This is a genomic window from Burkholderia sp. ABCPW 11, assembly GCF_001523445.1.
In the GTDB taxonomy this organism is placed as follows: Bacteria; Pseudomonadota; Gammaproteobacteria; order Burkholderiales; family Burkholderiaceae; genus Burkholderia.
In genome coordinates this window covers 57,672-112,981 of the sequence record NZ_LOVM01000041.1, presented here as the reverse complement: position 1 = coordinate 112,981, position 55,310 = coordinate 57,672, and the positions used below count along the sequence as shown (strand labels likewise).

Genomic DNA, 55,310 nt, shown 5'->3' with positions numbered 1-55,310 from the left:
CGACGAACTCGACAAGTCGGTCAAGGGCGCCTGCGTGTGGCGCCAGTCCGCCGACACGGAAGCAGCGGACGCCGCCCAGGCCGCCTGACACGGCACCCACCCCGCCGCGCGTGCGGCCGCGCCTACGCGCGCGGCTGCAGCGCGATCACCGCCATCCCGCCGAGCGCGAGCACCGCGCCGGCCACGTCCCAGCGGGTCAGCGCGACGCCGTCGACCACCCGCAGCCAGATCAGCGCCACCGCGATATACACGCCGCCGTACGCGGCATAAGTGCGCCCCGCCGCGCTCGGGTGCAGCGTCAGCAGCCACGCGAACAGCGCGAGTGACAGGGCGGCCGGCACCAGCAGCCACGCCGGGCGCCCGGCCTTCAGCACGAGCCACGGCAGATAGCAGCCGACGATTTCGGCCAGCGCAGTAGCGGCGAACAGCGCCGCGATCCTCATCAGTTCGGTCATCCGGTTCCTCGCGAATTCAGCCCCGTCGCGACGGGCGGCGCGGCCGCGCCGCGCGCCGCCGATCATACCCGAGCGGGCCGCGCCGGATCCCCCGTCCGACGGGCGACTCCGGTCAATTTGCACGATCGTCCGTCATCGTGCTATCATGTCGCCTGTTTCAACATTCAATCTCTGTCTTTTCGATTTTGAGAGAAGTCCGTCCGCCCGCTGCGGGCCGGTGCCTCGATCGAAATTGCATCCACAGGAAAGCCCGCCCGACAGGCCCGCTTTTCTCGTTTCGCTGCCCCTCCGGGGCGTTGCCGGAACGCCGGACCCTCGTCCGCACCGGCATCTGCCGCCTGCATCACGCGGCCCTTTCTTCATGAGCGCACTGTCGCGACGGCCCATCGGGCCCGCGTCGAAGCAGCCCCTTGGCCCTTTGCTGCGCCTTGCGCAGTCAGTGCTTGATGGTCTGCCCCGACGCGCAGCACACGACCCCGCGCTCGCCGGCAAACCGTGTCGGACGGCCTGCCCGTTCCGGCGCTGTCAAAGGAGTGCATGACCTTGACCGCAACACACGTCAGCCCGACCGCTGTCTCTTCCCCCGCTTCGTCGTCCACCGAAGCCCCGCTCGCCGTGGACGACATCACCGTCGTCGACCAGAGCCTGCTCAAGCGCGCCGTCAGCGCGATGGCCATCGGCAATGCGATGGAATGGTTCGACTTCGGCGTCTACAGCTATATCGCCGTCACGCTCGGCAAGGTGTTCTTCCCGTCCAGCAGCCCGTCCGCGCAGTTGCTCGCCACCTTCGGCACGTTCGCGGCCGCGTTCCTCGTGCGCCCGCTCGGCGGCATGGTCTTCGGCCCGCTCGGCGACCGCATCGGCCGCCAGCGCGTGCTCGCCGCCACGATGATCATGATGGCCGTGGGCACCTTCGCGATCGGCCTGATCCCGAGCTACGCGTCCATCGGCATCATGGCGCCCGTGCTGCTGCTCGTCGCCCGCCTGGTGCAGGGCTTCTCGACCGGCGGCGAGTACGGCGGCGCCGCCACCTTCATCGCCGAGTTCTCCACCGACAAGCGTCGCGGCTTCATGGGCAGCTTCCTCGAATTCGGCACGCTGATCGGCTATGTGCTGGGCGCCGGCGTCGTCGCGCTGCTCACCGCGTCGCTGTCGCAGGAGGCGCTGCTGTCGTGGGGCTGGCGCGTGCCGTTCCTGATCGCCGGCCCGCTCGGCCTGATCGGTCTCTACATCCGGATGAAGCTCGAGGAAACGCCCGCGTTCAAGCGCCAGGCCGAAGAGCGCGAAGCGCAGGACAAGGCCGTGCCGAAGGCGCGCTTTCGCGAAACGCTGCTGCGCAACTGGCGTGCGCTGCTGCTGTGCGTCGGCCTCGTGCTGATCTTCAACGTGACCGACTACATGGTGCTGTCGTACTTGCCGAGCTTCATGTCGTCGACGCTGCATTTCGACGAATCGCACAGCCTCGTGCTGGTGCTGATCGTGATGGTGCTGATGATGCCGATGACGCTGTACGCCGGCCGCCTGTCGGACAAGATCGGCCGCAAGCCGGTGATGCTCGCCGGCTGCGTCGGCCTGCTGGTGCTGTCGATCCCGTCGCTGATGCTGATCCATGCGGGCACCACGGCGTCGGTGTTCGGCGGCCTGCTGATCCTCGGCGTGCTGCTGTCGTGCTTCACCGGCGTGATGCCGTCGGCGCTGCCCGCGCTGTTCCCGACCGAGATCCGCTACGGCGCGCTCGCGATCGGCTTCAACGTGTCGGTGTCGCTGTTCGGCGGCACGACGCCGCTCGTCACCGCGTGGCTCGTCGACGTGACGCACAACCTGATGATGCCCGCGTACTACCTGATGGGCGCCGCGCTGATCGGCGTCGTGTCGGTCGTCGCGCTCGCCGAAACCGCGCGCCAGCCGCTGAAGGGCTCGCCGCCGGCCGTCGCGACGCGCCACGAAGCGCACCAGCTCGCGCGCCAGTTGCGCGAGGAGAACGACGAGGCGGACATCTACGGCATCGCGACGCCCGCACGCGCATGAGCGTCACCCAATGAAAAAGCCCCGGCCGAAGCCGGGGCCCGATCGAACCCGATCCGCCCGACCGGCTTGCGCCGGCCGGGCTTTTTTCATTCGCGCGCCGCGAACGTGCTCATGCGTGCGCTTCGCAGTGACGGCAGAAGATCAGCGCGCGCGAGCGCGACACGGCCGCCTGCGCGCCGCGCGCCGCGACGATCAGCCCGACCTGGCCGAGATTGAAATCGCGCTCGACCATCAGCTGCGCCAGCGCGGCAAGCGGCAACACGACGGACGGGTGGTACAGACTCGATTCGATCAGGGCTTTCATCATCGGCTCCATCTGGCAACGCGTAATTCGATGGAGTGGATTCTAGGGATCGGTCGCCTCCGGATAAACAGCGCGAATGCGAAGTCACTTGTCAGCCGCCGAGAACAATCGGCCGCGACTGGCCGGACAAGGGCCGGCGGCGTTCAACGTCGTTATGCGACGGCCCGGCGCGCGAATCCTAGACGAGCGGCGTTTCGACGAAGGCCGGCAGCGCTTCCGCCCGCGCGGAATGCTCGGCGAGCGCCGGATAACGGGCCGGATCGATCCGCGCGAGCACCGGGTAATCGGCGGCCATGAATTGCGTGAAACGCCACGCCACCGCGACCGTCACGTCGGACTGCAGCAGCCGCGCGCCGCCGAACCAGCCGTTGGTGGCCGCGACCAGCGGCTCCAGTGCGCCGTATGCGGCTTCGAGCTGGCTCAGCACGCGCTCGACCCACGGTTCGTGCTGCTTGTCCGACGGCCGCAGCGCCTGCTCGTAGACGACCTGCACGGTTTTCTCGGCGGCGGCCAGCGCAAACCCGATCGGCACCAGCGCGCGCAGCCGGGCATCGACGGCGTCAGGCAGCAGGCGCCGCTCCGGCGGGGCCAGATGGTCGAGATAGTCGACGATCAGCGACGAATCGATCAGCGTCGCGCCGCCGTCGGTCACGAGCGTCGGCGCCTTGACAACCGGGTTGATCGTCCTGAATTGCTCGACATGACGAAACACCGAGATCGACTCGTGTTCGAACGGCAGGTCGAGCAGCTTCGCCGAAATGGCGACACGGCGCACGAACGGGGAATCCAGCATGCCGATCAGCTTCATCGCAAACGCTCCGCTTCGAGGAAATGGGACCGACGACTGTAGCAGCGTCGCGCGGCAGTGCCTAGCGTGCCGTTCGCTCGACACGCATCGGCCGGCCGCGCATCGGGCTCGCGCTGCCCGTCCACAGTGACCATAATGCAGGTTCACGCTCCTTCCGCCCCAGGGTCCGCCATGTGGTATGCCGTCGTCGAGCAGCAGCGGGAATGGATGCGCGCATGGCGCGCGGCGACGCGATACGCGTTCGATGCGTGGCCCGCGGCGTCGCTGCCGCATGCCGCGTCGTCGTGCTACGACGACCTGTTCGAACCGCTGCTCGGGCCGCAGGCCGCGCCGCCGGGCTTCGACCTCGCGTGGCCGGACGTCGGCGAGCAAGTCGTCGCGCACACGCCGTTTTGCGATTTGCGGCGCTTCGCGCACGCCGATGCGCGCCGCACGGTATTGCTGTGCGCGCCGCTCGTCGGGCACGCGGCCGTGATGATGCGGGAAACCGCCGAAACGCTGCTCGCCGATGGCGACGTCTGCGTGACCGACTGGCGCAATGCGCGCGACGTGCCGCTCGCGGCAGGCCGTTTCGGGCTCGACGAGTACGTCGCGATGCTCGACGGCTTCGTCGCCACCCTCCAGCGCGACGATCGGCCGCTGCACGTCGTCGCCGTGTGCCAGGCGACCGTCCCGGCGCTCGGCGCACTCGCGCTGCGTGCCGCGCGCGGCCTCGCGCCGCCCGCGAGTATCACGCTGATCGGCGGCCCGCTCGACGCGCGGCTGAACCCCAGCGCGCTCGGCGCCGCAGCCGCCGCCCATTCGCTCGACTGGTGCCGGCGCCACCTGATCGACATCGTGCCGCCCGGCTTCGCGGGGCACGGCCGCGCCGTGTTCCCGACCTATCTGCAACAGGGCGAGATCGCGCTCCTGTATCCGCAACGCTTTCTGACGCTGATCGAAGCCTACGCGCTGGCGGCGTCGCGTTTCGACATGAACGGGCTTGCCGACGCCCGGCGGGCGCTGCGCGAATACACGGCGCTGCTCGACATGCCGGCCGACTATTTTCTCGACACGATCGACGTCGTGTTCCAGCGCATGCTGCTCGCGACCGGCGCGTGGCGCGTGCGCGGCCGGCGCGTCGAACCCGCCGCGCTGCGCGACGTCATGCTGCTGACCGTCGAAGGCGCCCGCGACGCAGTCACGGGCGCCGGGCAGACGCATGCGGCGCTCGGCCTGTGCAGCGGCCTGTCGGCCGACGAGCGTCATCGCGTCGACATCGACGATTGCGATCACTACGGGCTGTTTACGGGGCCACGCTGGCACGGCAACGTCCATCCGGCGCTGCAGCGCGTGTTCGCGCTGGCGGAAGCCGGCCGAGCGCGCCGGAGCCGTCGGACGTGACGCCGCGTCAGGGGCGCGCCGCGTCGAGCAGCGCGCGCACCTCGTCGTCGCTCGTCTGCTCGAATCGCGCGTAGAACTGGCTGATCCCGAAGAACCGCAGCGGCTGCGACACCGTGACGAACGCGTCGGCCAGGCCGTCGAACGCGTGCGCCGCACCCGCCGGTGCGACCGGCACCGCCGCGACGATGCGCGCCGGGTGGCGCTCGCGCAGCGCCTGCAGCGCGACGCGCATCGACGCGCCGGTCGCGACGCCGTCGTCGACGACGATCGCGATGCATCCGTCCACCGCCTGCGGCGGCACCGCGCCGCGATACAGCGCTTCGCGGCGCTGCAGTTCGGCCGTCTCGCGCGCGATCACGTCGGCGAGTTGCGTATCGGATACGTCCATCGCGCGGATCACCGAACGTTGCAGATGGGTCGCGCCGCCCGTCGCGATCGCGCCCATCGCGAACTCGGGGTCGGACGGCACGCCGAGCTTGCGCACGACCAGCACGTCGAGCGGCGCGTGCAGCGCGCACGCGACCGGATACGCGACAGGCACGCCGCCGCGCGGTAACGCGAGCACGACCACATCGCTTCGCCCCGCGTATTCGCGCAACGCGTCCGCCAGTTGGCGGCCGGCATCGGCGCGATCGGCAAAACTGCTTTCGGTCACGATCGACTCCCTGCCGTTGCGCCGGGTGCGCACAACCTGCGCCGGCGCCTGTCAACGAGGATGGCTCATCGCTCGCGCCGATGCAAGCAGGGTCATACCGGCGCGCGATGCGCCGCGGAAAGGGTCAGAGGCCGCCGGCCTGCCGGTACAGCCGCCAGAACGACTGCGCGTAGGACTGTGCGAGTTCGGGCGCGCGCCGGAACACGTTCACCGTGTCGGCGTGCTCGGCCGCACCGTCGGACAGGGTCGTCAACGCGACGCTGTCGTCGACGATCGCGAAACGCGACGCGGGGCCGCCGTGCCGGGAATCGATCGCGACGTCGATGCCCGCGGATTTCAGATAGCCGGCGCCGCTGTACCGGCCTGCACGCGGCGGGCGCACCAGCACGACGCGCACTTCGATCCCGCGCGCGCGGGCCGAGCGCAGCGCGCTCGCGACAGCCGGCGGCACCTGCGTATAGCCGGCCAGCAGCACGCGGCGCTGCGCCTGTTCGATCAGATCGACGGTCGCGTCGGCCGCCGCGCTGTCATACGAAAAGTACGTGCCGACCGATGCGGCGTCGGACGGAATGTGGCTGGCGTGGACGCTCGTCGCGCAACAGAACGCGGCGAGAAAGAAGGCGGCTGGTCTCATGGCGGGCGCCATTGTAGCGACGCCAATTCGCGTGGCAAGGGGCGGCTGCGACGCTGCTGCGCCGGCGCAACACACGGTGCGAAACAGGTGCCCGGCGGCGGGTTTCAGCCGGGTTTCAACCCGCCGATCAGCCGGCCGCGACGCGCGCGAGCCAGCTCGTCACGCCTTCGACGGAACGGAAATCCGCGAGGCTGCGTGCCGGCAGCGCGGGATACGCGCCGGCGGCCATCTCGGCCAGCGCGCGTCCGGGGCCGAGTTCGAGAAACGCGGTTGCGCCGGCCTCCACGCACGCGGCGAGACAGGCCGCCCACTCGACCGGCTCGGCGATCTGCCGCGCGAGCTTGTCGAGGCCCGCGTCGACATCGAGCACCGATGCGCCGTCGATCCCCGAAAACAGCCGCGTGCCGGGCACCGGCCGGCGCACGGGCGTCGCGGCCAGCGTCGCGCGGAATGCGGGTACGGCAGCCGCGAGCCGGCGTGTGTGCGATGCGATCCGCACGCAGACGGGCGCCACGCGCAGCGCGCCGGCACGGGTCGCATCGTCGGCCACGGCATCGACGTCGGCGCGCCGCCCCGCGACCACGAACGCATCGCCGGGATTCGCGATCGCGATGGCCGCGTCGCGACCGTCGCACATCTGCGCGAGTTGCGGGCGCGTCAGACCGCGCACGAACACCATCCGCTCGTCGCCGCCGCTCGCGGCATCCATCTCGCGGGCCCGCGCGGCGGCCAGATCGAGCGCATCGCGCGGGTCGATCATCCCCGCGACGCTCCACGAGCCGACCTCGCCGACGCTGTAGCCCGCGACGCAGCGCCGGCGCGGCCACACCGCATCGAGCAGCGCCGCCGCCGCGAGCGCCTGGACCGTGCAGAGAATCTGAGCAGCGCGGTTTTCCGACAGCGCGTCGGGTCCGGCTTGCCGGACCCACGCACGTGGATCGTCGCCGAGCAGGCGCCCCGCATGCACGAACAGTGCGTCGGCCTGCGGCGCCGAACCGGTCAGGTCGAACATGTCGGCGCGTTGCGCGCCCTGCCCCGAGCCCAGGATGGCCAGCGTCATCGCGCGTCCCCTTCGGCTTCGAGCGCATCGACGAATACGCTCATCGCGAGCAGGTCGGCCGCGCCGCCCGGGCTCAGCCGGCGCGCGACGAACGCACGATGCGCGGCCGCCGCGCGCAGCCGCCAGTCGCGCGCCCGCACGCCGCCGCGCGCGACGAACGCGCGGGCGGTCGCGCGGGCGAAATCGAGGCCGCCCTGCCCGCCCCGATGCAGAAGATTCGTGTCGTCGAGCACGGCGATCAGCGCGAAGCACGCGGCGACCCGCGCGGCTTCCGGATCGTCCGGCAGGTCGCGCCGTGCGCGGCGCAGCGCGGGCAGCCCGACCGCGTACACGGACGGGAAGCCCTCGGCCGCCTCGCGACGCGCTCCGCCGACACCGTAGCGGCGGCTGGCGCGCTCGCCATGGCTGTCCGGCAAGCGCGGGCCGCCGAGGATCTCGGCGCCCCAGCGGCCGGCCACGAACGCACCCAGCGTGGTGCCGTCCGGCATCGCGTCCGGCCGCGCGCGCCGGCCGGCGGCCGCGCACAGCAGCCCGAGCCCGAAGATCGCGCCGCGATGCGTGTTGACGCCGCCGGTCGCGGCGAGCATCGCGTGTTCGGCACGCAGGCCGATCTTGCGCAGCACGGCGATGTCCGCGTCGCGCGCGCCCGCGTCGGCGAGTTCCGCGAAATACGGCCGCAGCACGGCCGCGCTGCGCGCGAACGTCGCCGCGTCCATGTCCGCGTGACTGCCGGTGTCGACGTGACTGACGAGGCCCGGCTTCGGATAGGTCTCGATCTCGAGCACGAGGCTGCGCTCGGCCAGCGCGGCGATGCGCTCGGCATCGGACGGCGCCGCCAGGCGGCAGGCACCCCGTGCGCTCATCGCGTGCCTCCGGCGAATACATCGGCGCGCATCAGCTCGACGGCCAGCGCGGTCTTCACCGCGACTTCGGGCAACCGCGCGTGCAGTTCGCGCCAGTTGACGCCCGCGCCGTCGTCGCGCAGCAGTTCGCCGTCGATGCGCATCGGCGCGCGCGCGTCGATCGCCGCGAGACCGTCGAGCAACGGCGCGAGCGATGCGGGATCGGGCAGCGGGAATACGATGTCGAGATCGGATGAGGCGCTCAGGTAAGGCTCCCCCGTCAGCGCCTGCCATGCGAGGCTGCCGAACACGCGGCCCTGCACGCCGCAGCGCGCGCCGAGCGCATCGAGATCGCGCAACGGCGCCTGCCATGCGGCGGGCGCGGCGGCGCGCACGTCCGTCAACGTCGGCAGCGGACCGACCGTCGCGAGCGCATCGGCGGCCACGTTCAGCGCGATGCGCCGCTTGCCCGCCGACGGCGGCAGCGGCAGACCGAGCGGCACGCGGCCGGCATCGGCTTCATCCGGCGACGCGCGACGCACGATCAGCGGCCAGCCGCGTGCGGCCCATGCGCGAACGAGCGGGTCGCCCGCGAGCGCGGGGTCGCGGGCGAATGCCGCGCCCCACCCGGCCGCCGTCAGCGTGACCAACGTGTGGCGGCGCAGCGGCAGCTCAGCGGGCGGCACGCGCGAGTGCCTCGACGCGGGCGGCGACGTCGGTCGCGACCGGCCGGCCGCGCGCCGCGCGCCGGTCGATGCGCTCGGCCGGCTTGCCGAGCCATTCGCCGACCTGCGCGTCGAGCGCGCGGGACGGATCGAGCACGGCGTCGACGGCGCCCATCTTCACGAGATTGTCGAGCCCCGGCGCGAACACCGGTGTCGAACGCGCCATCTCCTTCAGCACGTCGATCGGCAGCTTGGTCACGCGCGACATCGACGGCAAATCCATCACCTCCGGCTCGGCGCCCGGCACGGCGAGCAGCGTGCGCGTCGCGAGCGCGGTCGCGATGAACGCGCCGGCGGCCGTGTGGCCGTACAGCACGCCGATCGTCCGGTGCCCGGCGAGATCCGCGTGCATCAGGCACTTCGCGAGATGCGACAGCCCTTCGTTCAGGCCGAGCAATTCGTCGCGCTTGCTCATCCGCTGGCTGTCGCTGTCGACCAGCACGAGAATCGGCGTGTCGCCGCCGCGCGCGACCGTATCGAGCACGTGCGACGCGAGCGTCAGCGCCTCGTCGATGCCGAACGGCAAGCGCTCGGCAACGCCGATCACGTCGACGCGCACGCCGGCCAGTTCCGCGTGGCCCGTCAGCAAGCCGCCGTTGCGCGCAATCGCATGGCCCGCGGGAAACAGCGCGTTCAGTACTTCATCGAGCGTCATGCTACCTCCCGCCGAGCCGCGCCAACGGAGGCAGGCGCCCCCTCGGGGGGCAGCGAACGAAGTGAGCGTGGGGGTCGTTTCATTTCTGCTCCTGTAACTGGTCGGCGAGCGTGGCGAATTCGTCGTCGGGCATGCCGGGAATCGCTTCCGGCCGATCCGCGCCGAGCATGCGCCACACGTCGAGCGCATCCTGGCAGGCGCCGAACCGCTCGACCCGCGCTTCGAGGCGCGCCTGCTCCGCGCGCAGCATCGCCGCATCGAACGCCGGCGCCCGGTCGATCAGCTCGAGCGCGGCCGCGCGGAACGCGTCCGGCGTATCGGCCACGTAACGATCGGCGCCGCCGATCAGCCGCCGGTGCTTGCCGCCCATCGTGCGCCAGATCAGCGCGCGATCCTTCGAATCGAATTCCTCGACGCCGCGATTGGTCTCGATCACTTCGGGGCCCGACACGCTGATGCGCCCCTGCTCGGACACCGCGAGCGCCGAACAGCACGCGGCGAGCAACCCGCCGCCGCCGTAGCAGCCCGCCCGCCCGCCGATCAGCCCGATCACGGGCACGCCGGCCGCACGCGCTTCGACGAGCGCGCGCATGATCTCGGCGATCGCGAGCTCGCCCGCGTTCGCTTCCTGCAGCCGCACGCCGCCCGTATCGAACAGGATCAGCACCGGCTTGCCGACTTCGCGCGCGGCGCGCAGCAACCCGACGAGCTTCGCGCCGTGCACTTCGCCGAACGCACCGCCCATGAAGCGGCCCTCCTGCGCGGCGACCAACACCGGCCGGCCGTCGAGCCGGCCGTGGCCGACCACCATCCCGTCGTCGAACTGCTGCGGCAGATCGAACAGCGGCAGGTGCGGGCTCGTCACGCGCTCGGCCGGCCCCAGGAATTCGCCGAAGCTGCCTGCGTCGAGCAGCCCGTCGATACGCTGCCGCGCCGACGCTTCGTACCAGCTCGCCGCGTTCGCGACGAACGCCGGCGCGTCGTGAATCACGTCGCTCATCATGCGTCTCCCTCGATCGCGCGCACGGCCTGCGCGAGCCGCAGCGACACCATGTCGGGGCGCGCGCCGCCGTCGTTGATCGACAGCCTCAGGCCGCCCGGCGTGCGCCGTTCGACGAAATCCGACACGACCGCCTGCCAGACCGCGCCGAAACCGACGGCCGCGGTGCGGATGTCGATCTCGCATTCGTTGCCGGGCAGCACGCGCTCGACCAGCACTTCGAGGTTGCCGGACGCGACCACGCCGACGAGCGCCGCGGCCTGCTCGCCCTTCGCGCGTTCGCGCGCGGTGAAGCGATAGTTCAACTGTTCCATGCCCTCTTCCTCACCAGTTGCGGAACCGGGCCGGCGGCGCATAGAGCCCGCCCGACCAGTGCACGAGATCCTTGATCGAACGCGCGGCAAGCCAGCGGCGGTCGGCGTCGAGCGGATCGATGCCGAGATCTTCCGGGCGACGGATCACGCCGCGCTCGCGCAGCCGTTCGACCAGCTTCCGGTCGCGGCCGCGGCCGACGTCCGTATAGCCGGCTACGCCGCGGATCGCGTGCTCGCGTTCGTCCTTGTCGCGGCACATCAGCAGGTTCGCGATCCCTTCCTCGGTGACGATGTGCGTGACGTCGTCGCCATACACCATGATCGGCGCGAGGTCGAGCTGCAGCTTGTCGGCGAGCTTCAGCGCGTCGAGCTTCTCGACGAACATCGGCACGTTCTTGTCGCCGAACGTCTCGCCGATCTGCACGACCAGCTTGCGGCCACGCCGCAGCGCGGCCGGCGTGTCGGGGTCGGCTTGCGCGCCGGCCTTCAGCCACGGCTCGCTCGGATGGCGGCGGCCGCGCGCGTCGCTGCCCATGTTCGGCGCGCCGCCGAAGCCGGCGATCCGCTCGGCCGTGACCGTCGACGAATGGCCTGCCAGGTCGATCTGCAACGTCGAGCCGATGAACATGTCGCATGCATAGAGGCCGGCCGTCTGGCAGAACGCGCGGTTCGAGCGCAGCGATCCGTCGGGGCCCGTGAACCACACGTCGGAGCGCGCACGGATGTAGTCGTCCATCCCGACTTCGGAGCCGAAGCAGTGGATCTGCTCGACCCAACCCGATTCGATCGCGGGAATCAGCGTCGGGTGCGGATTGAGCGCCCAGTGCGTGCAGACCTTGCCCTTCAGCCCGAGCTTCTCGCCGTAGGTCGGCAGCAGCAGCTCGATCGCGGCCGTGTTGAAGCCGATCCCGTGATTCAGGCGGCGAATGCCGTACGGCTCGTAGATGCCCTTGATCGCGAGCATCGCGGTCAGGATCTGCGTTTCGGTGATCGCGGCCGGATCGCGCGTAAACAGCGGCTCGACGTAGAACGGCCGGCCGGCCTCGACGACGAAATGCACGCGATCGCCCGGGATGTCGACGCGCGGCACCTTGTCGACGATGCGGTCGACCTGCGCGATCACGATGCCGTCCTTGAACGCGGTGGCCTCGACGACGGTCGGCGTGTCCTCCGTGTTCGGGCCGGTGTACAGGTTGCCGTCGGCGTCGGCGCTCACGGCCGCGATCAGCGCGACCTGCGGCGTGAGGTCGATGAAGTAGCGGGCGAACAGTTCGAGGTAGGTATGCACCGCGCCGAGCGCGATCTTGCCGCCGAACAGCAGCTTCGCAATGCGCTGCGACTGCGGGCCCGAATACGCGAAGTCGAGACGCTTCGCGATCCCGCGCTCGAACACGTCGAGATGCTCGGGCAGCACGACGCCCGACTGCACCATGTGCAGGTCGTGGATCTTCGCGCTGTCGACGTTGGCGAGCGCGGTGGCGAGCAGGTCGGCCTGCTTCTGGTTGTCGCCTTCGAGGCAGACGCGGTCGCCGGGCCGCAGCACCGCTTCGAGCAACGCGACGGTGTCGCGCGCATCGACCCGCTTGCCGTGCGCGTAGGCCGCGCCGGCCGCGAGGCGTGCATCGCGCGCCTGCCGCGCGTGATTCCATCCCGTCATGAACAGTTCTCCGCTTCGATGGTTCAGCGGCATTCTAAGCCTGGCGCCGCCGCCGATTGATGATGTTGCAGAATGCGACTCAGAGGACGCCGCGATGGATGCGGCCCGCGCGCGGGTCGCATCCATCGCCCTAGGGCCTGTTCACGCTAATAACGGGCTTGCGAACGTGCCTTTCCGCCCGCAGGGCAAGGAGAAAGGAGGCGCAATAGCCGTAGTTATTGCAACGACGAACGACGCCGCCATGCGGGCGGAAAGGCACGTTCCCCTGTTTGGAAAAAATTCGTTCGTGGGGCTGGCCCCCAGAAGGGCCGAGCGCCGCGTCATGCTCCTCGCGAATACGTCGAGTATTCGCTTCGTCGCAATCCTTGCGCTCGGCCCTTCTGGGAGCCAGCGCAAGCCCGTTATTAGCGTGAACAGGCCCTAGGCACCGACCAGCGCGCGCGTCGTGAAGAACAGCAGCGAAGGCCCGAGCAGGCAGCCGACGCCGGTATGGAACGTCGCGACCAGCGCGCCGTACGGAACGAGCCGGCGGTCGGTCGCGGCGAGCCCCGCACTCACGCCGCTGACGGTGCCGGCCAGCCCGCCGAAGATCATCGCGGAGCGCGGCGTCTTCAGGCCCATGAAGTTGGCCGCAACCGGCGTGCCGACCATCACGATGATCGCCTTGACGAGCCCCGTCGCGATGCTGAGCGCGATCACGTCGGAGCTCGCGCCGATCGCCGCACCCGTGACGGGCCCGACGATGTAGGTGACGGCGCCCGCGCCGATGGTCGTCATGCTGACCGCATCGGTATAGCCGAACGCGCGCGCGACGCACGCGCCGACGATGAACGGCAGCACGGTGCCGAGCAGCAGCGACACGACGCCGACGAGCCCGGCCTTGCGCGCCTCGGCCGGCTGCACTTCGAACGCGGTCGCGACGATCGCGAAATCGCGCAGCATCGCGCCGCCCATCAGGCCGATGCCGGCGAACAGCTTGACGTCGGCCAATCCCTTCTCGCCGCCGGTGAATGCGCCGCCGACGTACGCGAGCACGAGACCGATGACGATCGCGATCGCCGAGCCGTGCACGCGGCCGAACGTGAGCTTGCGCGATGCGATCGACGACAGCCACATGATCAGGCCGACCAGCGCGAACGACGCGACGAGCCCGTTGTGGGCGACGGTTTTTTCGAGCATCTGCAGCATGGCGGCCTCCGTTACTGTTCTTCGAATTGCGGCACGCCCGCGAAGGCCGTGTCGTCGCGCCCCATGCGCGCCAGTACCGCGATGCAGCATGCGCAGATCGCGACCGCGCCGACGGCGGCCAGCAGCGCGACCGGGCCGCCCTTGAGCGCGGCGACGACGTTCTGGTTCGCGGCCATCGCGACGACGACCGGGATGTACATCGCGCCCCAGAAACCGACGCCGGCCTCGGTCTCCTTCGGCAGCCAGCCGCGCCGGTGCAGCCACAGGCGCAGGCAGATCAGCAGCAGCATCGCGATGCCGACGCCGCCGACGTTGGTCTTCACGCCGATGGCTGCGCCGAGCAGGTCGCCGAGAAACAGTCCGGCCAGGTGGCAGAACGCCAGCAGCGCGGTTCCGTAGATGATCATGAGTCGTCTCCAGTCTCTTCGTGACGGGCGCCTGACGCGTGCGGGAGCCAGGCCCGCACGCCGATCCCGGGCGGACTGTTTGTCTCCTGCGGCGGGGCGCCGCGGCCCGGCGGCTCGTCGTGCGAGCGCGTTCTCGGGGTCGATGGGATGATGCGGGTTCGGGCCGGACGCCGGATGGCTTAGACTGACCGATGCAGCCGGCGGCGCGACACGGGCTACGCGTCCGGTGCCCCCTGCGCAGAGGCCGCACTGGCGCGTGATCCGATACTAGCGCCGCAAAATCCGGCCATTTATGAAGTTGTCGAAACCGATTCAGTGGATTTAGCAATGCGTCCGTTACCGCCCGAGTTGCTGCGCAGCTTCGTCGCCGTCGCCCAGTCCGGCAGCTTCACCGCCGCGTCCGAGCGCGTGAACCTGTCGCAGTCGACCGTCAGCCAGCATATCCGCCGCCTCGAGGAGCTGCTCGACCGGCCGCTGTTCGAGCGCGACACGCGCAACGTGCACCTGTCGCAGCACGGCGACGCGCTGTTCCGCTACGCGGTGCGCATCCTCGAACTGATGGACGAGGCCGTCACGTCGGTATGCGGGCCGCCGCTGTCGGGCAAGGTGCGGCTCGCGATGTCGGAGGATTTCGCGTCGGCGCACCTGACGGCCGCGCTCGCGAGCTTCGTGCAGCGCAACCCGGACGTCGAACTCGCGATTTCGACCGGGCTGTCGGGCGACCTGTTCGACGCGCTCGACGAAGGCCGGCACGATCTCGTGTTCGCGAAACGCATCGCCGGCAGCCGGCGCGGCCGCGTGATCCGCAGCGAACCGCTGTACTGGTGCACCGGCCCCGATTCGCGGATCACCGGCCACGAAGCCGTGCTGCCGCTCGCGATGCATCCGGAGCCGAGCGTGTCGCGCCGCCGCGTGCTGGAATCGCTCGAAGCCGTCGGGCGCCCGTACCGGATCGCCGTCGTGAGCAGCAGCATCGCGGTGTTGCGGGCGGCCGCGAGCGCGGGGCTCGGCGTCAGTGCGTTCGCCGGCTACGTGATCCCGGCCGGGCTCGCACGGCTCGAGGCGGGACTGCCGGAACTCGGCGAACTCGAATACGTGATCGATCGCCCGGCGGCCGCGTCGCGCTCGACGCTCGCGCTGGAAGCCACGCTGATCGCGGCGGCGGCCGAGCTGTAACGGCGCCGTGCGCGGTCGCGCCCGCACCTGACAGCTTTGCCCGGCACGCGTCATCGTCCGCGCAGCACCCGCTCGCGACAATGGGACCCATCGGAGGCGCACCGCACATCGCCGCGCGCCTCCGGTACCCCGTCCCCTTGATCGGAGCCCGCCATGAAGACCGTCCTGCGATTCGCCGTCGCGACCGCCGCAGCCGCGCTGCTGTCCCCAGCCTTTGCCCAGACCGACGCGTCGGCTCCCGCTCCGGGCCTGACGCGCGCGGAAGTCGTCGACCAGCTCAAGCAGGCCTATCTCGACGGCGAACTGCCGACGAACGACGGCAACTACCCGCCGGACGCCGCGACCCGCGCGCGCAACCGCGAACTCGTGCAGGCCGCGAGCCCCGCGTGGCTGGCCCATGTGCCGCCCGCGCCTCAGGCGGCGTCGCAGCAGTGACCGGCGCCGCCGCCGCGCGCAATTCAATCGGGATCAGGGCAGGAAGCTGCGGCGCCGCGCGTCGATCAGCTCGACGAGCAACCGGTCGCGCTCCGCCGCCAGCTCCTGCATCGAGCGCTCGCCCTGGATCGCGCGCAGCGCGTCATTCAGTTTGCGATCGACTTCCGGATCGAACGAAGGCGTGCCGAGGTCGTCCCACCAGCTCGCGATCGGCCCCGACAGGTGTTCGAGAAAGTGCGCGATCCCGCCCGCGCCGCCGCCGAGGTGATAGGTCAGGCACTGCCCCATCAGCCCCCAGCGCAGGCCGGGGCCCCACGCGACAGCCTTGTCCGCGTCGGCGACGCTCACGACGCCTTCGCCGACGAGGTGATACACCTCGCGAAACAGCGCGGCCGCGAGCCGATTCGCGACGTGGCCGGTCATCTCCTTGTTCAGGACGATCGTCTGCTTGCCGAGCCCGTCGTAGAAATGCTTCACGCGCGCGATCACGTCCTGGCCGGTCGCATCGCCGCCGACCAGCTCGACGAGCGGGATCAGGTGCGGCGGATTGAACGGATGCGCGATCAGGCAGCGTTCCGGGTGCTTCGCGCACGCGGTCTGGATATCGGACATCTTCAGGCCCGACGAGCTCGACGCGATCGGCACGTGCGCGGGCAGCACGTCGTCCATCTGACGATAGAGCGCGCGCTTCAGGTCGAGTCGCTCGGGGCCGCTCTCCTGCACGAAGTCGACGCCGTCCAGCGCACGCACGAGATCCGCGTCGAACGACAGCCGCGCGGCAAGTTCGGCGGCCCGCTCGCCGAGAAACGCGGCCAGCGCGTCGCGCAGCCGCGCATCGGCCTGCGGGGCCGGGTCGGTCGCGACGACGTCGAAACCCTGCGTCAGGTAGAAAGCGGCCCAGCTCGCGCCGATCACGCCGGCGCCGACGATCGCGATACGTCGAATGTCCATGGTTGTCCCGTGTGGTTGGTCTGCGGATATGCCGCGCCGATTGTCGCATCGAATCCCGCGCGCACGCGTCGGCGCAGATCGCGCAATCCCTCTTGAAATGCGCGACGGCGGCCACTAATTAAGCGTCGTCGGGCAGTGCCTCATGCAACGCACCGCCCCCGTATCGATCCAGTGGAGCCACCCGTCGCGCCCGCCGCAGGCGTCGCGCCGTCACGTCTCCCGCGTTCCCTGTTCAGGAGGACCAACATGAGCGGTATCCATTTCGGCAACGACCTGTTCGACGAATTCGCCCGTGTGCAACGGCAGATGGCGAGCCTGCTCGGCGAGCGCCCGTCCGGCATCCGCGCGGTGCGCCCCGGCGCCTTTCCCGCACTCAACGTCGGCGCCACCGACGATGCGATCGAGATCGTCGCATTCGCGCCCGGCATGGCCGCGGCCGACTTCGACGTATCGATCGACAAGGATCTGCTGACGATCAGCGGCGAGCGCAAACCGGCGCCGCGCACCGAAGGCGACGACGTGCGCACGTATGCGCAGGAGCGCTTTCACGGCGCGTTCCGCCGCGTGGTCGAACTGCCGCGCGATGCGGACCCCGACCAGGTCAGCGCCCGCTACGAAAACGGCTGCCTGCTGATTCGCGTCGGCCGGCGCGAAGCATCGAAGCCGCGTGCGATCACCATTCAGTAACCTTCAGGATACCGACATGAACATGAATCCGACTCTGGCCGAACGCCACCCGGGCACCGTTCACGCTGCCGCCGCCGAAGCCGCCCGCCGGCCCGCGATCGCCCCATCCGTCGACATCGCCGAGGATCCGCGCGGCGTCACGCTGCGGGCCGACCTGCCCGGCGTGCCGCGCGAGAACCTCGACGTGAAGGTGCACGACAACACGCTGACGATCGAAGCCGCGACGCACATCGATGCGCCGGCCGAGCTGCGCGTACGGCACGCGGAAATGCGCGCGACGCGCTATGCGCGATCCTTCGTGCTGAGCGCCGATCTCGACACGTCGCGGATCGACGCGAACCTGCGCGACGGCGTGCTGACGCTGACGATTCCGCGCCGCGAGGAAACGCGTCCGCGCCGCATCGACGTGACGGCCGGCAATGCGTAAAGGTCGATGCGTGTCCTGACGCGACGCGCGTGAAAAAGCCCCGCACCGGCGCGATGCCGGGCGGGGCTTCATTGCATCGGGCCGCGCGCATTCAGGCGCGCGGACGGCAGATTCAATCGAAATCGAACAGGTCGAACACCGACTTCTTGCGACGCCGGCCGTCGTGCCGGTATCGCTCGTCGTGCGAGCGGCCGTCGCGCCCCCAGCCGTCGTCGCGGCCGTGCTGCGCGTGCGCATCGCGTTGCGCCGGCGCGGCGTCGCGGCGAGCCGGCGCGTCACCGGTTTCGCGGGCGATCAGCTTGTCGAGTTCGCCGCGATCGAGCCACACGCCGCGACAGGTCGGACAGTAGTCGATCTCGATCGACTGGCGCTCGGCCATCAGCAGGTCGGGCGTCTTGCAGACAGGACATTTCATCGCATTTCTCCTTTCCGTTCGAATCTCATTCGGATTCCGTATGAGGTGCGCGAGCCGGCCGCCGCGGCGGCCGGCGTCACGCATGCCGCGTCAGTCGCGCGCCACGTGCGCCGCCCGCTTCGCCTTCGCGCGCCGCGCCAGCATGTTCATGCCCTCGACGAACGCCGAGAACGCCATCGCCGCATAGATGTACCCCTTCGGCACGTGCGAACCGAATCCTTCGGCGATCAGCGTCATGCCGATCACGACCAGGAACGACAGCGCGAGCATCACGATCGTCGGGTTGCGGTCGATGAAGCGGGCGAGCGGCTGCGCGGCGAACAGCATCACGGCGACGGCGACGATCACAGCGACGAACATGATCGGGACGTGCTCGGTCATGCCGATCGCGGTCACGATGCTGTCGATCGAGAACACGATGTCGAGCATCACGATCTGGCCGATCGCGGCCCACACCGTCAGGCCGGCCGCACCGACGGCCCCGCCCGCGCCGTTACCATCGTGCGACACGTGGTGATGGATCTCGGTGGTCGCCTTCCACACGAGGAACAGGCCGCCCGACAGCAGGATCATGTCGCGCCACGAGAACGCATGGTCGAACAGCGTGAACACGGGTTCGGTCAGGCTCGCGATCCACGCGACGCTGCCGAGCAACGCGAGGCGCATCACCAGCGCGAGCGCGATGCCGAGGCGCTGGGTACGCGCGCGCTGCGCCTCGGGCAGCTTGTTGCTGAGGATCGAGATGAAGATCAGGTTGTCGATGCCGAGCACGACTTCCATCACGACGAGCGTCAGGAGCGCGGCCCAGACGGCGGGGTCGGTGGCAAGCGTCAGCAGGTAGTCCATGGGATGGGCCGATACGAAAGTGGAAAACCCGATGATATGCCGCCCCACACTTCGGAAAAATCAGAGAGAATCTGACTTCAGGTTCGGTTTTTACGATATATCCTGCTCCGATGCTGAATTTTCGACATCTGTACTATTTCTGGGTCGTCGTGAAGGAAGGCGGCTTCGCGCGTGCGGCCGCCCGACTGGACATGGCCGTGCAGACGATCAGCGCGCAGGTGCGCGAACTGGAGAAATCGCTCGGGCACCAGTTGCTGCGGCCGGCCGGGCGCGGCGTCGCGATGACCGACGCGGGGCAAGCCGCCTTCGCGCGCGCGGAGGTCATCTTCGAGATGGGCCGGCTGATTCCCGACGACGTGCGCGCGGCGGCCAGCCAGCCGACCGTGCGGCTCGCGGTCGGCCTCGCGGACGGCATCTCCAAGCTCGCCGCGCACGCGATCCTGGCCCCGGTGCTCGACACGCCCACACTGCGGCTGCTGTGCCACGAGGGCGAGCACGACGCGCTGCTCGCGGAACTCGCGCTGCATCATCTGGATCTCGTGCTGGCCGGTCAAGGCGCGCCGTCCGGATCGAACCTGCGCGTGACGAGCGAGCGCCTCGTCGCGTCGCCGGTCGACTGGTACGGGCCTGCGGCGCTCGTCACGCCGGCCGCCCGGCAGCGCTTTCCGCAGTGCCTGGCCGGCCTGCCGGTGCTGCTGCCGACCGCGCATTCGGCATTGCGCACGCGTCTCGACCTGTGGCTGGAAAGCGAGCGGATCGTGCCGCGGGTGGCCGGGGAATTCGAGGACAGCGCGCTGATGGCCGTGTTCGCGGCGCGCGGCCTCGGCGTGTTTCCGCTGAGCGAACTCGGCGCGAACGATGCGTCGCTGTTGCGCGGGCTCAGGCGGCTCGGCCGGGCGGGCGACGTGACCGAGGAAATCCACGCGATCCGCTCGCGGCGCGGTGAACATCACCCGCTGACGTCGCGATTGCTGGCCGCGGCGCACGGCGCGCCGGCCGTCTGAAGCGAGCGCGACATCAAACGAAACTATAATGTCGCCCCGGCCACACGAGACGTGTGTGCACGCCCATCCGGGCACCACCCTTGCGCCGCCTCTCGCCGAGCCTTCTGAAAGACGCCATGCACAACCGATTTCGCCTGTTTTCCGTTTCGTGCGCGCTCGCGGCCGCGACCGTGCTGGCGGCATGCTCGTCGCCGCCCAAGCCGATCTACCAGCAGGAACAGTTCGACGCGACCAGCAGCCCGTATGCGCATACGTTCCACTCGAAATCCGACGCGGCCTGCGAGGCCGCGCGGCGCGCACTGCTGAGCCAGGGCTACGTGGTGTCGTCGTCGCGCAACGACGCCGTCGACGGCAGCAAGAATTTCCAGCCGAGCAACGACATGCACGTCGTGATCGAGTTTCACGTCGTGTGCGCGGATGCGAATGCGGACGGCTCGTCGAGCATCGCGTACGTGAACGCGGTGCAGGACCGCTATACGCTGAAGAAATCGAATACGTCGGCCAGCGTCGGCCTCAGCGTGTTCGGTTCGCTGTCGCTGCCGATCGGGTCGAGCGACGATGCGCTCGTCAAGACCGCGAGCGAGACGATTCCCGCCGGCGTGTTCTACGAGCGCTTCTTCAATCTCGTCGACCATTTCCTGAAGATCGACCCGGCGCGCCGCGACCGCGCGACCGTGAAAGCCGCCGAGAAGGAGCCCGTCGCGCCGCTGCCCGAGCCCGCGCCGACACCGCAAGGCGAGCCGATGAAGATGACGACGCCAGTCGTGCCGACGCCGCCCGCGGCGCCGGTGCCGCTTTCGGCGCCGGGCGTCGCGCCGGGGTCGGGCGCGAATGCCGTGCCGTCGGCGGCATCGGCCGTCGCGGCGCCTGCAACGCGCGCTGCCGCGCCGGCGGCGGCGTCCGGGTCCGTGCCGGCTTCGGGAGCGGCGCCCGCAGCGGCGTCCGCACCTGCGCCCGCTTCGGCGGCCGGTCCGGCGCCTGCGTCGGTGCCTGCTCCCGCGTCGGCGCCTGTGCCGGCTTCCGGTCCGGCAACCGCGCCGGCCCCTTCGTCGACTTCCGGTTCGACGGCCGCACCGGCTTCCGCGCCCGCGTCTGCTCCACGTCCGGCAGCGCCGACCAACGCCGCTCCGTCGTCGGCCGCGCCCGCGCCTTCGTCGGCAGCATCGGCACCCGCGTCGGCATCGGCGCCGTCGAGCGCATCGCCTGCGCCGGCTGCCGCCGATCCGGTCGCGTCGTCCGCGTCGTCCGGCGCGAGCGCGCCAACCGCGCACTGATCGCGCTCCCGTATCGTCGCGCCCGGGCGGATGCGCCGTAGCGCGACGGTACGCCCCCCTTCCGCGTCATCCCCGAAACCGTTCATGCCCATGCGGCCGTACGCCGGCCGCGCATGGCCGCGCGAGATTGAGGGGATGACAAGGACAACGCCGACGCATCGCCGCTGGCTGCACGCGGTCCAAGCCCGCAGTACACCCCACACGACGATCGCAGGCGGCCCGTCGTCTCGCGACTGCGCTGTCTGCCGGCGCCCTCGCCTACCGCAACGTCGCGCGCAGCGTCTGCAAATGCTCGACGGTCGTGGTCACGCCGCCGCAGACGATCACCGCGATCTCCGCTGCCGACGCGAGCACCGCCACCGGCCGCTCCAGCGCGGCCAGCGCAGCGCCGCACGCAGGCTCGACGACGATCCTGTGTTCGTCGAGAAACCGCAGCGACGCGGCCACCGCGTCGGCATCGGACACGACGACCGGATGGATCGCGTGGCGGGTCGCCCATTCGACTGCCGCGTCGCACGGCCGCTTCGCACCGAGCGTCGTCGCGATGCTCGCGATGGCCGCCAGTTCGACCGGATGCCCCTGCGCGAGCGAGCGCGCATAGCAGTCGGCGCCTTCCGTCTCGGCCGCGACGACCGGCACGTCGTGCCAGCCGTTGCGCGCCAGCCCTTCGAGCACGCCGCACAGCAGACCGCCGCCGCCGACCGCGAGCACGATCGCGTCGGGCTTCGGGCCTGCCGCCGCCATCTCGTCGATCATCGTCGCGTGCCCCTGCCACAGGATGCGATCGTCGAACGGATGCACGAACGCGTCGTGCTCGCCGAGCGCCGACTGCGCGAACGCATTCGCCTCCGCCCAGCTCGCGCCGTGCACCACGAGTTCCGCGCCTTCGACGCGGATCAGCTCGCGCGCTCGGGCCGACGTGCTTTCCGGCACGACGACGCGCACCGGCACGCCAAGCTCGCGGCCGCAATACGCGACCGCGATGCCCGCGTTGCCGCCCGACGACGACACGAACCGCCGGGCCCCGTCTGCATGGCGCGCTTCGCAGACGGCGCCGATGCCGCGCAGCTTGAACGAGCCTGACGGCTGCAGCGCATCGAGCTTCAGCCGGATGGCCCTGCCGAGCCGACGGGACGCGATGGGCGAGCGGATATAGGGAGTCGGGATATGAAGCGGCATGGGACGGAACGCAATGAGGACGGAGGAAAACGCACGCGACGCGCGACGAGCGAAGGCGGCAACGACGGCCATCGTACGGCACGCTCGTCATGCTTTCCAATACCATCGAATGGCGTTTGCTATGCTTTGCAGGCATATCCACTCACCGACCGGACACCGCATGCGCCAGATCGAGCTGCGTCACCTGCGCTACTTCGTCGCCGTCGCCGAGGCCGGCAGCGTGATGGCCGGCGCCCGCGCGGCCGGTATCGTGCAGCCCGCGCTGTCGCGGCAGATCCGCGAGCTCGAGGACGCGATCGGCACGCCGCTGCTGATCCGTCGCGCGACGGGCGTCACGCTCACCGCGGCCGGCACGAGCTTCCTGCACGATGCGACCGGCCTGCTCGCCATGCTGCAGGACAGCCGCGAGCGAGCGTTGCGCAGCGCGGCCGGCCAGCTCGGCGAACTGCGGCTCGGCGCGCTGCCGAACTGCCTGCCGTTGCCGGTCGTCGCGAATGTCCTGAAGGCGTTTCGCGATGCGTGCCCGGACGTGAAACTGTCGATCGCGCCGATGCTGTCGGCCGAGCAGGCGAACGCGCTGATGCGCGGCCAGCTCGATGCCGGGATCATGGCGTGGCGTCGCGACGAAGCGCCGCATCTGACGGGCGTACGGCTGTTGAGCGATCGCTTCGTGCTGGCGATGCCCGCGCCGCCGGGCGGCCGCTTCGTCGCGCCGCGCACGCTGGCCGACGTCGCGGACGAGCCGTTCGTCTGGTTCGATGCGCAGCGCTCCGCCGCGCACCACCGGTTCCTGATGACCCAGTGCCAGCAGGCCGGCTTCACGCCGCGCATCGCGCAGGTCGGCAGCGACATCCCGACGCTGATCGGCCTCGTCGCGGCGGGGATGGGCTGCGCGTTCGTGCCGGAAAGCGCGTCGCCGACCTGCCCGCGCACGGTCCGGCTCGTCGCGCTCGACGAACTCGCGAGCCGCTTCGACATCGAGTTCGTGTTCGACGGCGCGGCGGCGGCGCCGTCGCCCGTCGTCGCGCGTTTCCTGGCGGCGGTCCGCGCGGCGGCCGGCGAATCGGGCTGAATGAATGCGGATGCTGATGCATCGGCGCGCGTTCGGACGATGCACGTTGCCGCCCCGACGGACGGAATGCCCATTTCCGCGATCCCGGCGTTTCTGCGGTTTTTGTGGACTAAACGACACCATCGCGTCATCGAAAAATCTTTCGGAACGCCGACGGACGACGCCACGACACCGCAATTTTCAAATTGACACCAAAAACAGTCGTTTAACGCCGATTCGAATCGTCATGGCCCGAAATATACTGCGCGCGCATCCCACCCCTCGTGCCAAAGAGAGGATGCGTTTCCGCCCCGGCCACGGTCCCCCTGTGGTCGGGGCTTTTTTGCTGTCGAGCCCGGCGGTGAAAGGCTTTCCGGCCATTGCGCGACGCCGGCCGTCGGCGATCGCCTCTCCCGCCGAAGCACGGCTGCCGGGCCACGCCATGCACGTTGCCCGCACGCTGCATTGTTGACATGAAATCAAGATAATTTCGCCCGAATGCGGCTTTTTCCGCAAAAGTAATGCAGGCACACTTCACGCTGTCCTCAACGGCCTCATGCCGTCGTTCCCCGCTTACAGGAGCTCACCGCGTGAACCCCACGACTTCCTCCCCGTCCCGCGACGGCGCCGCACTGCCGCTGCTCGCACTCGCCGCCGGCGCGTTCGGCATCGGCACGACCGAGTTCTCGCCGATGGGTCTGCTGCCCGTGATCGCCGACGGCGTGCACGTGTCGATACCGCAAGCCGGCATGCTGATCAGCGCGTATGCGATCGGCGTGATGGTCGGCGCGCCGCTGATGACGCTGCTGCTCGCGCGCTGGTCGCGCCGCGCCGCGCTGATCGCGCTGATGTCGATCTTCACGATCGGCAACCTGCTGTCGGCGGTCGCACCCGACTACACGACGCTGCTGCTCGCGCGCCTCGTGACGAGTCTCAACCACGGCGCGTTCTTCGGGCTCGGCTCGGTGGTCGCGGCAAGCCTCGTGCCGCGCGACAAGCAGGCCAGCGCGGTCGCGACGATGTTCATGGGCCTGACGATCGCGAACGTCGGCGGCGTGCCGGCCGCGACCTGGCTCGGCCACATCATCGGCTGGCGCATGTCGTTCGCGGCGACGGCCGGCCTCGGCGTGATCGCGATCGCCGGCCTGTTCGCCGCGCTGCCGAAGGGCGAAGCCGGCACGATGCCCGACCTGCGCGCCGAACTGTCCGTGCTGACGCGGCCCGTCGTGCTCGGCGCGCTCGGGACGACCGTGCTCGGCGCCGGCGCGATGTTCACGCTCTATACGTACGTCGCACCGACGCTCGAACACCTGACGGGCGCAACGCCCGGCTTCGTGACCGCGATGCTCGTGCTGATCGGCGTCGGCTTCTCGATCGGCAACGTTGCGGGCGGCCGGCTGGCCGATCGCTCGCTCGACGGCACGCTGATCGGCTTCCTGGTACTGCTGATCGCGACGATGGCGGCGTTCCCGCTGCTCGCCGCCACGCATGCGGGCGCCGGCGTCACGCTGCTGGTCTGGGGGATCGCGACGTTCGCGGTCGTGCCGCCGCTGCAGATGCGCGTGATGCGCGCGGCCCACGAAGCGCCGGGCCTCGCGTCGGCCGTCAACATCGGCGCGTTCAACCTCGGCAACGCGCTGGGCGCCGCCGCTGGCGGTGCGGCGATCTCGGCCGGGTTCGGCTACGCGGCAGTGCCGCTCGTCGGCGCGCTGATCGCCGCCGCCGGACTCGCGCTCGTCATGCTGCAGGTCACGCAGCGCCGCCGCACGCCGGCCGCCGCGAATTCGTGAGCGCGGGCGCGCCCCGCCTGCCCCCTTTCCGCACGCATTTTCACGGCCGCGCCATTGAACCGGCCCATGAAGCTGGACGGTTGACGTCCAGGCTGTTCGGAAAGACCGAACACTAACGCTCGGCACTGTCCAGGAAATTCAAGCGGTTCATCATGAAAAACATCCAAAGGCGGGTTGTCCAACCTTTGGGGTGCAGTTCACATGCGGCCGTTTTCACTGTCGGCGTACGGTCCGATTCCGCCGGCCCGGTCAGCGCCTCGTGGCAAACCCGCCGAAGAACGCGCGCGCGTTCGCATCGAGACTCTCGAGGTGATAGCCGCCTTCCTGCACGATCACCGTCGGCAATCCGAGCGCGCCGAGCGCGCCGCCGAGCCGCCCGAACCCGTCGGTCGTGACCGCGACCTGCGATTGCGGGTCGTCCTTGTAGATGTCGAAGCCGAGCGCGAGCACGAGCGCGTCGGGCTCGAACCGCGCGAGCGCGCGCAGCGCGTCGTCGAGCCGCTCGAAGAACGCCGACTCCGGCGCGCCGTGCGGCATCGGCAGGTTGAGGTTGAAGCCGGCGCCGGCGCCCGCCCCCGTCTCTTCCTCGTAGCCCGCGACGACCGGGTAGAAGTTGGTCGGGTCGCCGTGGATCGACACGTACAGCACATCGTCGCGGCCGTAGAAAATCTCCTGCACGCCCTGCCCGTGATGCATGTCGGTATCGAGAATCGCGACGCGGCGATGCCGGCCGAGCAGCGCCTGCGCAGCGATCGCCGCGTTGTTCAGGTAGCAGAAGCCGCCGGCCGCGTCGCGGCGCGCATGATGACCGGGCGGTCGGCACAGCGCGTAGGCCTCGCGTGCGCCGTCGTTGACGTCGGCGGCCGCGGCCAGCGCGTCCTGCGCCGACCAGTACGCCGAGCGCCACGTATTCGCGCCCACCGGGCAACTGCCGTCGGCGAGATAGCGCGCGGCTTTCGCGAGCACGCCGCGCAGCGGGTTCGGATCGCGCACGAACACGTTCGACATCACTTCGTCGCCCCAGTCGTCGGGCATCCGCTTCCAGTCGCGGTGCGCATCCTCGAGAAAGCGCAGGTAGTTCATGTCGTGCACGGCCGCGATCGGCGCGGCGCCGCGGTCGGCCGGCTCGCGCACGTCGAAGTCGAGCGACCGGACGGCCGCAACGAGGCGCGCCGCGCGTTCGGGCACTTCCTGCGGCTCGCGCATCTGGCCGCGCGACAGGTAGCTGCGCGGATGGTGCAGCAGTTGTTCGGGATGGAAATAGGTTTTCATGGTGGTCCTCGTCGATTCGCCGTATCAGGCGCCGTGCGTCGCGGCCGGCGCTTCGACGCGCGTCGCGATGCCCGCGCGCGCCAGCACCGCATGGAGCAGCACGTTCGTGCCGCGCGTCACGTCGTCGGGCAACGCATCCTCGGCTTCGTTGTGCGACAGGCCGTCGACGCACGGAATGAACACCATCGCGGTCGGGAAGCGGCGTGCGAGCAGGATCGCGTCGTGGCCGGCGCCGCTCACGATGCGCTCGTGCGTGTAGCCGAATGCGGCAGCCGCCTGCGCGACCAGCCCGACGCAATCGCGGTCGAACGGCGTCGCCGGGCTGCGCCAGCAGGTATCGATCGCCACCTGCACGCCGCGCGCGGCGGCGACGCGGGCGCATGCGTCGCGCAGGTCGCGCTCCATCGCATCGACTTCGGCATCGTCGTGATGACGCAGGTCGACCGTGAACGTCAGGTCGCCGGCAATCGTGTTGCGCGATGCGTGGCGAATCCCGACCTGCCCGATCGTCGCGAGCCCGCGCGGCGCGTAGGCGGCGACGATCCGTTCGAGTTCGAGCGCGATCTGCGCGCTCGCGAAATACGCATCCTTGCGATATGGCATCGGCGTCGTGCCCGCATGCGCGGCCACGCCCGTCACCGTCACGTCGAGCCAGCGGATCGCCTGGCCGCCCGTGACGACGCCGATCGTCGTGCCGTTCGCCTCGAGCACCGGCCCCTGTTCGATGTGCGCCTCGAAATACGCGTCGACCGCGCCGCCCGTTGCGCGCGTGCCGCGATAACCGCACGCGTCGAGCGCCGCGCCGAGCGTGACGCCGTCGGCATCCTGCTTCGCGAGCGCGTCGTCGAGCGGCAACGCGCCCGTGAACACGGCCGAGCCGAGCATCGCCGGCGCGAAACGCGCGCCTTCCTCGTTGGTCCACGACACGATCTCGAGCGGCTTGTCGGTCGCGATGCCCGCGTCGTTCAGCGTGCGCACGAGTTCGAGCGCGGCGAGCACGCCGTAGACGCCGTCGAAGCGGCCGCCTTCGGGCTGCGTGTCGAGATGGCTGCCGATCAGCACCGGCGCGGCGTGCGCATCGGCGCCGTCGCGCCGGGCGAACAGGTTGCCGACGGCATCGACGCTCACCGTCAGCCCCGCGTCGCGGCACCATTGCGCGAACAGGTCGCGCCCGCGCCGGTCGTCATCGGTGAGCACGAGGCGCCGCACGCCGCCGCGCGGTGTCGCGCCGACGCGCGCCATGTCGGCCAGGCTGCGCCACAGGCGGGCGCCGTCGATTTCCAGCAGGTCGTTCATATGCATTCCGGATCGATTCGTTCGTTGAGGTTCAATGCGAGCCGAGCGCTTCGGCGGCGGCCGGCCGCGCGGCGCGGCGCGCATCGAGTGCAACGATGCAGAGCAGCGAAATACCGGCGAGACACGTGTAGAACACCGCGAGCGGCCACCACTGGCCCGTGAAACGATGCGCGAGCCACGTGCCGACGAGCGGCGTCAGGCCGCCCGCGATCGCGCCGCAAATCTGGTAAGCGAGCGAGATCGCCGAATAACGCACGTGTGCGGGAAACACGTCGCTGACGAAGCCCGCGATCACCGAGTAGAAGCCGGCCATGCAGACGACGGCGAGCGCGATGCCCGCGATCAGCGACGCGGACGTGCCGCCCTGCACGAGCATGAACATCGGATACGGCGACAGCATCGCGAGCAGCGCCGCGAGTTTCAGGAAGCGCGCCCCGCCGATGCGCTCGGCGATCCAAGCGGCGAGCGGCTGCGCGAAGAACTGGATGATCGCGACCGCGAACAGGCTGTCGAGGATCAGCGAGCGCGATACGCCGACGTACTGGGTCGTGTACGCGATCATGAACGTGTTCGTGAAATAGACGCCCGCGATGCCGATCGTGTTCGCGCCGATACAGAGCAGCACGAGCCCCGACGCGGAGCGGAACACTTCCGCGACCGGCAGCTTCACCGTGCGGTTGGCTTCCTTGACCCGCGCGAATTCCGGCGACTCGTTCACGCCGAGCCGGATCAGGATGCCGACCACGAGCAGCACCGAACTCGCGAGAAACGGCAGGCGCCAGCCCCATGCGAGGAAATCGGCCTTGTCCATCGACGTGACCGCGCGGAACGCGATCAGCGACAGGATCAGCCCGGCCGGGCTGCCGAGCTGCGCGAACGACGCGAAGAATGTGCGGCGCCCCTGCGGCGCATGCTCGCCCGCCATCAGCACCGCGCCGCCCCATTCGCCGCCGACCGCGATCCCCTGCACGATGCGCAGCGCGACGAGCAGCACCGGCGCGAGGATGCCGACCTTCGAATAATCGGGCAGCAGCCCGACGCAGACGGTCGCGACGCCCATCATCATCAGCGTCGTCATCAACGCCTTCTTGCGGCCGATGCGGTCGCCGAGATGGCCGAAGATCACGCCGCCGAGCGGACGCGCGAAGAAGCCGACCGCGAACGTCGCGAACGACGCCATCGTGCTGACGAACGGGTCGTGCGACGGGAAATAGAGTTCGCCGAACACGAGCGCGGCAGCGGTCGCGTAGATGTAGAAGTCGTACCACTCGATCATCGTGCCGATGAACGCGGCCGTCGCGGCGCGCCCCGGCTGGCGGGCGGAAGGAAGGGACTGGGTCATGCGGGCTCCTGATGCACGCCGCGGCGGGGCGACGCGCAATATCGTGACGACGGCCGTCTGTCGCGGCCTCGCGCCGCACGCTGCGGCGCCCCTCCTTTATCGGCGACCGCAAATCATTAGTCAAATTTCAAGTTATTATTCGCGATATAAATCGAACTAATGCCCGCCTCCGGAGACCCGATGCGCCCCGATCTCGCCCCGTTCCTGAACGACCGCCTCGACTGGAACCTGTTGCGCACCTATCTGGTGATCATGCAGGAGCGCAGCGTGAGCCGCGCGGCCGCCCGCCTGCACGTCACGCAGCCGGCCGTCAGCCAGGCGCTGCGGCGGCTCGAGGAGACGCTCGAGCGCCGGCTGATCGAGCGGCGCGGCGCGCACTTCGCGCCGACACCGGCCGGCGAAGCCGTGTACCGGATCGCGAGCGACATCTACGGCGGCATCTCGCGCCTCGAGACCGAAATCGACGACAGCACGGCGGACCTGACCGGCTCGATCCGGCTGCTGACGGTGAGCCGCATCGAATCGCCCGTCTACGACGAGTTCCTCGCGGATTTCCATCGCGCGTATCCGCGTATCGATCTGCAGATCGAAGTGATGCGCTCGTCGGACATCCTGTCGTCGCTGCTGCAGAAAACGGCCACGGCCGGGCTCGGCCTGTGCCGCACGCCGCACGACAAGCTGGAGATGCGCTGCTTCCTGCGCCAGCGCTATGCGATCTACTGCGGCCGCCATCACCGGCTGTTCGGGCAGACGCAGTTGCGGATGGACGACCTGCTCGCGGAGAATTTCGTGTCGTTCACGAGCGACCAGATCGGCGACAGCCTGTCGCCGCTCACCGTGTTCCGCGACCAGAGAGGCTTCACGGGACGCATCGTCGCGTCGTCGCCGAGCCTCGAGGAAGTGCGGCGGCTGATCTTCGCGGGCTACGGGATCGGCTGCCTGCCCGAGCACATCGTGCGCGACGACATCGCGCAGCAACGGCTGTGGCGACTACCGCCCGACGACGGGCTCGTCGATGTCGACGTGTTCCTGCTATGGCATCGCGACCGCAAGATGAATGCGGCCGAGCACGCGTTTCTCGACGCGATGGAGCGCTGCATGCAGCGCTACTCGCTCGCGGAGCGGCTCGGGAAATGACGGCGCGCATGCGCCCGGAGCACGCGCCGGGCGCCCATGCCCCGGCGCGTCACGTCATGCGTCAGAAGCGATGCACGATACCGAGTTGCACGCCGCGCGCATTCGCGCCCGGGTACGCGAGCGGCAGGCCGGGGTTCGCCGCACCGGCGAGCGTGTAGCCGGCCTGATTGCGGTTGCGCAGGTACGACAGCGCACCGTAGAAGCTCGTGCGCTTCGACAGATCGTACTCGTACATCAGCCCGAGCTGATCCGCATTGTTGCCTTGCGACGACTGATCGTGCAGGTACGCGTAACCGAGCGCGACGTAGTTGGCAGGATTGAACTGGTATTTGACCGACAACCCGTATACGCGCGAATCGATGCCGAGGTCGGCCCACTTCACTGCGGAAAAACCGCCGTACACGGTCGCCTTGCCGATCGCGTAAGACGCACCGGCCATGAGCGTGCGATCGGTCGTGGTCGCCGCGGCGCTCTTCAACCACTGGCCCGCGACGAATGCGCCGAACGGGCCGTGTTCGTAGGTCAGGTCGAACTGCTGGCTGGAACCGGCCGAGCGCACGCCGCCCGCGTCACCGAACCCGAAGTACAGCCCGCCCTGGAAACCGGCGATCTGCGGGCTCTGGTACGACAGCGTGTTGCTCGTGCGGAACGCGAACACGGTCAGGTTGTCCATGCCGGATGCCTGCGTGACGCCGCCGAACGCATCCTGCCCGCCCTGGTCGTTGAATAGCGGCGAATTCTGCCGGCCCGCGCGCACCTTGCCCCACTGTCCCGCGATGCCGACCCATGCCTGCCGGTTGAACATGCTGCCGGTGCTCGCGAGCGAGCCGTCGTTCGGATTGAAGCCGTTTTCCAGCGCGAACTCGATCTTCTGGCCGCCGCCGATATCCTCACCGCCCTTCAATCCGAATCGACTGCCCCACTGGCCGCCCGAATTGATCGCGGCCGTATAGCCGTTGCCCGTATTCACGTACTGCGCGAATTCGTCGATCACGCCGTACAGCGTGACGCCGTCCTGCGCGAGCGCAGCGCCCGAACCGGCGACGCAGGCGATCGCCACCGTGACGCGAACACCGGCGTGCACCGGCCGCGCGCGGCAATCGATGCCGCGCGCTTCAATATACTTAGTCATACTATTCAATGGATCGAGATTGAAACGATGCATGGCGCGGCGTGAATGCCGCACCGCCATCGCGAGATACGGGATTGCGTCGACAGCGCCCGGCTCCGCGCCCGGGCCGGCGGCTTGCCGGCCCGATGCATGGGACGTGTCGTCAGTGGGGAACTTCGCCGCGTTCGAGCGGCAGGATCAGGCGTTCGGGAATGCTGCGTCGCGACGCGCGGGCGCCGACGTAATACAGCACGGCCGGCACGACGAGGCCGAGGATCCACGAGATGTCGGTGCCGCCGAGCGCATCGACGAGCGGCCCCGTGTAGATGTGCGTCGACATGAACGGCAACTGCACCAGGATGCCGACCACATAGATCGTGATGGCCATCGCGTTCCAGCGGCCGTAGCGGCCATCCGGATCGGACAGCGCCGGCACGTCGTAGCGCGACCGCGTGAAGCAGTAGTAGTCGACGAGGTTGATCGCGCTCCACGGCGTGAAGAACGCGAGCAGGAACAGGATGAACGCGGTGAACTCCTTCAGGAACGAATGACGGCCCGCGAGCGCGATCAGCGTCGACACGCAGATCATCCCGAAGATGTAGACGAGACGGCTCTTCGACGATACCGCATGCTTGCCGCGAAAGCCGCTGACGATCGTGGCCATCGACATGAAGCTGCCGTACGCGTTGAGCGCCGTGACCGTCACCTTGCCGAACGCGATGCTGAGATACAGCAGCGCGGCCACGGCGCCCGTCGAGCCCAGGCCGACGATGTACGACACTTCGTGGTGCGCGAACTGGCTGCCGGCGAGCGCGGCTGCGAACACGCCGAACACCATCGCCGCCTGTGCGCCGATCACCGAGCCCAGGCCGACCGCGAGAAACGTCGCGACCGACGACGTCGAGCGCGGCAGATAGCGCGAATAGTCGGCGACGTACGGGCCGAACGCGATCTGCCACGACGCGGACAGCGACATCGCGAGCAGGAAGCTCGGCAGCGAGAAATGCCGGTTCGCGAGCAGCGCGCCGATGTCGTGGTTCGCGAACAGTTGGGCGAACATGTAGACGAACGCGACGATGCCGACCACGCTCGCGATCCGGCCGACGAAGTGGATCGCACGATAGCCGAACACGGTCAGCACCACGATCACGGCCGCGAACAGCAGGATGCCGGCCGCGTCGTCGACGTGCAGCAGCTGCGCGACGGCCTGCCCGGCCAGCACCGAGCCGCTCGCGGAAAAGCCGATGTACATCAGGCACACGAGCACGATCGGGATCATCGCGCCGTACACGCCGAACTGCACGCGGCTCGAGATCATCTGCGGCAGGCCGAGCTGCGGCCCCTGCGCGCCGTGCAGCGCCATCACCGCGCCGCCGACGAGTTGGCCGAGCAGCAGCGCGACCAGCGACCAGAACACGTCGCCGCCGAGCACGACCGCGAGCGCGCCCGTGACGATGGCCGTGATCTGCATGTTGGCCGACAGCCACAGCGTGAACTGGCTCAGCAGGCCGCCGTGGCGCTCGGCATCGGGAATGAAGTCGATCGAGCGAACCTCGATCAGGCCGCCGGCTTTTCCACTGGAATTCGTTGACACGGGTCAATCTCCAAAATACTCAGGACCACACATGGTTTGAACGAGACAGGAAGCTGCGAGCCGCCCTTTCGGCTCGGCGAATGCGGGGCGCCGTGGATCGCCGGCATGCGCCACGCGCGCAGGGTCTGCACGCTGGCGCGCAAGCGGCACGACGTGTGCCGACATTGCCAGCGGATGATCTTGTATATACAACTTGCGAGATATCGGTGATTACCCGAAGTTCATCGACTTTCGAAATTGTCCGATCAATGAGACAAAAACGAATCGATCTTGGTACAAGCCCAAAAACTACCTTCCTGTCCAATATCTTCCCGGCCGATGAATCTTCTCGCCAATCAAATTTCTAGCTTTCCTCACCTCCTCCCATTACATTGAATCGACCGCCGCCCTCTAATAAAAATAGGTATCCAATCCTAAATTCGGAGATCACCGTCATGAACGGCCCTTGGCAGCACTCACCCGGTCAATATTTTCCTTTTTTCAAATCCCTGGACTTACCAACCTGTCCCGAGGGCAGCGGCCCGCCGGAAGAGGTCAGATGTGTTTATTGCAAAATATTGATGGACGAATTTTGCAACGTCGATCTCTGGAATAAATCATTTCAAGACTTCAAGGAAGCCTATGTTCCAACAATGAAAGCATTTATTCGAGATAGAATTGCCCCGAGTAAATTACATGTCAGATTGAGCGGAGACGTGCTCGCGCAACGTTCAACTCTTTATATATGTCCTACGTGCGGATGGTGGGTCGCCATGGAACAAGCGGTTTTACCAGCACTACAATGGCAACATTGGTGCCTCACCCTCTACAGCATGGCAGTTATCAAGGATCTTGAATTATCGTGCATTGATACTCCAATAACTCAAGTCCGAAATTATCTTATGCGACGCTTTGAATCCAGAGGCACCTTGCATCCAAGACTATTTGAAGAAACGGTTGCCAGTGTATTCCGAGATCACGGATATGACACAACACTAACAACATATTCGCGAGATGGCGGAATTGATATTATTTTGTTAGAGAATGATGGCAAAAAAATTGGTGTTCAAGTAAAGAGATTGAGCCGCTCAATAGAAGTCGAACAGATTCGCTCCTTTCTCGGAGCGCTAATGCTGGGAGGATACGCTCGCGGCATCTTCGTTTCCTCTACAAAATTTCAGCAAGGAGCAGTTGACGCGGCCAGAGCATCCACCGAACAATACATACCTATTGAACTGGTAGATTCAGCCTCTTTCTTTGACATGCTCGGCATCGCCCAACTGAACAAGCGTCCCGATCCAAGCCTGTGTGGAATAGAAAAATCGTCTCCACTTTCATTCGATATCTATTCACTCTACCACCTGAATACCCTTTAGAAAATATTCCGCTTTCAAGGAAAATCACTTGTCGGACTACTGAGGCCCGACCTGAAGTGTCGAGATCTCGTCCCCCACCTCATCTAGCTTTCCAATCGGTATCCAGCCGAGATGGCGATAAAACCCGTACGAGCGCGACGCGGGATCGGTCGAGCAGCCGAGAAACAGCGAAGTGAAGCCGTTCGCCGCGAAATCGTCGATCACGCGCCGCAGCAACCGCTTACCGATCCCAGCGCCTTCATACTCGGGCAGCATCGCGAGCACGACGATCTCGCCCGAGCCGGTGTCGCCTAAGCAGTAGTCGACCATGCGTCCGGACGCGCAGCAGACATGGCCCGAGAACAGGCCGCCGCGGATACCGTCGCCCCAGCTTTCGAGGTGATGCCGAGCGCGCGCAACCGCGCTTCGGGGAACGCGTTCTCGCGCGTGCGTGCCCGCAGCGCGATACACTCGGCCGCGTCGCCGGGAATGGCCTCGCGCCAGGTGAAATCGTCCATCGATTGAGGCTTCCTTTTTCTGCCGCCGGCGCGACGCATGCAGGCAGATCAGTCCCAGCGCGATCGTCGCACCGGCAAGCGACGTGATTTCCGCATGATCGTACGGCGGCGACACTTCGATCACGTCCACGCCGACTGGGTTGATGCCGTCGAGGTGACGCGGGATCTCGAGCACCTGATGGCTCGATAGACCGTCCGAAACCGGCGTACTGGGGCCCGGCGAGAACGCCGGATCGAGACAGTCGATGTCGGACGCACCCGCCCGCACCGCATCAGACCAGTTGGTCGGATGCGACGACCTGCACGCCCGGCCTTGCGTCGATCGCCGCGTCGAGCATCGCGCGCGCAATCCGCGACGCGGGATTCACGCGCCACTTCGCCGGCAGCACCGGCCCGACGGCGCCCAACGCGAACACGAACAGCCGCTCGACGAACCTGAACTCGTCGCGGCTGCCGCCGATCAGGCCCGGTCGCACGTACGTGAGCGAATCGAACCCGACGCCGGCGAGCGCCTGTTCGACCTCGCCCTTCACGCGGTTGTAGAAGATGCGCGATGCAGCGTCCGCGCCGAGTGCGGAATTCAGCACGTAGGTCGGCGTGCCGTGCCGGTGCGCAAGACGCGCGACCGCGAGCGGATAGTCGTGATCGACGCGGCGGAATGCGGCCTGCGTGCCCGCGACGCGCATCGTGGTGCCGAGCGTGCAGATCACCGCGTCGGCCCGCCACCAGTCGGCCGCGTCCGGCAGTCGATCGAAGTCGACTTCCAGCGCGCGCATCTTCGGATGCGGCGACAACGGCCGGCGCGCGAGCACGACGACCTGGTCCACCCGCGCGTCGGCGAGCGCGACTTCGAGGACGTGGCGCCCGACGAGCCCGGTCGCGCCGATGAGCAACAGTTTCATGTCCGGTCGTTCCGTGAGGCGCACGTGTGCGCCAATCGGCAGAAAAAGCCGCGTGCACGCGGCGTTTCGCCATGCCGCACCGCGGCGAACCCGCCGATGCGAGGCCAATCAATCAGGCGGGACAGCGACACGATGAACGGTTCGCGCGGGACGGTCAACCGCGACCGCCGCCTCGCCCGCGCCCCGCTATGAACCGGGCGCCGCCTGCCGCGACACGCTCGGCGCCACGCCCGTCCAGCGCTTGTACGCCTGCGAGAACGACGAGATGTCGCTGAACCCCAGTTCGTCCGCGATTTCCTTGATCGACAGCCGCCCTTCGGCGATCAGCGCCTGCGCGCGCGCCTTGCGCACCGCATTCGAGATGTCGCGGAAACTCGCGCCCTCCTCCCGCAGCCGGCGCTTGAGCGTGCGCTCGCTCGTGTTCAGCAGCGTCGCGATGTCCTTCAGTTGCGGCGGTCGGTCGAACGGCCGCGTGGACAGGTATTCGTTCAGGAACGACACGAGGTCGACCCGCGTGCGCCGGCGCGCGATCAGCTCCGCGCACATGCGCTCGCACATCGCGGCCGTCGCGGCATTGGCCTGCGGCAACGGCCGTTCGAGGTGCGCATGCTCGAACGTGATCGCATTGGCCGGCCGCCGGTAGCGGACCGGCGTGCCGAGCACGTGCCGGCCACCGGGTTCGGCGTCGTACGCGAGATCGAACGTCGCGAGGGTGAACGCGCTGCCGATCACGTCGCGCAGCACGCGGCACGCGGCGCCCATCGCGCGCTCGACGAAGAAGCGCTGCAGCGGCGCGGACAATTCCGGCGCCGCGTCGAACACGATCGTGCCGTGCCGCCCGGTGCGACGGTACGTCATCCCGACGAACGTATACGTCAAGGCGAGATAGCGGCCCGCGAGCGCGACCGCATCCATCCCGGTCGCGCTGCTCAGCAGCCCGTATCCGAGCAATCCGTAGGCGGAAAGCTGGTACGACAGGCCGACCGTCAAGCCCACCCCCGGCTCGTCGGCGGCCAGTGCAAGCAGGTTCGACGCGACGGCCCGCTCCTGCGCGGCCAGCACCGTGAAATCCGGATCGGCGAGCTGCTTCAGCGTGAGTTGCGAGCCCTTCAGCAGGGCCGCCGGCGCGATCCCGCGGTCTCGCCCGAACGCGACCATCAGCAGGACGGAAGCCGGGCTGCGGACAAAGTTCCAGACGTTCATCGGGCGCCTCGTGACGTGGGTTGGCCTAGATTCTAAAGCGGTTGGCCCGCGCCAGCATGGGCGCGAGCCGCGTGCCGCGCGATGATGGGTGCCATCGCAACCGCCCTTTCACTCGACCGACCGGAGTCCGATGCCATGTCCAGAACCTATGCAGATCAGCCCGTCTGGCGCGCCATGCAGGCGTTCCTGCCGCCCGACTTCCAGTGGGCGGCCGATCGCCAGCCCGACGAGCAATGGTGGCACTGGCGGGGCCATCGCCTCCATCTCGATACGTATCGCAATCCCCGCGCGCAGATGAAGGTGATCCTGTTCCATGGCGTCGGCACGAACGGACGGCAAATGTCGATGATCGTCGGCGAGCAACTGGCACGCCGCGGCTACGAGACGATCGCGGTCGACATGCCCGAATACGGGATGACCGAAGTGGCGCGCGGCGCGCTGGTGCGCTACGACGACTGGGTGCGCGCCGGCAGCGACCTGATCGACGCGGAGCGCGCGAAGGACGATCGGCCGATCGTGCTGTACGGATTGAGCGCGGGCGGCATGCTGACGTACCACGTCGCCGCGCTGAACGGGAAAGTCGACGGCATCGTCGGCATGACCTTTCTCGACCAGCGCCTGCAGCAGGTGCGCGACGAAACCGCACGCAATCTGTTCATGAGCCGCGTCGGCGGCCCGATGACGCACTTCGCCGCGAAGACGCCGCTGCGCGCCATGCGCATCCCGATGTCGCTCGCGAGCAAGATGCACGCGCTCGTGAACCGCGACGATGCGCTGAAGGTATGGATGTCCGACCGGACCTCGGCCGGCAACGCGATGACGATGGCGTTCCTCGATTCCTACATGTCGTACCGGCCGGTGGTCGAGCCGGAGGATTTCTCCGTGTGCCCGATCCTGCTCACGCAGCCGGCCGCGGACCGCTGGACGCCGCTGCATCTGAGCGAGCCGTTCCTCGCTCGGGTCCGCCACGTGCCGGTCAAGGTCGAGATGCTGGAAAACGCCGGTCACTATCCGCTCGAACAGCCGGGGCTGTCGCAGATGATCGAAGCGATCGACGCGTTCTATCGTGACGTGACGGCGCGGCACGCCGGTCCGAGCGCGCTTGCCTGACACCCGGCGCATACGCGGCCAGCCGTTTCGGAGCGGTTCCGACACGGCGGCCGGCCGCGCATGCCCGATGCATGCCCGATGCAGGCCCGATGCACGCCGAGGCGCGCGCGGCGCTCCGGCGCCTGCGTTCGGCGAACAGGTCACACGTGCAGCGCGTGCCCGAGCGCGCGCAGCGCCGCTTCCTGAAGCGCCTCGCCGAGCGTCGGATGCGCGTGAATCGTGCCGCCGATGTCTTCGAGCCGCGCGCCCATCTCCAGCGACTGCGAGAACGCCGCGGCCAGCTCCGACACCCCGCGCCCGACCGCCTGCCAGCCGACGATCACGTGATCGTCGCGGCGCGCGACGACGCGCACGAACCCGTCGGTCGCCTGCAACGTCATCGCCCGCCCGTTCGCGGCGAACGGGAACGATGCGCTCAGACAATCGACGCCGGCCGCATGTGCGTCGTCCGGCGACCAGCCGGCCGTCACGATCTCGGGGTCGGTGAAGCACACGGCCGGAATCGACGCGGGCGTGAACCGGCGACGCCGACCGGCGATCAGCTCGGCCACCATCTCGCCTTGCGCCATCGCGCGATGCGCGAGCATCGGTTCGCCCGCGACGTCGCCGATCGCCCACACGTTGCGCATCGAGGTCCGGCATGCGTCGTCGATCCGCAGCGCGCGCCCGTTGCGATCGAGCAGCAGCGACTCGAGCCCGAAGCCGTCGACGCGCGGCCGGCGACCGACGGCGACCAGCACGCGATCGGCCGGCAGCGTGTGCTCGGCGCCGTCGGCCGCCCGCACGCGCACCGCGCCGCGCGCGTCCAGCCCGAGCACCGTGTGGCCGAGCCGCAACCGCACGCCGAGGCGCGCGAGCGAATCGGCGACCGGCCGCACGAGTTCGGCATCGTACGCAGGCAGCACGCGCTCGGCCGCTTCGACGACGCTGACGTCGACGCCGAGCTTGCGATAGACGATCCCGAGTTCGAGCCCGATATAGCCGGCCCCGACGACGACCAGCCGCTTCGGCAGCGTCGCGGGCGACAGCGCTTCGGTGGACGACACGACATGCCCGCCGAACGGCATCGACGGCAGTTCGACCGGCTCCGAACCGGTCGCGAGCAGCAGGTGTTCGCAACCGATCCGCACTGCATGACCGCCGCCGACGACTTCGACGGTCTTGCCGTCGATCACGCGCGCTTCGCCGTGCAGCACGCGCACGCCGTTCTTCTTGAGCAGCGCGCCGACGCCGCGCGTCAGCCGGTCGACGATGCCGTCCTTCCACGCGACGCTTTCCGCGATGTCGATCTCGGGCGTGCGCACGCGGATCCCCAGCGCGCCCTCGCCGGCATGACCGCACGCCTGTTCGAACGCGTCGGCCACGTGGATCAATGCCTTCGACGGAATGCAGCCGATGTTCAGGCAGGTGCCGCCGAGCCGCTCGCGTTCGACGAGCATGGTCGGAATGCCGAGCTGGCCGGCGCGGATCGCGGCGACGTAACCGCCCGGGCCGCCGCCGATGACGAGCAGTGTGGTGTGTTCGTTCTTCATCGGCTCACTCCACGAACAGCAGTGCCGGGCGTTCGAGCACCGCGCGCACCGCCTGGATGAATGCGGCCGCGTCCGCGCCGTCGACGACGCGATGATCGAACGACGACGACAGGTTCATCATCTTGCGCGCGACGACCGCGCCGTCGCGGATCATCGGCCGCTCGACGATCCGGTTCACGCCGACGATGCCGACTTCCGGATGATTGATCACCGGCGTCGACACGATGCCGCCGAGCGCGCCGAGGCTCGAGATCGTGATCGTCGAGCCGCTCAGCTCGTCGCGCTGCGCGCGGTTCGCGCGCACCGCATCGGCGAGCCGCGCGATTTCCGCCGCGATCGACCACACGTCGCGCGCTTCCGCATGCCGCAGCACCGGCACCGTGAGGCCACCGTCCGTCTGCGTCGCGACGCCCATGTGCACCGCGCCGTAGCGCGTGACGACGCCCGCTTCGTCGTCGAAACGCGCGTTGATCTGCGGGAAATCGCGCAGCGCGATCACCATCGCGCGGATCAGCAGCGGCAGCGGCGTGAGCTTGCCGCGCGTGTCGCCGTGGCGGCGGTTCAGTTCCGTGCGCAACGATTCGAGCTCGGTGACGTCGATCTCCTCGACGTAGCTGAAATGCGGGATGCGGCGCTTCGCTTCCTGCATCTTGCGCGCGATCGCCCGCCGCAAACCGATCACCGGCACTTCGGTTTCGTCGTGGCGTTCGTCGTAGCCGCGCGGTTGCGATCCGTGCGCCGAGCTGCCGCCGGTGCGCGCATACGCGTCGAGATCCGCATGCAGGATCCGCCCGGCTTCGCCGGTGCCGCGCACATAGCGCAACTCGATGCCCATGTCCCACGCGCGCTGACGCACGGCCGGCGACGCGAGCGGCCGCTCTCCGGGCGCAAGCGCCGCGCGCGGCTGCGCGGCTGGTTCGTCGCGGCGCGGTTTCGCCGGTGCGCGCGGCGCTGCGGGCTGCGCAGGCGGCTCGGCCGGCGCGTCGGCCGCCGGCTTCGACGGCGCCGCCGCCGCGACCGGTGCGGTTGCTACCTTTGTTTCCCGCACCGGTGGCGCGGCCTTCAGATTGCCGTCGCCTTCGACTTCCAGCCGAATCAGCTCGCTGCCGACCGCCATCATCTCACCGATCCGGCCGCCCAGCTCGATCACCTTGCCCGCCACCGGCGACGGAATCTCGACCGCCGCCTTGTCGGTCATCACGTCGGCGAGCGGCTGGTCTTCCTTGATCGTCTGCCCGACTTCCACATGCCAGGCCACCAACTCGACCTCGGCGATCCCTTCGCCGATATCCGGCATCTTGATGACATGAATCCCCATCTCACGCCTCCATCACGCGTCGCAACGCTTCACCGACCCGGGCCGGGCCCGGAAAGTACGCCCACTCCTGCGCATGCGGATACGGCGTGTCCCAGCCCGTCGTGCGCTCGACCGGCGCTTCGAGGTGGTAGAAGCAGTGCTCCTGGACCAACGCCACGAGCTCCGCGCCATAACCGCAGGTGCGCGTCGCTTCGTGCACCACGACGCAGCGCCCGGTCTTGCGCACCGACGCGACGACCGTGTCGAGATCGAGCGGCCACAGCGTGCGCAGGTCGATCACTTCCGCGTCGATGCCCGTCTCCTCGGCCGCGGCGAGCGACACGTGCACCGTCGTGCCGTACGTCAGCACCGTCACGTCGTTGCCGGGGCGCACGACGGCGGCCGTATCGAGCGGCACCGTGTAGTAGCCTTCGGGCACCGCGCTCGCCGGATGCTTGAGCCACGACGTGACGGGCCGTTCGTGATGGCCGTCGAACGGGCCGTTGTACAGCCGTTTCGGTTCGAGGAAGATCACCGGATCGTCGTTCTCGATCGACGCGATCAGCAACCCTTTCGCGTCGTACGGATTCGACGGCATCACCGTGCGCAGCCCGCACACCTGCGTGAACATCGCCTCCGGGCTCTGACTGTGCGTCTGCCCGCCGTAGATGCCGCCGCCGCACGGCATCCGGATCGTCATCGGCGCGGTGAACTGGCCGGCCGAGCGGTAGCGCAGCCGCGCGCCTTCCGACACGATCTGGTCGGACGCCGGATAGAAATAGTCGGCGAACTGGATCTCGCAGACGGGGCGCAACCCGTACGCGCCCATCCCCACCGCCGCGCCGACGATCCCGCCTTCCGAGATCGGCGCATCGAACACGCGCGACTTTCCGTATTTGTTCTGCAGTCCTTCGGTACAGCGGAACACGCCGCCGAAGTAGCCGACGTCCTGCCCGAACACGACCACGTCGCTGTCGCGCCCGAGCATCACGTCCATCGCGGAGCGCAGCGCCTGGATCATCGTCATCGGCTGCGTCGCCGTTTCTGTCTCGTGTTGCGCCATGATCACGCTCCCAGTTCCTGGCGCTGACGGCGCAGGTGCGCGGGCAGCTCCTTGTATACGTCGTCGAACATCGACGCCGGCGACGGAATCCGGTCGTCGGCCAGCGTCCCGAATTTCTCCGCCTCCTTCTGCGCGGCGAGCACCTCGGCCTCGAGTTCGGCCGTCAGCGCATCGTGCGCGCCGTCCGACCAGATGCCCTTCGCGATCAGGTGGCGCTTGAAGCGCTCGATCGGATCGCCGAGCGGGAAATGCGACCAGTCGTCGCTCGGCCGGTACTTGGTCGGATCGTCCGACGTCGAATGCGCGCCCGCGCGGTAGGTCACCCACTCGATCAGCGTCGGGCCGAGATTGCGGCGCGCGCGTTCGGCCGCCCAGCTCGACGCCGCGTAGATCGCGAGGAAGTCGTTGCCGTCGACGCGCAGCGACGCGATCCCGCAGCCGACGCCGCGCCCGGCGAAGGTCGTGCCCTCGCCGCCCGCGATCGCCTGGAACGTCGAGATCGCCCACTGGTTGTTGACCACGTTCAATACGACCGGCGCACGGTACACGTGCGCGAACGTGAGCGCGGTGTGGAAATCGGCTTCGGCCGTCGCGCCGTCGCCGATCCACGCGGACGCGATCTTCGTGTCGCCCTTGATCGCCGACGCCATCGCCCAGCCGACCGCCTGGATGAACTGCGTCGCGAGATTGCCGGAAATGGAGAAGAAACCGGCTTCGCGGTCCGAGTACATCACCGGGAGTTGGCGGCCCTTCAGCGGATCGCCCTCGTTCGACATCAGTTGGCAAATCATCCGTTCGAGCGGCACGTCGCGCGCGATCAGGATGCTCTGCTGCCGGTACGTCGGAAAGCACATGTCGCCGTCTCGCAGCGCCATCGCGTGCGCTGTGCCGATCGCCTCCTCGCCGAGGCTCAACATGTAGAAGGAGATTTTCTTCTGGCGCTGCGCGATCATCATGCGCGCGTCGAAAATGCGGGTCTTGAGCATCGCGCGCAGCCCGGCGATCAGGCGCGCATCGTCGAGATCGGGCGCCCACGGGCCGACGGCCTTGCCGTTGTCGTCGAGCACGCGCACGAGGCTGCGGGCGAGATCGGCGGTGTCCGCCGCGGCTACGTCGATCGGCGGGCGGCGGACGGCGCCGGCCGGCGATAGATGCAGATAGGAAAAGTCCGTCTTGCAGCCCGGGCGCCCGGTGGGCTCCGGCACATGCAGACGCAATGGCTCTGACAGGCTCATCGTGTCGTCTCCACGCTCGATTGTGTCTCACGCTGTTTGGGAACGCGCAGGCCGGTTGCCGGCCTGCGCGCGAGCTGACGCACGGATAAGCACGTCAACCTTGGAAATCTATGCCTTGCAGCGGCGGACGTCGATGCCCAAGCCGCTCGTTCGCGGTGAGCAGATTTGCCATGGCGGATCGCCGCAGCGCGTGAGGTGCGGCCGGCGGAGTCGGCGCAGCACGGGTTTTGCGGTGCAGGGTCGTCGGGCGGGCGACGATCGGGCGTCGCCGACGGATCGGCGCGTCCCGATCATGTGAGGGTACGAAGCAAAAGACCCCGCGAAATCCTCGATCTCTGCGGGGTCTTTCAGGTTTGGGCGCGCGTGCGCCCGCTTGCCAGCTTACTGCGACGCGCGATCGATCACGCGTCGGGACGGAACAGGTCGAAGCGGCTGTCGGGCGTCACGTGCACGTAGGCCGACGGGCCGCCCGCACGAAGAATGATGCCCGCGCCGAACGTGTCGAAAATGCCGTCCTTCAGCAGGTCATGGCGGATATGAACGGCGACGACCTCGCCCAGCACCAGCGTGGCCGGCGTCTCGACACCGCGATGATCGCGCAGCCGGATCACGTCGGTCACCTTGCATTCGAAGTTCACGCCGCTTTCCGCGACGCGCGGCACGTCGACGAGACGCGACGGCACCGCGGTCAAGCCGCCCAGTTCGAATTCGTTCACGTCGTACGGCACGGCGGCGCAGGTCTGGTTCATCTGCTCGGCGAGATCGCGTGTCGCGAGATTCCACACGAACTCGCCGGTCTCCTGCACGTTGCGCACGCTGTCCTTCGCGGCGGTGCTCGAAAAACCGATGATCGGCGGGCGATAGTTGAACGCGTTGAAGAAGCTGTACGGCGCGAGATTGAGCGTGCCGTCGCTGCCGCGGGAGGAGATCCAGCCGATCGGGCGCGGGCCCACGATCGCGTTCAACGGATCGTGCGGCAGGCCGTGGCCTTGCGAGGGTTCGTAATAATGATGGGTCGAGTCGGTCATGACGGATGGGATTGCGAGAGGCGAACTGCGTTGGAATGCGTCGGTAAGAAGCGCGTGCCAAGTATCACATGGCGTCGCTTTCGTCGCATCGACGCGCAGCGCGTGGCGCTGCATGCATCCGCACCAAACAAAAAAACCCGCGAGCGCTGCATTTCTCGCGGGTTTTTCACACCTTCATCGATCGAATCGGCGCAATCGATGGTGCCGGGGACCGGACTTGAACCGGCAAGCCAATTAAGGCGGCGGATTTTCGTCACACTGCTTCTTTCGAAGCCGGCGTCGCATGCGCGAACCGTTCGTGCGCTGGACTATGCCTTCACCGTCGCGCGCGGGCGTGACCGCTGCCCGTGTGCCTTAGGTGCCCCCCGTCTAGTCTCTACACCTTCCTCGCGAGTGCCGCGAGGCTTGGCTCGGCGTTGCCTCGATGCGTACATCAGGGGTTTCGCCGAATTTGAAGGGTTCTGCACCGACCGTTTCCGGCCGGGCACTCAATCGTTTAAGTCCGCTATGTTTACCAATTTCATCACCCCGGCAAGAGGGCGGACGCGATTCTACCATTGCTTGGCGCATGCGTTCCCTCATTCCGCCGCGCCGCATCGCGACACCGGCCATCGTCGCACCGTTTCCTCCCGCGCATTCGACACCGATACGACACCGATACCACACGGCCGACGATTTCGTCCCGCGCCGCACCTTCGTGCCGATACAATCGACCGCGCGTGTCCGACGGCCTCAACCGTCTGACGTTTGTATCGTGCTCATGGCGAAACAAGCGTCGCATGCGTCATCGCGAAGTCACAAACGTTTTCGATAATTCCCCGGCCGAAAACGTTTACATCGCATGACTTCATGACCTCGACCATCAAGGACGTCGCCGCCCTCGCGGGCTTCTCGATCGCCACCGTTTCGCGTGCGATCAACGCGCCGCATACCGTCAGCCCCGCCACGCTGCAGACGATCCGCACCGCCATCGACACGCTGCAGTTCCGCCCGAGCCCGCTCGGCCGGCAACTGCGCGGCGAGCGCACGCGGCTCGTCGGCGTCGTCGTGCCGACGCTGTCGAACCCGGTGTTCGCCGACTGCCTGCAAGGCATCGATGCGCTCGCGACCGCGGCCGGTTTCAAGCTGATCCTGATGACGACCGAATACGACGCGGCGCGCGAACGTCATGCGATCGAGACGCTGCGCGAGCAGCGCGTCGAAGGGCTGATCCTCACCGTCGCGGACGCGGACACGCATCCGCTGCTCGACATGCTCGACCGCGACGGTCCGCACTACGTGCTGATGCACAACGACACGCAGCGCCGCCCGTCGGTGTCGGTCGACAACCGCCGCGCCGCCTATGACGGCGTGCGGCTGCTGACCGCGCGCGGCCACCGCCGCGTGCTGATGCTGGCCGGTTCGCTCGCGGCGTCGGATCGCGCACGCCAGCGTCATCTCGGTTATGCGCAAGCGCTCGACGAAGCCGGCGTCGCACCGCTGCCGCCCGTCGAAGTCGACTTCACCGCGCCCGAGCTACCCGATGCGGTGCTCGCGCATCTCACCGCGCACGCCACGCGTCCGACCGCCCTCTTCTGCAGCAACGACCTGCTCGCGATGGTCGTGATGCGCGGCCTGCGCCGCGCGGGTTTCTCGATCCCCGACGACCTGTCGGTGCTCGGCTTCGACGGGATCGCGATCGGCGAGCTGCTCGCGCCGCCGCTCGCGAGCGTCGCGACGCCGAACCGCGACATCGGCCGCCAAGCGTGGCAGCGTCTCGTCGAATGCATCGGCGGCGCCGCGATCGAGCGCACGTCGATGATCCTGCCGCATGCGGTGCGCGACGGCGCGACGGTTGCGCCGCCGGCTGCCGAGCTGCACTTGCGCGAGGCGTGATCGCAGGCCGCCGCCACGCATGCCGATATCCCCCCAGCGCTACACCCACTCGCCCGGAGACTCACCGTGTCCTTTCGCCTGACCTCGCTGCTGCGCGCGCTTGCCGCGCCGCTCGCCCTTGCCGCGCTCGTCGCCGGCGCCCCTGCGGCCCACGCCGACGAAACGGCGATCTGTTACAACTGCCCGCCCGAATGGGCCGACTGGGCCGCGCAGATCGCCGCGATCAAGCAGAAGACCGGCATCCGCGTGCCGTTCGACAACAAGAACTCGGGCCAGTCGATCGCGCAGTTGATCGCCGAACAGAAGAGCCCGGTGGCCGACGTCGTCTACCTCGGCGTGTCGTCTGCGTTCCAGGCGAAGGACAAGGGCGTGATCGCGCCGTACAAGCCCGCACACTGGAACGACATTCCCGCGAACCTGAAGGACCCGCAAGGCTACTGGTTCGCGATCCACTCGGGCACGCTCGGCTTCTTCGTGAACAAGGACGCGCTCGACGGCAAGCCGGTGCCGCGTTCGTGGGCCGATCTGCTGAAGCCCGAATACAAGGGCATGGTCGGCTATCTCGATCCGTCGAGCGCGTTCGTCGGCTATGCGGGCGCGGTCGCCGTCAACCAGGCGCTCGGCGGCAGCCTCGACGACTTCAAGCCGGGCCTCGACTGGTTCCGCAAGCTGAAGGCGAACGCGCCGATCGTGCCGAAGCAGACCGCGTATGCACGCGTGCTGTCCGGCGAGATTCCGATCCTGCTCGACTACGACTTCGATGCGTATCGCGCGAAATACAAGGACAACGCGAACGTCGAGTTCGTGATCCCGAAGGAAGGCACGATCGCGGTGCCGTACGTGATGAGCCTCGTGAAGGGTGCGCCGCACGACGCGAACGGCAAGAAGGTGCTCGACTTCGTGCTGTCCGACGAAGGCCAGAAGCTGTGGGCCAACGCATATCTGCGCCCGGTGCGTGCGCAGGCGCTCGGCGCCGACGTCGCCGCGAAGTTCCTGCCGGCGAGCGAATACGCGCGGGCGAAGTCGGTCGACTTCGGCAAGATGGCGGCCGGCCAGCAGGCGTTCGGCCAGCAGTACCTGCAGGTGATGCAGTAAGCGGCCGGTCCCACGTCATGCTCGACCTGACTTTCCCGCTGCGCTGGCGCGTCGCGCTCGTCGCGCCGGCGCTGGCGGTATTCGCCGCGTTCTGGCTCCTGCCGATGGCTGCGCTCGTGCAGGTGTCCGCCGACGGCGCCTTCTTCTCGCACTACGCGGCGCTGCTCGGCAACGCGCGTTACATGAAGAGCCTCGGCGAGACGGTTGCGCTGTCCGCGGGCGTCACGCTCGCGACGCTCGCGCTGTCGACCGTTTCCGGCCTGCTGCTCGCGCGCCGCGAATTCGCCGGCAAGCGCGTGCTGCTCGCGTTGCTCACGTTTCCGCTCGCGTTCCCGGGCGTCGTCGTCGGCTTCATGGTGATCATGCTCGCGGGGCGCCAGGGGTTGATCGGCATGCTGTCGGCGAAGCTCGTCGGCGACAAATGGGTGTTCGCCTATTCGGTGGCGGGCCTGTTCGTCGGCTACCTGTACTTCTCGATTCCGCGCGTGATCGTCACCGTGATCGCGGCCGCGTCGAAGCTCGACGCGTCGCTCGAGGAAGCCGCGCGTTCGCTCGGCGCGTCGCCGTGGCGCATCTTCGTCGACATCGTGCTGCCCGCGCTCGCGCCGGGGCTGATCGCGGCCGGCGCGATCTGCTTCGCGACCGCGATGGGCGCGTTCGGCACCGCGTTCACGCTCGCCACCGATCTGAACGTGCTGCCGATGACGATCTACACCGAATTCACGCTGAACGCGAACATCGCGACGGCGGCCGGCCTGTCGATCGTGCTCGGCATCGTCACCTGGGCCGTGCTCGCGCTCGCGCGCCGCTTCACCGGCCACACCGCCGCTGCCGCGGCCTGAGGATTCCCGCATGCAATCGCTTTCCGGCTCTTCCACGCCGTCGCCGGCCCCCGCCCCGGCTCCGTTGCAAACGACGCGCGCCGCGCGGCATGCGCCGCGCGTCGCCGGCGCGCGTGCGATCGCCGCGCTGCAATGGGGCGTCACGCTGCTGCTGTGCGCGTTCCTGATCGTGCCCGTCGTGATGTCGGTGCTCGCGGGCCTCACCGTCAACTATTTCCGCGGCCTGTCGAGCGGCCTCACGCTGCGCTGGCTCGAACAAGTGTGGCAGCAGTATCACGGCTCGGTCGCGCTGTCGCTCTACGTCGCGTTCGCGACGCTCGCGATCGTGCTCGTCGTCGGCGTGCCGGCCGGCTATGCGCTCGCGCGCAGCAAGAGCCGCATCGCGCGTGCGATCGAGGAAGCGCTCGTGCTGCCGGTCGCGCTGCCGGGGCTGGCTTCGGCGCTCGCGCTGCTGGTCGTGTACGGCGGCTTCACCGCGTTCCGGATGAGCCTGTGGTTCATCGTCGTGGGCCACGTCGTGTTCACGCTGCCGTTCATGGTGCGCGCGGTGGCGGCCGTCGCGGCCGGCGCCGACCTGCGCACGCTCGAGGAAGGCGCGGCGAGCCTCGGTGCGTCGTTCGTCACGCGTTTCGTCACGATCGTGCTGCCGAACCTGCGGCCCGGGATCGTCGCCGGCGCGCTCGCGGTGCTCACGCTGTCGATCGGCGAATTCAATCTCACGTGGATGCTGCACACGCCCGACACCAAGACGCTGCCGGTCGGGCTCGCCGATACGTATGCGTCGCTGCGCCTCGAAGTCGGCAGCGCGTACACGATCCTGTTCCTGCTGATGACGCTGCCGCTGCTCGTCGCGATGCAGTGGCTCGGCGTCGATCCGTCCGGTACGCGCGCGCCGAAGAAGCGCCCGCGCTGATTTCTTGCAGACATGAAACTCGATTCCACTCCCATTACCCTGACCGGCTGCGCGAAGACGTTCCGCGGCACCCGCGTGCTCGAACCGCTCGACCTGTCGATCGGCGCCGGCGAAACGCTCGTGCTGCTCGGGCCATCGGGCTGCGGCAAGACGACCACGCTGCGCCTGATCGCGGGCCTCGACACGCCGGACGCCGGCGGCAAGATCGCATTCGGCGACGACGACGTCACCCTGCTGCCGATCGAGCGCCGGCAGGTCGGCATGGTGTTCCAGAACTACGCGCTGTTTCCGAACCTGAAGGTGCGCGGCAACGTCGGCTACGGGCTGAAGATCCGCAAGACCGAACCGCGCGCGTTGCGCGAACGCGTCGACGAGCTGCTCGCGATGATGCGGCTCGATGCGCATGCGGACAAACCGGTCGATCAACTGTCGGGCGGCCAGCGTCAGCGCGTCGCGCTGGCGCGCGCGCTCGCGGTGCGCCCGCGCGTGCTGCTGCTCGACGAACCGCTGACCGCGCTCGACGCGAAGCTGCGCGATGTGCTGCGCCGCGACATGAACACGCTGCTGCGCGCGCTCGGCGTGACGACCGTCTACGTGACGCACGATCAGGCCGAAGCGATGGAGCTCGGCGACCGGATCGTCGTGATGGGCGCGGGCCGCATCGAGCAGATCGGTACGCCGCGCGAGATCTACTACCACCCCGCGAACCGGACGGTCGCGCAGTTCATCGGCACGCTGAACCGGCTGGCGGGCCAGTGGCGCGACGGCGCGCTCGCAACGACGGGCGGCGCGATCGTCACGCCGCATGCGGCCGACGAATGGTTCTTCCGCCCCGAGGATGCGCAGCTCGCCGATCCCGCCCATGCGCCGCTGCGCGGCGCCGTCGGCGCGTGCGCGTTCCTCGGCGAGCGCACGCGGCTCACGATCGAGCACGCGGCGCCCGACGCGCTCGTGATCGACGTGCCGGGCCGCATCGCGCTCGCACGCGGTACGGCGGTCGGCCTCACGATCGCGCCGGAAGGCCTGATCGCGCTCGGCGCGTAAGCCTTCGATCGGGCATCATTCACGCAACACCCCACGGCGGCGCACGCCGCCGGGACAACAACCAGACGATTCCGAGGAACGACGATGCTGCTTGCTCAAATCAGCGATCTCCACATCAAGCGCCCGGGCCAGCTCGCGTACCGGCGCGTCGATACGGCGGCCGCGCTCGCCCGCTGCATCGCGAAGCTGAACGCGCTCGTGCCGCGCCCCGACGCCGTGCTCGTCACCGGCGACCTGACCGACTTCGGCCACGATGAAGAGTACGGCAACCTGCGCGGACTGCTCGCGGCGCTCGAGATTCCGTACTACCTGATGATCGGCAATCACGACGACCGCGCCGGATTGCGCCGCGCGTTCGCCGATCGCGCCGAGCTGCAGGACGGCGAATTCGTGCAGTACGCGCTCGACGTCGGTGCGGTGCGCGTGCTCGCGCTCGATTCGCAAGTGCCGGGCGCGAGCCACGGCGACCTGTGCGACGCGCGGCTCGCGTGGCTCGCCGCGCAGCTCGACGCCGCGCGCGACCGGCCCGCGATCGTCGCGCTGCATCACCCGCCGTTCGCGTCGGGCATCGGCCACATGGACAAGCTGCGTCTCGCGCCCGCCGCCGCCGCGAAACTCGATGCGCTGCTGCGCGGTCATCCGAACGTCGAGCGCGTGCTGTGCGGCCACGTGCACCGCACGATGTTCACGCGCTTCGGCGGCACGCTCGCGTGCGCGGTGCCGTCGCCCGCGCACCAGGTCGCCTTCGACCTGCGAGCCGATGCGCCGTCCGCATTCCGGCTCGAACCGCCGGCGTTCGCGGTCCATCGCCATGCACCCGAGACGGGGATGACGTCGCATCACGTCTACGTGGACGAAGGGGCGGGACCGTATCCGTTCTATGAGCCGACCGGCGAGTTGGTCGACTGAACGACGTGAAGCGCGTGCCGTGACAGGCGGCGGCCGGTCAGTTGGGGTTGGGCCGTTGGGCCGTTGGGCCGTTGGGCCGTTGGGCCGGTTCGCCGCCGGCAGGATTCACGTCGCTCCGGTATGATCGGCAACCTCGACCGGCGCCCGGCCCGCCTGCGCACCCGACGCGTGCGCCGCCTGCCGCGCCGCCCCACTCCGTGCCTGCCGCCATGTCCACCGCCTCCACCGACCGCCCGACCGACGCCGCCTCGCCCCACTACTCGCGCAGCCTGCTGTTGCTGCTCGCGACGATCGCGGGCGTGTCGGTCGCGAACATCTACTACAACCAGCCGCTGCTCGACAGCTTCCGCTCGGCCTTTCCGGACGGCGCATCGTGGATCGGCGCGGTACCGACCGCGACGCAGCTCGGCTATGCGGCCGGCATGTTCCTGCTCGCGCCGCTCGGCGACCGCTTCGATCGCCGCGGGCTGATCCTGCTGCAGATCGCGGGGCTGTCGATCGCGCTGATCGTGGCGGCCACCGCGCCGTCGCTGGCCGTGCTCGCGGCCGCAAGCCTCGCGATCGGCATCCTCGCGACCATCGCGCAGCAGGCCGTGCCGTTCGCCGCCGAGATCGCGCCGCCGGCCGAGCGCGGCCACGCGGTCGGCACCGTGATGAGCGGCCTGCTGCTCGGCATCCTGCTCGCGCGCACCGCCGCCGGCTTCGTCGCCGAGTATTTCGGCTGGCGCGCGGTGTTCGCCGCATCGGTCGCGGCGCTGGTCGCGCTCGCCGTCGTGATCGTGCTGCGGCTGCCGCGCAGCTCGCCGACGTCGACGCTGTCGTACGGCAAGCTGCTCGGCTCGATGTGGCACCTGGCCGTCGAACTGCGCGGGCTGCGCGAGGCGTCGCTCACAGGCGCCGCGCTGTTCGCGGCGTTCAGCGCGTTCTGGCCGGTGCTCACGCTGCTGCTCGCCGGCGCGCCGTTCCATCTCGGCCCGCAGGCGGCCGGCCTGTTCGGGATCGTCGGCGCCGCGGGCGCACTCGCCGCGCCGTATGCGGGCCGCTTCGCGGACACGCGCGGCCCGCGGGCGATCATCTCGCTCGCGATCGCACTGCTCGCGCTGTCGTTCGTGATCTTCGCGCTGTCGGGGTCGAGCCTCGTCGGGCTCGTAATCGGCGTGGTCGTGCTCGACGTGGGCGTACAGGCCGCGCAGATCTCGAACCAGTCGCGCATCTATGCGCTGAAGCCCGACGCGCGCAGCCGCGTCAACACGGTGTACATGGTGTGCTATTTCATCGGCGGCGCGCTCGGCTCGTCGGCCGGCGTCGCCGCATGGCGCGCGTTCGGCTGGACCGGCATGTGCGCGGCCGGCCTGCTGTTTACCGCGCTCGCCGGCTGGTTCCACCATCGCGGCGGCCGGCGCGGCTGAGCGCGGCCGGCCACCGCGGCGTCACGCGTCGGTGCGCGAGGCGGCCGGCTCGGCCGCGGGCGGCGGCGCGAACGCCGGAGCCGGGTCGATCACCGCGCCGGGATCCATCACCGCCGCGGGTGCCGGCACCGCGAGCGGGACAGCGGAAGGCGCGAGGATCGGCGCCGCATCCGGCGTGGCGATCTGCTCGGCGACGGCGGAAGCGTCCGCCGCACCCGCCTGCTCGGCCGCGACGGCCGGCGAGCCTGTGGCCGTGGCCGCCGCCGCAGGCCGGCGCGCCGGATCGAACACGAACGACAACCCGACGCTGCCGAGGATCGCGACGGTCGCGACCACGGTCGCCATCGTCACCGGTTCGCCCAGCAGCAACGCACCGAGCGCGACCGCGACGATCGGATTCACGTACATGCAACTGCTCGCGATGATCGGGCTCGTGTGGCGGATCAGATAGCCGTACGCGACGTACGCGGCCATCGTGCAGAACACCATCAGGTACACGAACGCAAACACGGACCCGACGGCCAGCTGTTCGACGCGTTCGCCGAGCAGCCACGCGACGATCGTCGACATCAGCCCACCGAGGCCGATCTGCAGCGACGTCGACAGAAACAGGTCGGACGGCAGCTTGAGCCGCGTCGCGAGATGCGCACCGCCTGCCCAGAACAGTGCGCCGGCCAGCACGCAGATCGTGCCGAGTGCCGAGTTCGCGGCGGCCGCGCCGCCCGAATTCAGCACGACGATGCCGACCATCCCCAGCGCGACGGCCGCCCATTCGCCCTTCGTCACCGGCCGCCCGGCGACCGCCGCGATCACGGTCGCGAACAACGGCACCGTGGCCACCATCACCGCGGCCGAACCGCTGCTGACCGTGCGCATGCCGAGCGCGATCGTGCCGGACGACAACGCGACGAGCATCGTGCCGACGATCGCCGCGTTGCGGATTTCCAGCAGCGTCGGCCATTCGGGCTTGCGCCGCAGCGCGAAGATGAAGAGGCCAACCCCGCCGAGCAGGTTGCGCAGCCCCGACAGCAACAGCGGCGGGAACGACTGCAGCGCGAAATGCAGCCCGCTGTAGGTCGAGCCCCAGACGAAATAGATGAAGACGAGCGCGAGCGCCACGCGGCCGCCGCGGCTTTGCGGCAGGCGGATCCGGAACGAAAAGCGGGCGAGGAAATCGAGGAGGCGGTCGAGCGGCGTCATCGTGCGGCCCGCCCGCACGTCACGCCGCGCGCTCCGCTGAAAAACGCCGGCGATGCCGGCAAACGGCCCACGCGGGACCGGGAAGGCAGAGCGAACGTGCGGAACGACATGGCAGTGCGAACGGCGACGAAAGAGAACCGGCGAGCGGCGGCAAAAGGCAAAAAAAACGTGCGCAGCCGTATCGGCTGCACACGCTCGGCATTATGGCATCAAGGATTCGAAAGCATCGTCGGACCTGTCTGAAAGCATATCGACTGATGTTTCGGCGCGACATTTTTCGCACGACGCCGGATGAAAGCGGCGGCTGAAAAATGGGGCTCGACATTGCCGCCCGTGCCGCGTTCGGCCCATCGCACGCGAGCCGTCGGCCGAACGGCCAGTTGTACATGGCCGTCGCCGTTTCGCCCTTATCGTGACGGGGCGACGCGTGCTGCGCGCCGCGCGCTCCGTTCGAACTGCATCTTCACGCCATACAAAATTTTGTATAATCTTCCCATTCTCCCGCCGAAGCCGGTCGTTTTCATCGGCAGCGCCCTCGACGCGCTTCGCGATTTCCCGCCTGCCGTACGACGCGAAGCCGGTCATCAGATCGATCAGGTGCAGCGCGGCCTGGCGCCCGACGACTGGAAACCGATGCGCACCATCGGCGTCGGCGTTCGGGAGATTCGCCTGCGCGACGCGAGCGGCGCATTCCGGATCGTCTATGTCGCGACGTTTGCCGATGCGGTCTATGTGCTGCATTGCTTCCGGAAGCAATCGGCGCGCACGAGCAAGGCCGATATCGAACTGGCCGCCCGGCGCTATCGCGCCCTGTTGACGGAGTGGAAACGATGACCAACGAACGCTACAAGAGCATCTGGGACGCGATCGAAGAGCAGCCCGCCGAGGCCGAGAACATGAAGCTGCGGTCCGAACTGATGATCGCGCTCAAGCAACGCCTCGCGCAGCTCGAACTCAGCCAGGCACAGGCCGCGAAACTGCTGGGCGTCACGCAGCCCCGCGTGTCCGACCTGATGCGCGGCAAGATCAACCTGTTCGCACTCGACGCGCTCGTCAACATGGCGGCGGCGGCCGGCCTGCACGTCGAGCTTCAGGTGCGGGAATCCGCATGACGCCGATGCGCGATGCATCTCGGCGCGCATGCGCCGGTCACGAGCCGCCGAACCAGTTGTACCCTTGATCGACCCAGTAGCCGCCCGGAAACGTATCGGTCACGAAGATTTCCATGATGTGCTTCGGGTTCTTGTAGCCGAGCTTGGTCGGCATCCGCAGCTTCATCGGGAAACCGTATTCCGGCGGCAGCCGGCGGCCGTCGTAGTCGAACGCGAGCAGCGTCTGCGGATGCAGCGCGGTCGGCATGTCGATGCTTTCGTAGTAATCGTCCGCACATTTGAAGCCGACGTATTTCGCACCGGTATCGGCACCCGCGCGTGCGAGAAACGCGCCGAACGGCGTGCCGCCCCAGCGGCCGATCGCACTCCACCCTTCCACGCAGATATGCCGCGTGATCTGTTCCGCGTGCGGCAGCGCCCGAAGCTCGTCGAGCGTCCACACGCGCTTGCCCGTCACGCGGCCGGACAGCACGAGCCGATACGTCGATTCGTCGACGTGCGGCACGTCGTCGATCCCGTAGTACGCATTGAACGGGAACGGCCGCGTGATGTCGGCTTCGGTGTAGGTCGGCGCGAGCCGGTCGGGG

The 55,310-nt window shown here is 68.7% G+C and carries 55 protein-coding genes and 2 pseudogenes (2 of these 57 cut by a window edge); 23 read left to right on the top strand and 34 right to left on the bottom strand.

Translation table 11 applies throughout. The features are described from left to right. Nucleotides 1-88, top strand: the 3' portion of a protein-coding gene (gene dnaQ / locus WS61_RS17805) for a DNA polymerase III subunit epsilon (protein ID WP_059501961.1). It extends 656 nt beyond the left edge of the window; the window shows 88 of its 744 coding nt (coding positions 657-744); its start codon lies beyond the left edge, outside the window; the stop codon is at nt 86-88. Between the two features lie 34 nt (nt 89-122). On the opposite strand, the gene WS61_RS17800 is transcribed toward dnaQ, so the two are convergent. Continuing rightward, on the bottom strand, nt 123-455 hold the full coding sequence (locus tag WS61_RS17800) for a YnfA family protein (protein ID WP_011545077.1): 333 nt from the start codon (nt 453-455) through the stop codon (nt 123-125). Between the two features lie 537 nt (nt 456-992). Between WS61_RS17800 and proP the strand changes: the two genes are divergently transcribed. Beyond that, nucleotides 993-2,483 carry a glycine betaine/L-proline transporter ProP gene (gene proP / locus WS61_RS17795; protein WP_059501960.1) on the top strand — a complete coding sequence of 497 codons (1,491 nt, stop codon included), beginning with the start codon at nt 993-995 and terminating at the stop codon, nt 2,481-2,483. Between the two features lie 109 nt (nt 2,484-2,592). Here proP and WS61_RS17790 read toward each other — a convergent pair whose 3' ends face one another. Then, nucleotides 2,593-2,790 carry a hypothetical protein gene (locus WS61_RS17790; RefSeq protein ID WP_034207872.1) on the bottom strand — a complete coding sequence of 66 codons (198 nt, stop codon included), beginning with the start codon at nt 2,788-2,790 and terminating at the stop codon, nt 2,593-2,595. A gap of 175 nt (nt 2,791-2,965) precedes the next feature. Continuing rightward, on the bottom strand, nt 2,966-3,595 hold the full coding sequence (locus WS61_RS17785) for a glutathione S-transferase family protein (protein ID WP_059501958.1): 630 nt from the start codon (nt 3,593-3,595) through the stop codon (nt 2,966-2,968). Nucleotides 3,596-3,766: 171 nt separating this feature from the next. Between WS61_RS17785 and WS61_RS17780 the strand changes: the two genes are divergently transcribed. After that, nucleotides 3,767-4,978, top strand: coding sequence for a polyhydroxyalkanoate depolymerase (locus WS61_RS17780; protein ID WP_059501955.1), 1,212 nt, complete (start codon nt 3,767-3,769; stop codon nt 4,976-4,978). A 7-nt stretch (nt 4,979-4,985) separates the two neighbouring features. On the opposite strand, the gene WS61_RS17775 is transcribed toward WS61_RS17780, so the two are convergent. The 11 genes from WS61_RS17775 to madL form a co-directional block, all read right to left on the bottom strand. Further along, entirely contained in the window at nt 4,986-5,633 is a 648-nt protein-coding gene (locus WS61_RS17775; RefSeq protein ID WP_059502121.1) for a phosphoribosyltransferase, read from the bottom strand. Between the two features lie 124 nt (nt 5,634-5,757). Then, the gene (locus tag WS61_RS17770) at nt 5,758-6,279 is read right to left on the bottom strand and encodes a phospholipase D-like domain-containing protein (RefSeq protein ID WP_059501953.1); all 522 of its coding nucleotides are present in this window, start codon (nt 6,277-6,279) and stop codon (nt 5,758-5,760) included. Between the two features lie 115 nt (nt 6,280-6,394). Then, complete coding sequence (locus WS61_RS17765; protein WP_059501950.1) at nt 6,395-7,327, bottom strand: acyltransferase domain-containing protein; 933 nt, start codon at nt 7,325-7,327, stop codon at nt 6,395-6,397. Next, entirely contained in the window at nt 7,324-8,190 is an 867-nt protein-coding gene (gene mdcB / locus WS61_RS17760; RefSeq protein WP_059501948.1) for a triphosphoribosyl-dephospho-CoA synthase MdcB, read from the bottom strand. The genes WS61_RS17765 and mdcB overlap by 4 nt, the downstream gene beginning before the upstream one ends. Further along, entirely contained in the window at nt 8,187-8,855 is a 669-nt protein-coding gene (gene mdcG / locus WS61_RS17755) for a malonate decarboxylase holo-[acyl-carrier-protein] synthase (RefSeq protein ID WP_059501945.1), read from the bottom strand. Before mdcG ends, mdcB begins: the two co-directional genes overlap by 4 nt. Next, a complete protein-coding gene (gene mdcE / locus WS61_RS17750) occupies nt 8,842-9,549 on the bottom strand; it encodes a biotin-independent malonate decarboxylase subunit gamma (RefSeq protein WP_059501942.1) in 708 nt (235 codons plus the stop codon). The genes mdcG and mdcE overlap by 14 nt, the downstream gene beginning before the upstream one ends. Nucleotides 9,550-9,628: 79 nt before the next feature. Next, a complete protein-coding gene (locus WS61_RS17745) occupies nt 9,629-10,552 on the bottom strand; it encodes a biotin-independent malonate decarboxylase subunit beta (protein ID WP_059501940.1) in 924 nt (307 codons plus the stop codon). Continuing rightward, nucleotides 10,549-10,863, bottom strand: a complete 315-nt coding sequence (mdcC, locus tag WS61_RS17740; RefSeq protein ID WP_059501938.1) for a malonate decarboxylase acyl carrier protein — start codon at nt 10,861-10,863, stop codon at nt 10,549-10,551. Before mdcC ends, WS61_RS17745 begins: the two co-directional genes overlap by 4 nt. Before the next feature lie 10 nt (nt 10,864-10,873). Continuing rightward, nucleotides 10,874-12,520, bottom strand: a complete 1,647-nt coding sequence (gene mdcA, locus WS61_RS17735) for a malonate decarboxylase subunit alpha (protein WP_059502119.1) — start codon at nt 12,518-12,520, stop codon at nt 10,874-10,876. A gap of 420 nt (nt 12,521-12,940) precedes the next feature. Next, nucleotides 12,941-13,708 carry a malonate transporter subunit MadM gene (gene madM / locus WS61_RS17730; RefSeq protein ID WP_059501937.1) on the bottom strand — a complete coding sequence of 256 codons (768 nt, stop codon included), beginning with the start codon at nt 13,706-13,708 and terminating at the stop codon, nt 12,941-12,943. A gap of 11 nt (nt 13,709-13,719) precedes the next feature. After that, nucleotides 13,720-14,115, bottom strand: coding sequence for a malonate transporter subunit MadL (gene madL / locus WS61_RS17725; protein ID WP_059501935.1), 396 nt, complete (start codon nt 14,113-14,115; stop codon nt 13,720-13,722). 327 nt (nt 14,116-14,442) lie between these two features. On the opposite strand from madL, the gene WS61_RS17720 reads away from it, so the two are divergent. Together WS61_RS17720 and WS61_RS17715 are read left to right on the top strand one after the other, a co-directional pair. Continuing rightward, the gene (locus WS61_RS17720; protein WP_059501933.1) at nt 14,443-15,291 is read left to right on the top strand and encodes a LysR substrate-binding domain-containing protein; all 849 of its coding nucleotides are present in this window, start codon (nt 14,443-14,445) and stop codon (nt 15,289-15,291) included. Nucleotides 15,292-15,444: 153 nt separating this feature from the next. After that, a complete protein-coding gene (locus WS61_RS17715) occupies nt 15,445-15,726 on the top strand; it encodes a DUF4148 domain-containing protein (protein ID WP_059501931.1) in 282 nt (93 codons plus the stop codon). Between the two features lie 33 nt (nt 15,727-15,759). On the opposite strand, the gene WS61_RS17710 is transcribed toward WS61_RS17715, so the two are convergent. Beyond that, entirely contained in the window at nt 15,760-16,677 is a 918-nt protein-coding gene (locus tag WS61_RS17710; protein ID WP_059501929.1) for a 3-hydroxyacyl-CoA dehydrogenase NAD-binding domain-containing protein, read from the bottom strand. Nucleotides 16,678-16,923: 246 nt separating this feature from the next. Here WS61_RS17710 and WS61_RS17705 point away from each other — a divergent pair, with 246 nt between their 5' ends. Together WS61_RS17705 and WS61_RS17700 are read left to right on the top strand one after the other, a co-directional pair. Next, complete coding sequence (locus tag WS61_RS17705) at nt 16,924-17,364, top strand: Hsp20/alpha crystallin family protein (RefSeq protein ID WP_034206926.1); 441 nt, start codon at nt 16,924-16,926, stop codon at nt 17,362-17,364. Between the two features lie 16 nt (nt 17,365-17,380). After that, nucleotides 17,381-17,791, top strand: coding sequence for an Hsp20/alpha crystallin family protein (locus WS61_RS17700; RefSeq protein WP_059501927.1), 411 nt, complete (start codon nt 17,381-17,383; stop codon nt 17,789-17,791). A 112-nt stretch (nt 17,792-17,903) separates the two neighbouring features. On the opposite strand, the gene WS61_RS17695 is transcribed toward WS61_RS17700, so the two are convergent. Next, complete coding sequence (locus WS61_RS17695) at nt 17,904-18,206, bottom strand: zf-TFIIB domain-containing protein (protein ID WP_059501925.1); 303 nt, start codon at nt 18,204-18,206, stop codon at nt 17,904-17,906. 90 nt (nt 18,207-18,296) lie between these two features. Next, complete coding sequence (locus tag WS61_RS17690; RefSeq protein WP_059501923.1) at nt 18,297-19,052, bottom strand: TerC family protein; 756 nt, start codon at nt 19,050-19,052, stop codon at nt 18,297-18,299. 110 nt (nt 19,053-19,162) lie between these two features. On the opposite strand from WS61_RS17690, the gene WS61_RS17685 reads away from it, so the two are divergent. Then, nucleotides 19,163-20,056 carry a LysR family transcriptional regulator gene (locus WS61_RS17685; protein WP_059501921.1) on the top strand — a complete coding sequence of 298 codons (894 nt, stop codon included), beginning with the start codon at nt 19,163-19,165 and terminating at the stop codon, nt 20,054-20,056. 116 nt (nt 20,057-20,172) lie between these two features. Then, complete coding sequence (locus WS61_RS17680) at nt 20,173-21,330, top strand: DUF2242 domain-containing protein (RefSeq protein ID WP_059501919.1); 1,158 nt, start codon at nt 20,173-20,175, stop codon at nt 21,328-21,330. A 258-nt stretch (nt 21,331-21,588) separates the two neighbouring features. On the opposite strand, the gene WS61_RS17675 is transcribed toward WS61_RS17680, so the two are convergent. Then, entirely contained in the window at nt 21,589-22,509 is a 921-nt protein-coding gene (locus WS61_RS17675) for a pyridoxal-phosphate dependent enzyme (RefSeq protein WP_059501917.1), read from the bottom strand. 160 nt (nt 22,510-22,669) lie between these two features. Here WS61_RS17675 and WS61_RS17670 point away from each other — a divergent pair, with 160 nt between their 5' ends. Together WS61_RS17670 and WS61_RS17665 are read left to right on the top strand one after the other, a co-directional pair. After that, nucleotides 22,670-23,581, top strand: a complete 912-nt coding sequence (locus tag WS61_RS17670) for a LysR family transcriptional regulator (protein WP_059501915.1) — start codon at nt 22,670-22,672, stop codon at nt 23,579-23,581. 569 nt (nt 23,582-24,150) lie between these two features. Further along, on the top strand, nt 24,151-25,350 hold the full coding sequence (locus tag WS61_RS17665) for an MFS transporter (protein ID WP_059501914.1): 1,200 nt from the start codon (nt 24,151-24,153) through the stop codon (nt 25,348-25,350). Nucleotides 25,351-25,599: 249 nt separating this feature from the next. On the opposite strand, the gene WS61_RS17660 is transcribed toward WS61_RS17665, so the two are convergent. From WS61_RS17660 to WS61_RS17650, 3 genes are read right to left on the bottom strand one after another with little or no spacing between them, the layout of a single operon-like run. Continuing rightward, nucleotides 25,600-26,622, bottom strand: a complete 1,023-nt coding sequence (locus WS61_RS17660) for a histone deacetylase family protein (protein ID WP_059501912.1) — start codon at nt 26,620-26,622, stop codon at nt 25,600-25,602. A 24-nt stretch (nt 26,623-26,646) separates the two neighbouring features. Continuing rightward, nucleotides 26,647-27,918, bottom strand: coding sequence for a Zn-dependent hydrolase (locus WS61_RS17655; RefSeq protein ID WP_059501910.1), 1,272 nt, complete (start codon nt 27,916-27,918; stop codon nt 26,647-26,649). 31 nt (nt 27,919-27,949) lie between these two features. Continuing rightward, nucleotides 27,950-29,260, bottom strand: coding sequence for an MFS transporter (locus WS61_RS17650; RefSeq protein WP_059501908.1), 1,311 nt, complete (start codon nt 29,258-29,260; stop codon nt 27,950-27,952). Nucleotides 29,261-29,440: 180 nt separating this feature from the next. On the opposite strand from WS61_RS17650, the gene WS61_RS17645 reads away from it, so the two are divergent. Beyond that, on the top strand, nt 29,441-30,397 hold the full coding sequence (locus WS61_RS17645) for a LysR family transcriptional regulator (protein ID WP_034206911.1): 957 nt from the start codon (nt 29,441-29,443) through the stop codon (nt 30,395-30,397). A gap of 61 nt (nt 30,398-30,458) precedes the next feature. On the opposite strand, the gene WS61_RS17640 is transcribed toward WS61_RS17645, so the two are convergent. Beyond that, nucleotides 30,459-31,529, bottom strand: a complete 1,071-nt coding sequence (locus tag WS61_RS17640; RefSeq protein WP_059501905.1) for a porin — start codon at nt 31,527-31,529, stop codon at nt 30,459-30,461. A 142-nt stretch (nt 31,530-31,671) separates the two neighbouring features. Then, on the bottom strand, nt 31,672-33,102 hold the full coding sequence (locus WS61_RS17635; protein WP_059501903.1) for a cytosine permease: 1,431 nt from the start codon (nt 33,100-33,102) through the stop codon (nt 31,672-31,674). A 434-nt stretch (nt 33,103-33,536) separates the two neighbouring features. Here WS61_RS17635 and WS61_RS33650 point away from each other — a divergent pair, with 434 nt between their 5' ends. Continuing rightward, nucleotides 33,537-34,457: a restriction endonuclease gene (locus WS61_RS33650; RefSeq protein ID WP_082742298.1), complete on the top strand. Its 921-nt coding sequence runs from the start codon at nt 33,537-33,539 to the stop codon at nt 34,455-34,457. A 36-nt stretch (nt 34,458-34,493) separates the two neighbouring features. Here WS61_RS33650 and WS61_RS17630 read toward each other — a convergent pair. From WS61_RS17630 to WS61_RS17620, 4 genes and pseudogenes are all read right to left on the bottom strand, one after another. Then, a pseudogene (locus WS61_RS17630) lies at nt 34,494-34,954 on the bottom strand (GNAT family N-acetyltransferase). 7 nt (nt 34,955-34,961) lie between these two features. After that, nucleotides 34,962-35,204: pseudogene (locus WS61_RS33645) on the bottom strand (arginase family protein); the annotation flags it as partial. 22 nt (nt 35,205-35,226) lie between these two features. Continuing rightward, complete coding sequence (locus tag WS61_RS17625; RefSeq protein ID WP_059501901.1) at nt 35,227-35,856, bottom strand: NAD(P)H-binding protein; 630 nt, start codon at nt 35,854-35,856, stop codon at nt 35,227-35,229. 186 nt (nt 35,857-36,042) lie between these two features. Further along, nucleotides 36,043-37,059, bottom strand: coding sequence for an AraC family transcriptional regulator (locus WS61_RS17620; protein WP_059501899.1), 1,017 nt, complete (start codon nt 37,057-37,059; stop codon nt 36,043-36,045). A gap of 135 nt (nt 37,060-37,194) precedes the next feature. Here WS61_RS17620 and WS61_RS17615 point away from each other — a divergent pair, with 135 nt between their 5' ends. Continuing rightward, entirely contained in the window at nt 37,195-38,169 is a 975-nt protein-coding gene (locus tag WS61_RS17615; protein ID WP_059501897.1) for an alpha/beta hydrolase, read from the top strand. Nucleotides 38,170-38,309: 140 nt separating this feature from the next. Here WS61_RS17615 and lpdA read toward each other — a convergent pair whose 3' ends face one another. From lpdA to WS61_RS17590, 5 genes are all read right to left on the bottom strand, one after another. Beyond that, nucleotides 38,310-39,701 carry a dihydrolipoyl dehydrogenase gene (gene lpdA, locus WS61_RS17610; RefSeq protein ID WP_059501896.1) on the bottom strand — a complete coding sequence of 464 codons (1,392 nt, stop codon included), beginning with the start codon at nt 39,699-39,701 and terminating at the stop codon, nt 38,310-38,312. 4 nt (nt 39,702-39,705) lie between these two features. Beyond that, a complete protein-coding gene (locus tag WS61_RS17605; RefSeq protein ID WP_059501894.1) occupies nt 39,706-41,019 on the bottom strand; it encodes a dihydrolipoamide acetyltransferase family protein in 1,314 nt (437 codons plus the stop codon). 1 nt (nt 41,020) lies between these two features. Next, nucleotides 41,021-42,061 carry an alpha-ketoacid dehydrogenase subunit beta gene (locus tag WS61_RS17600; protein WP_059501892.1) on the bottom strand — a complete coding sequence of 347 codons (1,041 nt, stop codon included), beginning with the start codon at nt 42,059-42,061 and terminating at the stop codon, nt 41,021-41,023. A 2-nt stretch (nt 42,062-42,063) separates the two neighbouring features. Further along, nucleotides 42,064-43,296, bottom strand: coding sequence for a 3-methyl-2-oxobutanoate dehydrogenase (2-methylpropanoyl-transferring) subunit alpha (locus WS61_RS17595; protein ID WP_059501890.1), 1,233 nt, complete (start codon nt 43,294-43,296; stop codon nt 42,064-42,066). 401 nt (nt 43,297-43,697) lie between these two features. Next, on the bottom strand, nt 43,698-44,324 hold the full coding sequence (locus WS61_RS17590; RefSeq protein ID WP_059501889.1) for a flavin reductase family protein: 627 nt from the start codon (nt 44,322-44,324) through the stop codon (nt 43,698-43,700). 849 nt (nt 44,325-45,173) lie between these two features. Here WS61_RS17590 and WS61_RS17585 point away from each other — a divergent pair. The 7 genes from WS61_RS17585 to WS61_RS17555 all read left to right on the top strand — a co-directional run bounded on the left by WS61_RS17585 (nt 45,174) and on the right by WS61_RS17555 (nt 52,411). Beyond that, on the top strand, nt 45,174-46,199 hold the full coding sequence (locus WS61_RS17585) for a substrate-binding domain-containing protein (RefSeq protein WP_059501887.1): 1,026 nt from the start codon (nt 45,174-45,176) through the stop codon (nt 46,197-46,199). A 66-nt stretch (nt 46,200-46,265) separates the two neighbouring features. Next, nucleotides 46,266-47,294, top strand: a complete 1,029-nt coding sequence (locus WS61_RS17580) for an ABC transporter substrate-binding protein (RefSeq protein WP_059501885.1) — start codon at nt 46,266-46,268, stop codon at nt 47,292-47,294. 17 nt (nt 47,295-47,311) lie between these two features. Next, nucleotides 47,312-48,136, top strand: coding sequence for an ABC transporter permease (locus WS61_RS17575; RefSeq protein WP_059501884.1), 825 nt, complete (start codon nt 47,312-47,314; stop codon nt 48,134-48,136). A gap of 10 nt (nt 48,137-48,146) precedes the next feature. Next, on the top strand, nt 48,147-49,049 hold the full coding sequence (locus tag WS61_RS17570; protein WP_059501883.1) for an ABC transporter permease: 903 nt from the start codon (nt 48,147-48,149) through the stop codon (nt 49,047-49,049). A 12-nt stretch (nt 49,050-49,061) separates the two neighbouring features. Then, the gene (locus WS61_RS17565; protein ID WP_059501881.1) at nt 49,062-50,093 is read left to right on the top strand and encodes an ABC transporter ATP-binding protein; all 1,032 of its coding nucleotides are present in this window, start codon (nt 49,062-49,064) and stop codon (nt 50,091-50,093) included. 84 nt (nt 50,094-50,177) lie between these two features. Further along, entirely contained in the window at nt 50,178-51,002 is an 825-nt protein-coding gene (locus WS61_RS17560) for a phosphodiesterase (protein WP_059501879.1), read from the top strand. A 209-nt stretch (nt 51,003-51,211) separates the two neighbouring features. Continuing rightward, nucleotides 51,212-52,411 (top strand): MFS transporter, encoded by a 1,200-nt coding sequence (locus WS61_RS17555; protein WP_059501877.1) that lies wholly within the window; start codon nt 51,212-51,214, stop codon nt 52,409-52,411. A 21-nt stretch (nt 52,412-52,432) separates the two neighbouring features. Here the strand turns inward: WS61_RS17555 and WS61_RS17550 are convergent, their stop codons facing one another. Continuing rightward, complete coding sequence (locus WS61_RS17550) at nt 52,433-53,611, bottom strand: EamA family transporter (protein ID WP_059502113.1); 1,179 nt, start codon at nt 53,609-53,611, stop codon at nt 52,433-52,435. Nucleotides 53,612-54,091: 480 nt separating this feature from the next. Here WS61_RS17550 and WS61_RS17545 point away from each other — a divergent pair, with 480 nt between their 5' ends. Continuing rightward, complete coding sequence (locus tag WS61_RS17545; RefSeq protein WP_059501875.1) at nt 54,092-54,445, top strand: type II toxin-antitoxin system RelE/ParE family toxin; 354 nt, start codon at nt 54,092-54,094, stop codon at nt 54,443-54,445. Continuing rightward, nucleotides 54,442-54,723 carry a helix-turn-helix domain-containing protein gene (locus tag WS61_RS17540; RefSeq protein WP_034206864.1) on the top strand — a complete coding sequence of 94 codons (282 nt, stop codon included), beginning with the start codon at nt 54,442-54,444 and terminating at the stop codon, nt 54,721-54,723. Before WS61_RS17545 ends, WS61_RS17540 begins: the two co-directional genes overlap by 4 nt. A 37-nt stretch (nt 54,724-54,760) precedes the next feature. On the opposite strand, the gene WS61_RS17535 is transcribed toward WS61_RS17540, so the two are convergent. Further along, on the bottom strand, nt 54,761-55,310 hold the 3' portion of the coding sequence (locus WS61_RS17535; RefSeq protein WP_059501873.1) for a molybdopterin-dependent oxidoreductase. 239 nt of this gene lie beyond the right edge of the window; only the last 550 of its 789 coding nucleotides appear in the window; its start codon lies off the right edge, out of view — the gene reads right to left on this strand; the stop codon is at nt 54,761-54,763.

What these genes read in the sequence shown, in the direction of transcription:
- WS61_RS17540 (WP_034206864.1), top strand. Translation starts at nt 54,442, where the DNA reads ATGACCAACGAACGCTACAAGAGCATCTGGGACGCGATCGAAGAGCAG.
- WS61_RS17780 (WP_059501955.1), top strand. Translation starts at nt 3,767, where the DNA reads ATGTGGTATGCCGTCGTCGAGCAGCAGCGGGAATGGATGCGCGCATGG.
- WS61_RS17680 (WP_059501919.1), top strand. Translation starts at nt 20,173, where the DNA reads ATGCACAACCGATTTCGCCTGTTTTCCGTTTCGTGCGCGCTCGCGGCC.
- WS61_RS17600 (WP_059501892.1), bottom strand. Translation starts at nt 42,061, where the DNA reads ATGGCGCAACACGAGACAGAAACGGCGACGCAGCCGATGACGATGATC.
- mdcC (WP_059501938.1), bottom strand. Translation starts at nt 10,863, where the DNA reads ATGGAACAGTTGAACTATCGCTTCACCGCGCGCGAACGCGCGAAGGGC.
- WS61_RS17675 (WP_059501917.1), bottom strand. Translation starts at nt 22,509, where the DNA reads ATGCCGCTTCATATCCCGACTCCCTATATCCGCTCGCCCATCGCGTCC.
- WS61_RS17670 (WP_059501915.1), top strand. Translation starts at nt 22,670, where the DNA reads ATGCGCCAGATCGAGCTGCGTCACCTGCGCTACTTCGTCGCCGTCGCC.
- WS61_RS17710 (WP_059501929.1), bottom strand. Translation starts at nt 16,677, where the DNA reads ATGGACATTCGACGTATCGCGATCGTCGGCGCCGGCGTGATCGGCGCG.
- WS61_RS17700 (WP_059501927.1), top strand. Translation starts at nt 17,381, where the DNA reads ATGAACATGAATCCGACTCTGGCCGAACGCCACCCGGGCACCGTTCAC.
- WS61_RS17720 (WP_059501933.1), top strand. Translation starts at nt 14,443, where the DNA reads ATGCGTCCGTTACCGCCCGAGTTGCTGCGCAGCTTCGTCGCCGTCGCC.
- mdcA (WP_059502119.1), bottom strand. Translation starts at nt 12,520, where the DNA reads ATGACGGGATGGAATCACGCGCGGCAGGCGCGCGATGCACGCCTCGCG.
- WS61_RS17745 (WP_059501940.1), bottom strand. Translation starts at nt 10,552, where the DNA reads ATGATGAGCGACGTGATTCACGACGCGCCGGCGTTCGTCGCGAACGCG.
- WS61_RS17715 (WP_059501931.1), top strand. Translation starts at nt 15,445, where the DNA reads ATGAAGACCGTCCTGCGATTCGCCGTCGCGACCGCCGCAGCCGCGCTG.
- WS61_RS17660 (WP_059501912.1), bottom strand. Translation starts at nt 26,622, where the DNA reads ATGAAAACCTATTTCCATCCCGAACAACTGCTGCACCATCCGCGCAGC.
- WS61_RS17585 (WP_059501887.1), top strand. Translation starts at nt 45,174, where the DNA reads ATGACCTCGACCATCAAGGACGTCGCCGCCCTCGCGGGCTTCTCGATC.
- WS61_RS17705 (WP_034206926.1), top strand. Translation starts at nt 16,924, where the DNA reads ATGAGCGGTATCCATTTCGGCAACGACCTGTTCGACGAATTCGCCCGT.
- WS61_RS17575 (WP_059501884.1), top strand. Translation starts at nt 47,312, where the DNA reads ATGCTCGACCTGACTTTCCCGCTGCGCTGGCGCGTCGCGCTCGTCGCG.
- WS61_RS17590 (WP_059501889.1), bottom strand. Translation starts at nt 44,324, where the DNA reads ATGACCGACTCGACCCATCATTATTACGAACCCTCGCAAGGCCACGGC.
- WS61_RS17785 (WP_059501958.1), bottom strand. Translation starts at nt 3,595, where the DNA reads ATGAAGCTGATCGGCATGCTGGATTCCCCGTTCGTGCGCCGTGTCGCC.
- WS61_RS17690 (WP_059501923.1), bottom strand. Translation starts at nt 19,052, where the DNA reads ATGGACTACCTGCTGACGCTTGCCACCGACCCCGCCGTCTGGGCCGCG.
- WS61_RS17770 (WP_059501953.1), bottom strand. Translation starts at nt 6,279, where the DNA reads ATGGCGCCCGCCATGAGACCAGCCGCCTTCTTTCTCGCCGCGTTCTGT.
- WS61_RS17620 (WP_059501899.1), bottom strand. Translation starts at nt 37,059, where the DNA reads ATGAACGTCTGGAACTTTGTCCGCAGCCCGGCTTCCGTCCTGCTGATG.
- WS61_RS17790 (WP_034207872.1), bottom strand. Translation starts at nt 2,790, where the DNA reads ATGATGAAAGCCCTGATCGAATCGAGTCTGTACCACCCGTCCGTCGTG.
- WS61_RS17555 (WP_059501877.1), top strand. Translation starts at nt 51,212, where the DNA reads ATGTCCACCGCCTCCACCGACCGCCCGACCGACGCCGCCTCGCCCCAC.
- WS61_RS17655 (WP_059501910.1), bottom strand. Translation starts at nt 27,918, where the DNA reads ATGAACGACCTGCTGGAAATCGACGGCGCCCGCCTGTGGCGCAGCCTG.
- WS61_RS17550 (WP_059502113.1), bottom strand. Translation starts at nt 53,611, where the DNA reads ATGACGCCGCTCGACCGCCTCCTCGATTTCCTCGCCCGCTTTTCGTTC.
- madM (WP_059501937.1), bottom strand. Translation starts at nt 13,708, where the DNA reads ATGCTGCAGATGCTCGAAAAAACCGTCGCCCACAACGGGCTCGTCGCG.
- WS61_RS17800 (WP_011545077.1), bottom strand. Translation starts at nt 455, where the DNA reads ATGACCGAACTGATGAGGATCGCGGCGCTGTTCGCCGCTACTGCGCTG.
- WS61_RS17615 (WP_059501897.1), top strand. Translation starts at nt 37,195, where the DNA reads ATGTCCAGAACCTATGCAGATCAGCCCGTCTGGCGCGCCATGCAGGCG.
- WS61_RS17650 (WP_059501908.1), bottom strand. Translation starts at nt 29,260, where the DNA reads ATGACCCAGTCCCTTCCTTCCGCCCGCCAGCCGGGGCGCGCCGCGACG.
- WS61_RS17570 (WP_059501883.1), top strand. Translation starts at nt 48,147, where the DNA reads ATGCAATCGCTTTCCGGCTCTTCCACGCCGTCGCCGGCCCCCGCCCCG.
- WS61_RS17605 (WP_059501894.1), bottom strand. Translation starts at nt 41,019, where the DNA reads ATGGGGATTCATGTCATCAAGATGCCGGATATCGGCGAAGGGATCGCC.
- madL (WP_059501935.1), bottom strand. Translation starts at nt 14,115, where the DNA reads ATGATCATCTACGGAACCGCGCTGCTGGCGTTCTGCCACCTGGCCGGA.
- WS61_RS17640 (WP_059501905.1), bottom strand. Translation starts at nt 31,529, where the DNA reads ATGACTAAGTATATTGAAGCGCGCGGCATCGATTGCCGCGCGCGGCCG.
- WS61_RS17685 (WP_059501921.1), top strand. Translation starts at nt 19,163, where the DNA reads ATGCTGAATTTTCGACATCTGTACTATTTCTGGGTCGTCGTGAAGGAA.
- mdcB (WP_059501948.1), bottom strand. Translation starts at nt 8,190, where the DNA reads ATGAGCGCACGGGGTGCCTGCCGCCTGGCGGCGCCGTCCGATGCCGAG.
- WS61_RS17765 (WP_059501950.1), bottom strand. Translation starts at nt 7,327, where the DNA reads ATGACGCTGGCCATCCTGGGCTCGGGGCAGGGCGCGCAACGCGCCGAC.
- WS61_RS17695 (WP_059501925.1), bottom strand. Translation starts at nt 18,206, where the DNA reads ATGAAATGTCCTGTCTGCAAGACGCCCGACCTGCTGATGGCCGAGCGC.
- WS61_RS17645 (WP_034206911.1), top strand. Translation starts at nt 29,441, where the DNA reads ATGCGCCCCGATCTCGCCCCGTTCCTGAACGACCGCCTCGACTGGAAC.
- WS61_RS17625 (WP_059501901.1), bottom strand. Translation starts at nt 35,856, where the DNA reads ATGAAACTGTTGCTCATCGGCGCGACCGGGCTCGTCGGGCGCCACGTC.
- WS61_RS17560 (WP_059501879.1), top strand. Translation starts at nt 50,178, where the DNA reads ATGCTGCTTGCTCAAATCAGCGATCTCCACATCAAGCGCCCGGGCCAG.
- WS61_RS33650 (WP_082742298.1), top strand. Translation starts at nt 33,537, where the DNA reads ATGAACGGCCCTTGGCAGCACTCACCCGGTCAATATTTTCCTTTTTTC.
- mdcE (WP_059501942.1), bottom strand. Translation starts at nt 9,549, where the DNA reads ATGACGCTCGATGAAGTACTGAACGCGCTGTTTCCCGCGGGCCATGCG.
- WS61_RS17565 (WP_059501881.1), top strand. Translation starts at nt 49,062, where the DNA reads ATGAAACTCGATTCCACTCCCATTACCCTGACCGGCTGCGCGAAGACG.
- lpdA (WP_059501896.1), bottom strand. Translation starts at nt 39,701, where the DNA reads ATGAAGAACGAACACACCACACTGCTCGTCATCGGCGGCGGCCCGGGC.
- WS61_RS17595 (WP_059501890.1), bottom strand. Translation starts at nt 43,296, where the DNA reads ATGAGCCTGTCAGAGCCATTGCGTCTGCATGTGCCGGAGCCCACCGGG.
- proP (WP_059501960.1), top strand. Translation starts at nt 993, where the DNA reads ATGACCTTGACCGCAACACACGTCAGCCCGACCGCTGTCTCTTCCCCC.